Consider the following 56,803-nt stretch of genomic DNA (forward strand, 5'->3'; position numbering starts at 1 on the left):
CAGCACGATGGTGTCGCGCGCGATCTCGCGGGCCGGCTCGCGGTGCAGGCGGTCGTTCGCGCGCACATCGACCGGGTCGTCCTCCTGCTTGCCCATGCGCAGGAACGGGTTGGCGAAGAGGCCCATGTCGTATTTGGCGCCGAGCACCTCGCGCACGCAGGCGTCGAGCTCAGCCATCTTGATCTCGCCGGAGGCGATCAGGCCGGGCACCTCGGCGAGATAGACCTGATCGGCCATGCTGAGGTCGATGCCGGCCTTGATCGCGAGCTTGGCCGCCTCGCGGTTGTCGCGGGCAACGCCGTGGCGGGTCAGCTCCGTGATCGCGCCATGGTCGCTGACGGTGACGCCCTTGAAGCCCCATTGCTTGCGCAGCAGGTCCTGCATCAGCCAGGTATTGGAGGTCGCCGGCACGCCGTTGACCGAGTTGAGTGCGACCATGACGCCGCCGGAACCCGCGTCGATCGCCGCCTTGTAGGGCGGCAGATAGACCTGATGCATGCGCAGCGGGCTCATGTCGACCGTGTTGTAGTCGCGGCCGCCTTCGACCGCGCCGTAGAGCGCGAAATGCTTGACCGCGGCCATGATCGTGTTCGGCTGGTCGGGCGAGGTGCCCTGGAAGCCGCGCACGCTGGCCCGCGCGCATTCGCTGACGAGATAGGGATCCTCGCCGAAGCCCTCGGAGGTGCGGCCCCAGCGCGGATCGTGGCTGATGTCGACCATCGGCGCGAAGGTCATGTCGACGCCGTCATTGCAGGCCTCGACCGCCGAGACGCGGGCCATCCGCTCGATCACGGCCATGTCGAAGCTCGACGCGAGGCCAAGCGGGATCGGGAAGGTGGTGCGGTGGCCGTGGACCACGTCATAGGCGAAGAAGAGCGGGATCTTCAGGCGCGAGCGCTTGACGGCGGCTTCCTGCATCGGCCGGTTGTCGCGCCGGACGACGGTGTTGAACGAGCCGGCGATGCGCCCGGCGGCGATCTCCTCGACGATCCTCGCGAAGGGCATCTCCGGGCCGATGCTGATCAGGCGCAATTGCCCGACCTTCTCGTCCACCGTCATCTGGGCGATCAGCTTGTCGACGAAGGCCTTCTTCGTTGCGGCCGGATCGGCGGCGCGCGCCTGTTTCGGCTTCGCCGCAGCGGGAAGCGCCGCCATGCCGGCGACGAAGGCCGCCGAGGCCATGGCACCGAGCGCCTGCCGGCGGGAGAGGCCGGCTGCGGCCTCCTCGGGGGACACCGTCTCCAGTCCTTCGACGACCGGCGCAGCGTTCTTGTGATCCATGCTGTGTTCGTTCACTCAGGTTGTCGGGGCTGAAGGGTGGCACGGGAGCGCTTCAGGAAGAACGGCGCTCATTCCTTGACCCTCGTCGCGATGATGGGCATGTGTGCTCGGTGCGCCGCTGACCAAAGAGGACGAGCGCTCCGTCCCGCCGACGCCCACCTTTAAGGAGGTAGTGTGAACTTGTCGACCCGTTCCGCCGACGGGGCCCCGCTCATGGCCCGATCTTCCTCTTCAGCCCGCCACATGCTCATGCGGCTGCTGGACCGGTGCGGGCAGGCCCGGAGCAGGTCCGGTTTCGCACGGCTCGGCCTGATGCTCGGCTTGCTCGCCGTTGCGGCGTTCGCCGGGCCATCGGCATTCGCGCAGCAGCGCCCGAAATTCGGGCTCGACGATGTGGTCGCCAAGGCGAAGGCGCTGGCGGATGCGCCCTATGTCGCGCCGGTCAGCAACCTGCCTGATGTCTTCAGCAAGATGCAGTTCGCCGACTACCAGAAGATGCAGCCGAAGCGCGATCGCTTTGCCTGGATGGAGCACAAGACGCCGTTCAAGCTCGCCTTCTACCACCAGGGCATGCAGTTCAACACGCCGGTGAAGATCAGCGAGATCGTCGACGGCGCGGCCCACGAAATCCCCTATGATTCCGGGCGCTTCGACTTCGCCGACCTGCATTTCGACCGCGAGGCTACAGCCAAGCTCGGCTGGGCCGGCTTCCGGGTGGTCTATCCGATCAACCAGGCCGGCAAGCTCGACGAGATCATGAGCGTGCTCGGCGCGAGCTATTTCCGCGTCATCGGCAAGAACCAGATTTATGGCCTGTCCGGGCGCGGGCTGGCGATCGATACCGGCCTGCCGATCGCCGAGGAATTTCCCAACTTCCGCGAGTTCTGGCTGCGCCGCCCGAAGCCGAAGGACAAGCACCTGACCTTCTACGCGCTGATGGATTCGGTGCGGGCATCCGGCGCCTATGAGTTCACGCTGACGCCGGGCGCCGACGCTGTCCTGAGCGTCAAGTCGCGGGTCTTCCTGCGACGGGACGCTTCGCCGACGACGCTCGGCATCGCGCCCTTGACCAGCATGTTCCTCTTCGGCCCGCAGCAGCCGTCGCCGACGCCGAATTTCCGCCCCGCGATCCACGATTCTAACGGGCTGGCCGTGCGCGGCGGCAATGGCGAATGGATCTGGCGCCCGCTCGTCAATCCCTCGATGGTCACGATCAGCGACATCGCCGCGGAAAACCCGAAGGGCTTCGGCCTGCTCCAGCGCGGGCGCGACTTCTCGCGCTACGAGGACCTGAAGGATCGCTACGACCTGCGCCCGAGCGCCTGGATCGAGCCGACCAACGACTGGGGCAAGGGCAATGTCCGCCTCGTCGAGATCCCGACCGCCGACGAGACCAACGACAATATCGTCACGCTCTGGGTGCCGGATGTCAGGCCCCCGTTCGGCGAGCCGATGCGCTTCGACTACCGGATGCACTGGACGATGGACGAGCCGGCCCTGATGAAGGGCGACATCTCGCATGTCTGGCAGACCATGCGTTCGAGCGGCGAGTTCTACCAGTCCAACCTGATCCGCGCCGGCGATGGCACGCTGGCCTTCCTCGTCGATTTCAAGGGGCCTTCGCTGCGTAAGCTCCCGAAGGATGCCCGGCCCACGGCCGTGGTCGGCGCCAACGACAATGTCGAGATCGTCGGCACCGAGTTGCAGCCCAATCCGGCGATCCAGGGCTGGCGCCTGAGCTACCGGATCAAGATCAAGAATCCGGCGGTCTCCTCCGATCTCACGGCGCTGCTGAAGCTCGGCGACCGGACGCTGACCGAGACTTGGAAGTTCAGGTTGCCGGCCTCGCAGGCCGCGACGAACAAGGAAACCTATCTCAACCGCTTCAAGGCGATGGAGTAGCCGCGCGCCTGCCGGTTGCTAGCGGAGGCGGGGCTAGACGATCCCGCGCCGTACCTCGGCCGCGGCAGCCTCCGCGCGATGGCCCCTTTGCGACGAGCGCGCCCGCGATCGGGCGCCTCGGCATCTTGGCAGGCTGTGAACGAGCGGTCCTCTCCCCATTTTGGGGCCTGCCATGCCGTTCAGTCGATGAGTTCGAGGGCCTCGTCACCAACGGGCGCGCCTTTGCTCGCCGAAACAGACCTTGGTCGGGCTACCTCACGGTCAATGGAGCTATGTCGCCGGCACAGGCGCCAATCGGCGCGAGGATGCCTATGATCACCGCGCTCGGGCCTGCCTCTGAAAGACGAGGTGGTGCCGGAGAGGCCGAAGCGCTCCTTGCTGACCCGCTCAGGGTCACCGCTGCGGCCGTCATGCGACTGTGGTGCCTTGCGATGAACATGCATGTTTCCAAGCCCGGCCGCTTGGCCGATCGCGCTGCCGGCATCGGCCAGTCGCTCCCCCGTAAGGAGGATGCGACCCTCGTACGGGGCGAGGGGCGCTATACCGATGATCTCGCGCTGGACGGCCAGCTCTACGCCGCCTTCGTCCGCAGCCCGTATGCGCATGGCGCCATTCGGGGCATCGACACGGCAGATGCCAAGGCGATGAAGGGTGTCGTCGCGATCTACACGGCCGCGGACCTCGATGGGCAGGGCTATGGCGCGCTGAAATGCGCGGTGGACCTGCCGAACCGCGACGGAACCGCGATGAGGAAGCCGGTTCGGCACGCGCTGACGGCGGACAAGGTGCGCTTCGTCGGAGACCCCGTCGCGATGGTCGTCGCCCGCACGCCGCAGCAGGCGCGCGATGCCGCCGAGGTCGTCTCGCTCGATATCGACATCCTGCCGGCGGTCACCTCGGCCGAGGCCGCGCTCGCGCCCGATGCGCCCGAGCTTTTCGACGATGTGCCTGGCAATCTGATCCTCGATTATCATTTCGGCGATGCCGGCAAGGTCGCTGAAGCCTTTGCTTGGGCCGCTCATGTCGCCAAGGTGCGGATCGTCAACAACCGCATCATCGTGAACCCGCTCGAGCCGCGCGCCGCGATCGGCACCTACGATCGCAAGACGAAGCGCTACACGCTCCATGCTCCGAGCCAGGGCGCCTTCGGCATGCGCAACAACCTGGCGGCGGCGATGGGCGTGCCGCAGGAGCGGATGCATCTGATCACCGGCCATGTCGGCGGCTCCTTCGGCATGAAATCGGCGGTCTTCCCGGAATATGTCGTGCTGCTGCATGCCGCGCGCCTCCTCAAGAAGCCGGTGAAATGGGCCGACCAGCGCTCGGAGAGCTTCGTCTCCGACCATCACGGCCGCGACATGGTGTTCGAGGCCGAGCTGGCCCTCGATGCACGCGGGCGCTTCCTTGCGACGCGCTTCACCGGCTTTGGCAATATGGGCGGCTATCTCACCCAGCCCGGCCCGCTGATGGCGACGTTGAACATCGGCAAGAACAGCGTCGGGATGTACCGTACGCCGCTGGTCGAGGTGCAGACGCGCTGCGCCGTGACCAACACCGTACCGATCGCCGCCTATCGCGGGGCCGGGCGCCCGGAGGGCAACTATTTCATGGAACGGCTGATCGACACCGCCGCCCGCGAAATGGGGATCGACCGGGCCGTCATCCGTAGCCGCAACCTCATCGCGCCCGCGCAACTGCCGTGGAAGACGCCGATCGGGACGGTCTACGACAGCGGCGATTTCCCGGCGCTCTTCGCCAGGGCGCTGGAGGCGGCCGACTGGAAGGGCTACCGGGCGCGCGAGCGCGCCAGCCGCAAGGCCGGCAAGCTGCGCGGCCGCGGCATCGGCTGTTACCTCGAGGTCACGGCCCCGCCGACCAACGAGATGGGCGGCATCCATTTCGAGGCGGACGGATCGGTCACCATCGTCACCGGCACGCTCGATTACGGGCAGGGCCACTGGACGCCTTTCGCGCAGGTCCTGACCAGCCATCTCGGCGTGCCCTTCGACAAGATCAAGCTCGTGCAGGGCGACAGCGACCGCCTGATCGCGGGCGGCGGTACCGGCGGCTCGAAATCGATCATGGCGAGCGGTTCGGCGATCATCGAGGCGAGCGAGCGCGTCATCGAGAAGGGCAAGCTCCTGAGCGCGCATGTCCTCGAAGCGAGCGCCGCCGATATCGAGTTCACCGACGGCCGCTTCGCCATCGCCGGAACCGATCGCTCGATCGGCATCATGGAACTCGCCCGGAGGCTGCAGGCGGGCGTGTCGCTACCGGATGACCTGCCCAGGACGCTCGATGTCGATCACGTCTTCAAGGCGGCGCCCTCGGCCTATCCCAATGGCTGCCACATTGCCGAGGTCGAGATCGACCCCGACACCGGCCATGTCGAGATCGCGAGCTATGTCATGGTCAACGACTTCGGCGTGCTGGTGAACCCGATGATCGTCGAAGGGCAGCTCCATGGCGGCGTCGTGCAGGGCATCGGCCAGGCGCTCTGCGAGATGACCTCCTATGACGAGGACGGCCAGCTCAGGACCGGCTCCTACATGGACTACGCCATGCCGCGGGCTGCCGATGTGCCGTTCTTCACCTTCATCAGCGAGGGCGTGCCGACCCGCACCAACCCGGTCGGCGCCAAGGGCTGTGGCGAGGCCGGCTGCGCCGGCTCGCTCCCTTCGGTGATGAATGCGATCGTCGATGCCCTCTCGCCGCATGGCGTGCGCCATATCGACATGCCGGCGACGCCGCAGGCAATCTGGAGGGCAATTCACGCCAAGGCCTGACATCGCGCCGGCACTGGCGCAGGATCGCAGTATTCCAACGATAACGGGGGGAGGAAGTGATGCGCGTCGGTGTGCCCAGGGAGATCAAGGTTCACGAATACCGGGTCGGGCTGACCCCGGAGGCTGTGCGCGAATATGCGGCAGCCGGCCATGAGGTTCTCGTCGAGACCGGCGCCGGGGCCGGCATTTCCGCGCCCGACAGCGCCTACGAGGCCGCGGGCGCCAGTATCGTCGCGAACGCCTCGGAGGTCTTCGCCAGGGCCGAGCTGGTCGTGAAGGTGAAGGAGCCACAGCCCTCCGAATGGGTGCAGCTTCGCAAGGGGCAGATCCTGTTCACCTATCTCCATCTCGCGCCGGATCCGGAACAGACGGAAGGCCTTCTCAAATCCGGCGTGACGGCGGTCGCCTACGAGACCGTGACCGATAAGGCGGGCGGCCTGCCATTGCTCGCTCCGATGAGCGAGGTCGCCGGGCGGCTCGCGATCGAGGCCGCGGGCCGCTGCCTCCAGCGGCATGCCGGTGGCCGCGGCGTGCTGATCGGCGGCGTGCCCGGCGTGCCGCCGGCGCGCATCGCCATCATCGGCGGCGGCGTCGTCGGTACCCATGCGGCGCGGATGGCGGCCGGCCTCGGCGCCGATGTCGTGATCCTCGACCGCTCCCTGCCGCGCTTGCGGCAACTCGACGAGCATTTTGGCGGCAGGGCGCGCACGCGCTTCTCCACGCTGCACGCGATCGAGGAGGAGATTCTTGCCGCTGATGTCGTGATCGGCGCGGTGCTCATCCCTGGCGCGGCGGCGCCACGCCTGGTCTCACGCGCACAGCTTTCCCGGATGAAGCGTGGCGCGGTTCTCGTCGATGTCGCCATCGACCAGGGTGGCTGCTTCGAAACCTCCCGTCCGACGACGCATGCGGAGCCGACCTTCGAGGTCGATGGCGTGATCCATTACTGCGTCGCCAACATGCCGGGCGCCGTGCCGCTGACGTCGAGCTATGCGCTGAACAACGCCACGCTCCCCTTCGGCCTGGCACTGGCCGCGGGCGGCCTGGATGCGATCCGCAACGACCCGCATCTTGCGGCCGGACTGAATATCCACCGCGGTCGGATCACCAATGCTCAGGTCGCGGAGAGCCTGCACCAATCCTACGAGCCTGCTCAGGCAGCGTTAGCTGCCTGAGTCGTTCTCCGCGGGGTCGGAGGTGGCCGGAGCTCAGCCCGAGAGCTTCGGCCACGGCCGCGACGGCGCGCGCATCTCCTCGAAGGCACGGGCGAGGCGCAGTACGCCGATATCGTCGAAGGACTGGCCGATGATCTGGAGGCCGATCGGCAGGCCGCCGCTGGAATAGCCGCAATTGATCGACACGGCCGGCTGGCCGCCCATATTGGCCGAAACCGTGAAGGCGATATGCTCGAACGGCCGCTGTGGGTCGTTGAGTGGCGAGGCCCATTCCGCCGGATAGGACGGCTCGGGCGCGGTCGGCGAGATGATGAAATCGACGTCCTTCAGCGCGCCATGCAGCGCGTTGCGCATCGCGTCGATCTGGGCGAAGCCGGAATAGACATCGCCGCCGGAGAAGTCCTTGGCGGTCACGATCCAGTTGAAGATATAGGGCAGGATCTTGGCCTGCTGCTCGGGCGGGAGCCGCGAGACGTCCTCATAGCCGCGTGCCCGCCAGAAGCGGTCGAGCCCGTCGATCATGGTGCGGGTCAGGAAGGGCTGGATCGGCACGATGGTCGCGCCGGCATCGGCGAGCAGCGCGGCGGCGCCCTGAACGGCTGTGAGCGTCTCGGCGCCGGCCTCCTGTCCGAACCCCGCTTCCAGCCACAGCCCGATCTTCAACCCCTTCACCGAGCCCGCCAGGTTGAGCCAGTCGATTTCCTGATAGGGCAGGGCCATGGTGTCGCGCCGGTCCGGCTTGGTCAGCACGGACATGTAGAGGGCGGTATCAGCGACCGTGCGCGTCATCGGCCCGGCGGCGCGCCCGATGAAGGGCGGATCGATCGGCAGGCGCCCGGCCGAGGGCTTCAAGCCGACGAGGCCGCACCAGCCGGCCGGCAAACGGATCGAGCCGCCGATATCGGTGCCGATATGCAGCGGGCCGTAGCCGGCGGCGGCGGCGGCTCCGGCGCCGGCGCTGGAGCCGCCGGGATTGGTCGAGAGGTCCCAGGGATTGCGTGCCAGCTTGTGGAAGCTCGACAGGCCGGAGGAGAGCATGCCGTAATCGGGCATGGTCGTCTTTGCGAGGAGCACGCCGCCCGCTTCCCGCGTGCGCGCCGCCGGGGGGGCATCCGCCGCTGCGGGCACGAGCGTTACGGCCGCGGTGCCCAAGGGAACCGGCGTGCCCTTCGTCGCGATGTTCTCCTTGATCGTGACGGGCACGCCATCGATCGCGCCGATCGGTTGGCCCTTCATCCAGCGCGCTTCGGATTGCCGGGCGCTTTCGCGCGCAGCTTCGGGATCATAGGCCCAGAGCGCATTGAGCTGCGGCTCCCAGGCATCGATGCGCGCGATCACGGCATCGGTCACCTCGACGGGCGAAAGCCTGCGGGCGCGATAGGCTTCGACGAGAGCGACGGCAGTCAGATCGGCAAGTTCGGTCATGGGGCAGCTCTCGTCAGGTCCGGTATTCCAACAGGGGGAGGTCTCGCCGAACGGCCCTAGCCGTGGAAGATCGAGATCGTCTTCATGCTGGCGAAGCCATAGAGGGCTTCAAAGCCCTTCTCGCGGCCATGGCCCGATTTCTTGACGCCGCCGAAGGGCAGTTCCACGCCGCCACCGGCTCCGTAGTTGTTGATGAAGACCTGGCCGGCCTGCGCGGCGCGCGCCATGCGCAGCTGGCGGCCGCCATCGCTCGTCCAGATGCCGCAGACCAGCCCGTAGGGCGTGCCGTTGGCGAGCGCCAGCGCCTCCTCCTCGGTGTCGAAGGGCATGATCACCTGCACGGGGCCGAAGATCTCCTCCTGCGCCAGCTTGTGATCGGGCGGCACGTCGCGCAGCAGGGTCGGGGCGACATAGGCGCCCTCGGCGGGAGCGTCCGGAACGATCGTCCCCTGCGCCGCGACCTTCAGGCCGTCCTTGCGGGCGACGCTAAGGAAATCCTCGACGATGGCCTTCTGGCGCTGCGAGACCACCGGGCCGACGGAGAGGTCGGACTCGGCCGGCCCGACCTTGAGAGCCCGATACCGTTCACTCATTCGCGCGATCACGTCCTCATAGACCGTGCGCTCGACGAGGATGCGCGAGGAGGCCGAGCAGGTCTGGCCGGCATTCTGGATGCCGGCATTGACGAGGAAGGGCACGGCGCGGTCGAGATCGGCATCGGCGAAGACGACCTGGGCCGACTTGCCTCCGAGTTCCAGCGTCACGGGCACGGCGTTGCGGGCGGCGGCGGCCTGCACCATCTCGCCGGTCCGGGCCGAGCCGGTGAAGGAGATGTGGTTGATGTCGGTGTGTTCGGACAGGGCCGCGCCGGCTTCTGCGCCAAAGCCGGTGACGATGTTCAGCGCCCCGGCCGGCAGCCCGGCCTCCTGCGCGATCCCAGCGAATTCGAGGATGGTGAGGCAGGCTTCCTCCGCCGGCTTGACCACGGCGGCGTTGCCCATGGCCAGCGCCGCGCCGAGGCTGCGCCCGAGGATCTGCATGGGATAGTTCCAGGGGATGATGTGCCCGGTGACGCCATGCGGCTCGTAGATCGTCAGGACGGTGAAGCCGTTCTGGTAGGGGATGGTGTCGCCATGCACCTTGTCGGCGGAGGCGCCGTAGAATTCGAGATAGCGCGCGAGCGCGACGACATCGGCCCGCGCCTGCGTCAAGGGCTTGCCGACATCGCGCGCCTCGATCTCGGTCAGACGGTCGATGTTCTCGAGCACGCCGGTCGCGATCCGGCTGAGGATACGGCCGCGCTCCGTCGCAGTCAGGCGGCCCCATTCGCCGGACAGAGCCTGCCGGGCGGCGGCGACCGCCAGATCGACATCCTCGCGCCGACCGCGCGCCAGCTTTGCAAGGACCTGGCCCGTCGAAGGATTGCGGACGTCGATATGCTCGCCGTCCACGGCATCGCGCCATTCGTTGGCGATGAAATTGCGATAGGTCTTCACGTCGGGCCTCGATCGTCGTCTGTGGTCGGCAGCGGCTCCAAGCGGCAGCCGTCGTATGGCTGAGAGCCCGCGCGAGGCGCTCGGCGTTGTTGGGCTTGTGGTATCCCGGATACGAGGCCTGTCAATATCGCCCGGTGGCGAGCCTCCCCTCAGCGGCGCTCATGGCTGCGCCTGAGTTCGGAGAGCGTGTACCAGAGCACCGCCACTAGGATCACGGTGCCGCCGATCATGGTGGCGACCGGCGGCTGCTCGGAAAACAGCAGCCAGACCCAGACGGGGGTCATGACGACTTCGGTGGTGCCGATCAGGGCCGACTCGGCTGGTGGCAGGTATCGCGCACCCATGATGAACAGCACGAGCGCGATCGAGAAATTCGTCGCACCGAAGGCCGCCAGCACCAAGAGGTTATGGCCATCGAGCGAGCCTCCCGAGCTGAACGGCGCGAAAAGCAGGAAGGCGAGCACCGAGCTGATGAAGATCGGCGGCATGGCCGGCAGCTCCGGGTCCAGGCGCGGAACGACGATGACCACTGCGAATGTCACCGTCATCAGCAGGGCGAGCAGGTCGCCGATCACCCTGCCGGCGCCCATCGACGCCGAGATGATGATGCTGACGCCGATGAGGCAGACGAGTCCCGCCCCCATCGCGCGCCATGCGATAGGCTCCTTCAGGATCAGCCAGCCGAGAACGGCGGCGATGAAGGGCGCGGTCGCGTAGATCACCGCCACATTCGCCACGCTGGTCGTGTAGTAGGCGCCGATGAAGGCGGACTGGCTGATCGTCTGGCAGGCGATCAGGGCAAGGCCGGCGGGGGCGAAGGTCTTCTTCCACTGCCGCCGCGTTCCCGCACCACCGAACAGCACCATCGGAACGATCAGGAAGATCGCGGCGAACAGCGAACGCCAGGCGATCGCGGTCCAGGCATCCGTCGTCAGCAGGCGCGCATAGATGCCGCTGGCGCTCCAGGCGACGGTCGCGGCGAAGACGAGCAGGACGCCGCGGGAATGAGCGGTCGATGAAGATGGCTTGGTCGTCAAATTCACACGCGAGGCAGGGTCAGGGCAGCGGGAAGCCACAGCGGGCCGGCAGCCCTTCGTCAATGGCTTTGCCCTGCGGCGGGTGCCGGCCCCCCAAGGCAAAAAAGGCCGGCATCCTGTAAAGGAGCCGGCCAAGTGGAAACCGATGGCACGGGGGCCAAAAGGTCTCGAGGGGAACGGGGACGGCAAGGCTCCGCGGGGAGGAGAAAGCGGAGGGGCCGTCGACCGCATCCGGGATATGGGTCGCCTCGGCGCGATCTCAACGCCCGGATGGCTCAGCCCACCTATGCGTTGAGCTCACGCCTCCGGGGAAGCATCGGCTCCAGCGAGGGGCGGCCCTGCGTTCAGGGCAGGGCCAAGGCGCTTGCCCCTGTTATTTTCGCCATTCTAGGATCGACGGATTGGGATCGCAGCGGCGCTGCCTGTGCGGCATTCCCCTCCGTTTCGCTCAATCCTACGACGTAAGGCCGCCGTGACACATTCCAAGCTTCGTATCGCCGTTCTTCAGTTCTCCCACGAGACGGTCACTTTCCTACCCAACGACACGACACGGGAGGATTTCATCTACCCCGGCTCTCCGGCTTCCGGCGAAGCGCTTCTTGCCACCGATCCCAAGGGCTATATGGGCGGCTTCGTCCAGGTGGCGCGTGAATTCGAGGATGTCGAGCTCATCGGCATCACCTCGCCGCTCTGGCCGCGCACCGGAACCGGCTCGGGCTGGGTGACCGAGGATGCCTATGAGCATTTCATGGGCATCATGATCGAAGAGCTGAAGGCGCAGCCCGATCTCGACGGCGTCTATCTCGCGCTGCACGGGGCACTCGCGGTGCGCGGCGTGCCGCGGCCGGAGGCCGACATCGCCCGGCGCGTGCGCGAGGCCGTGGGCAAGAAGGCCTTCATCACCGCGACCTTCGATCCGCACGGCAACGAGGATGAGGAGTTCCTCGCGCAGGCCGACATGGCGTTCTGCGTGAAGTATTTCCCGCATTACGACATGCATCTGCAGGGCGAGCGCGCCGCGCGCATGCTGGTCCGGGCAATCCGCGGCAGCTTCAAGCCGGTGCATCGCACCCTGCGCATCCCGATCATCGCGCCGACCGTGGTGATGTGGACCGGCGCCTCGCCCTGGTCCGATCTGATCCAGCGTGCGCTGATCTGGGAGGCGCGCGAGCCGGATGTCTTCGTCAACGTGTTCTTCGGCTTCCCCTGGTCGGACGTTCCCGATGCCGGCATGTCGCTGCAGGTGCTGACCAACAACGATCCGGCTCTGGCCGAGCGCGTCCTTCGCGACATGGCGGAATGGACCTGGCGCCGGCGCCAGGCGCTGCTCGACACCGTCAAGATCTACAAGACGAAGGAGGCGGTCGCCGAGGCCCGCGCCGCGGTGGCGGAAGGCAAGGGGCCCGTCCTCCTCGCCGATTACAGCGATCGTTCCGGCTATGCGACCTGGCTGCTCCAGGAGATCGTCGCGCAGAAGCTCGAACGCACGCTGGTCGCGACCGTCGCCTCGCCGGATGTGGTGCGTTCCGTGATCGCGTCCGGGGCGAAGCCGGGCGATGCCTTCGATGCCGAGATCGGCGGTCTCTTCGATGAATCGGCCGGGGCGCCCATCCGCATCACCGGCAAGCTGCGCTCCATCGGGCCGGCGACGACCGCGCGCGGCAACGGCAAGGACTGGATCTGCGTCGAATTCGGCAAGGGCAACCTGCTGGTGCTCAGCCCCTATCTCGTCCAGATCATCGAACCTTCGGAACTCTGGCAGCTCGGGCTCGCACCGGACGAGTTCGACGTCATCGCGATCAAGTCGCGAGTCCATTTCCGCCGGGGCTTCGACGATAGCGGCTTCACGCCGACGATCCTGCTGGTCGAACCGCCCGAGCCCTTCATGGGCACGGTTCACCTCGACGCACTGGCTTACGAGAATCTGACCCTGACGGACTACTACCCCTATGGCAGCCCGAGCTTCCCGCCGGCGGACTGGGACAAGTCGTCCGGCTGACGGGAAGCCGGGCGGGTCGTCCGGCTGGCGGTGGCACGCCCATGCGGTCTGATCGCATGGGCGGCTGCCCGAGCCTGCGTGTTGCGCGGCCGCGTTCCGCGCCTATCTTCGAGCGATGATCCCGATCGCCTTCGACAATTCCTATGCGCGCCTGCCGGAGCGCTTCTACGCGGCGGTCGCCCCGACGCCGGTCGCGGCGCCGCGGCTGATCCGGTTGAACGCTCCGCTTGCAGCGCAGCTCGGACTCGACCCCGACTGGCTGAAGGGGCCGGAGGGCGTGGCGATGCTGGCCGGCAACGGCATGCCGGCCGGGGCCGCTTCGATCGCGACCGCCTATGCCGGCCATCAGTTCGGCGGCTTCAGCCCCCAGCTCGGCGATGGCCGCGCCATCCTGCTCGGCGAGGTGGTCGACCGCGACGGCAAGCGCCATGATCTTCAGCTCAAGGGTGCGGGGCCGACCCCGTTCTCGCGCCGGGGGGACGGTCGCGCCGCGCTCGGGCCGGTCCTGCGCGAATACATCGTCAGCGAGGCGATGGCTGTGCTCGGCATTCCGACGACGCGCGCGCTCGCCGCTGTCCTGACCGGCGAACCCGTCCGGCGCGAGACATTGCTGCCGGGCGCCGTCCTGACCCGCGTCGCCTCCAGCCATATCCGCATCGGCACCTTCCAGTATTTCGCCGCGCGCGGCGATGTCGAGGCGCTGCGCCTCCTCGCCGACCACGTTATCGCCAGGCATTATCCGGCCTGCACAGGGGAGGGGCGCTACCTCGCCTTGCTGGAGGCGGTGGTCGCCGCGCAGGCGTCGCTGATCGCGCAATGGATGACGATCGGCTTCATCCACGGCGTGATGAACACGGACAACATGTCGATCGCCGGCGAGACCATCGATTACGGCCCCTGCGCCTTCATGGACGCCTATCACCCGACGACCGTGTTCAGCTCGATCGACGAGCAGGGCCGCTATGCCTATGCCAACCAGCCGCCGATCGCGCGCTGGAACCTCACCCGCTTCGCCGAGACGCTGCTGCCGCTGCTGGCCGGCGATATCGACAAGGCCGTGCCGATCGCGCAAGGAGCGCTCGACCGGTTCGATCCGCAATTCCAGGCACATCTGATCGCAGGTTTCCGCCGGAAGCTCGGCCTCGCCACGGAGGAAGAGGCGGATGTCGCGCTCATCAAGGGCCTGCTCGATGCGATGCAGGCCGGCGAAGCCGATTTCACGCTGGTCTTCCGGCGGCAGAGCGAGGAGGCCGGGCAGGACCGTGCCGAATCCTGCCGCAACCTCTTCAAGGACCCGGCGGCCTTCGACGCATGGGAGGGTCTCTGGCGTCAGCGCCTGCAGCGGGAGCCCGCATCCGCGGAGGCCCGTCGGGATGCGATGTTGCGCATCAATCCGCTGTACATCCCGCGAAACCATCAGGTCGAAGCGGTGATCGAGGCCGCCGTCGAACAGGGCGATTTCGCGCCCTTTGAAGCTCTCGTCGGCGTCCTGGCGAAGCCTTTCGAGGCGCAGCCGGGCCGAGAAGATTACGAGCGTCCGCCAGCCGTGCATGAGCGCGTGCTGGCGACGTTCTGCGGGACATAAGCGGTTCGAGGCAGGGCAGCGCGATGTTTCTGTTCGATGGCCCCGACAAGGCCGATGTGACCATTCTCCTGGCCCATGGCGCCGGAGCCCCGATGGATTCGCCATCGATGACGGCGTCCGCAAGGGCGCTGGCCGGGGCCGGCTTCCGTGTCGCCCGCTTCGAGTTCGATTACATGGCGGCCCGGCGCAGAGGAACCTCGCGCCCGCCGCCTCCGCGCGCCGAGAAGCTGAACCCGCAATACCTCGCGGCCATCGACGCGCTGGGTGCCGCGGGAACGCTCATCATCGGCGGCAAGTCGATGGGTGGCCGCGTCGCCAGCATGGTCGCTGACGAGCTGTTCGAAAACGGCCGGATCGACGGCCTGCTTTGCCTCGGCTACCCCTTCCACCCGCCCGGCAAGCCGGAGCAGTTGCGAACTGGGCATCTGGCCGATCTGAAGACCCCGACGCTCATCGTGCAGGGGACGCGGGATGAGTTCGGCACCCGTGAGGAGGTCTCGACCTATCGGCTTTCACCGGCGATCGATATCCTCTGGCTGGAAGATGGCGACCACGACCTGAAGCCCCGGAAGCGGGTATCCGGCTTTTCAGCCGCCGATCATCTCGCGACGCTGGCCGAGGCGGTTTCCGCCTGGGCCATGCGCCTCGATGCGCCATCCCGCGCGGGGCAGGATGGCGGGCGGCCATAGGCCCGGCCCAGCTTACTCCGCTGCTGCGGAATTGCGCGCTGCGGTCTGTTCGAAGCAGTCGAGCGTGCGTGCCGAATAGACGAGAGCCGCGCCCGCATTCATCGCGATGGCAACGCCGAGAGCCTCGGAGATTTCCTCCTTGGTCACCCCGGCCCTGATGGCGGCTTCGACATGGCTGGTGATGCAGCCATCGCAGCGGGTGGTCACGGCCACCGCGAGCGAGATCAGCTCCCGCGTGCGGGCGTCGAGATGCTGCGTCTTCGCCGCGCCGGCACTGAGCGCGGCATAGCCCTTGAGCGCATCGGGCGCAGCCTTGCCGAAATCGCCGACGCGCAGCTTCAGCTCCGTCCGATAACCAGTCCAGTCCAGCATCGTCATGTTCTCCCGACAAACGGCCGTCCGCATGGTGGCGGCCCGAGCCCATTGTTAGGTGCGCCGATCCTTCGGAGCCAGATGACCGCGGCGCTTTCGCACGGTCTTGTCTCGGCCTCTGCCGGATCGCTGGTCTGGCAAGGGAGGGCGGCCGTTCAGCGCGCCCGTGGATCGAGGGCGTCTCTGAGGCCGTCGCCAAGCAGATTGAACGACAGGACCGTCGCGAAGATGGCGATGCCCGGCCAGAGCGCCATCCAGGGCGCGTTGCTGAGGAAGCGCTGGGCCGAGTTCAGCATCGACCCCCAGGACGGCGCTGGCGGCTGAAGGCCGAGGCCGAGGAAGGACATGCTGGCTTCCGCGATGATCGCCATCGCGATGGTCAGCGTCGCCTGGACCATGAGCTGAGGCAGGATGTTCGGCAGGATATGCCGCGCCGCGACGCGCCAGCGCGGATTGCCCATGGCGCGTGCGGCCTCGACATAATCCTCGCCCTTGATCGACAGCACCTGGCCGCGCGTCAGGCGGATGAAGAACGGCGTGGCGGTGATGCCGATCGCCAGCATCGCATTCGTCAGGCTCGGGCCCAGGAAGGCGGCGAGCGCGATGGCGAGGATGAGAAACGGGCAAGCCAGCATCGCGTCGGTGAAGCGGCTGATGAGGCCGTCGACGAAGCCGCCGAGAAAGCCCGCGGCGAGCCCGAGCGGCACGCCGATCGCCATGGCGATGCCGACCGAGGTGAGGCCGGCCATCAGGGAAGCTCGCGCCCCCCAGATGATGCGGGACAGGATATCGCGGCCAGCTTCGTCGGTTCCGAACCAATGCGCTGCGGAGGGAGCCTTGCGCACGGCCGTCCAGCTCTGCGCGGTCGGGTCATAGGGCGCCAGAAGCGGTGCGAAGATCGCCACGAACACCATGAGCAGCACGACCGCCAGCCCGACCAGCGCGCTCTTGCGCTTCGCCAGACGCTGCCAGAGCGGGTCACGGAAGAGGTTCGCCAGGGGATTGGCCGAGGGGGTGGTTTTCGTCATCGTCGACACAGGCGTCAGCTTCTCAGTCTCGGGTTGACGAGGATGTATCCGATGTCGGCCAGCAGATTGAGGATGATGTAGAAGAGCGAGGTCACGAGCACGACACCCTGCACCACCGGATAGTCTCGGGTGAAGACCGCATCGACGATCAGTTTGCCGAAGCCCGGGATCGTGAAGATCTGCTCGGTCAGGACCGCGCCGGACAGGAGCGCGCCGAATTCCAGGGCGCCCAGCGTGATGATCGGCGTCAGCGCGTTGCGCATCGCGTGCTTGAGCACCACGGTCCGTTCGTTCAACCCCTTGGCGCGCGCGGTGCGGACATAGTCGCTGCTGAGCGCCTGCAGCATCGCGCCGCGGGTGTGGCGCATGATCACGCCCGCGATCCCGGTGCCGAGCACGAAGGCGGGCATGATCGTGGTGGCGAGGTTCATCTTCAGGTCCTCCGACGGGCTGACGAAGCCGGAAGCCGGCAGCCAGCCGAGATAGACCGAGAAGAACAGGATCAGCATGATGCCGAGCCAGAAATTGGGAACCGAAATGCCGGCGAGCGACGCGATATTGGTCGCATAGTCGATCGTGCTGTTATGGCGCAGGGCCGAGATCACGCCGGCCGAGATGCCGACCACGAGCGCGATGCAGATGCCCATGACCGCCAGTTGCAGCGTCACCGGCAGCTTGAGCAGGATCAGGTCGAGAACCGGACGGTTATGGCGCATGGATTCGCCGAGATCGCCGGTCGCGACGCCCTTCAGCCAGTAGAGATACTGGACGATCAGCGGCTGATCGAGATGGTACTGGGCGCGGATGGCGGCGAGCGTCGCCTCGTCCGGATTCTCGCCGGCGAGCACCAGCGCCGGATCGCCCGGCAGGAGATGCTGCAACGAAAAGATGATGATCGACAGCAGCAGGACTGTCGGAACGAGCTGCGCGAGGCGGCGGGCGATCAGTGTCGTCATGGTTCAGCGGCCCGTCATGTTCAGGCGAACGGCCCCGGCTTCGGGAGCGGGGCGCAACCTTGCGAGCATTGGCAGAGGCATTTCATGGATGAGGCGATGTCGGAGGCAGTCATGGCGGCCCCGGGCGCGAATGCGTCCGGGGCCTGAATGGATCGGGGATGGCGTGTTCATCGCGGCCCCGGTGCCGGCTCAGTTCTTGCGGCTGACATTGGTCAGGCGGATGATGCCGTCCGGCGCCGGCTTGAAGCCGGTGAGAGCCGAGCTGTGCGCGAAGATCCACTGCGAGTGGTAGAGATAGACGATCGGCAGATCCTTCTGCAGGATCGCGATGGCCTTGGCGTACTCGGCCTTGCGCGCCTCGACATCACCGAGCGAGCGGGCCTTCGCCAGTATCGTGTCGAGCTGCTCGTTGCAGTACTTGGCGTCGTTCGTCGCGGCGCCGCAGGAGAGCATCGGCGTGACGTTCAGGTCGGGGTCGACGCGGCCGCTCCAGCCGACGAGATGGGCCTGGAACTTGCCCTGCCGGGCGATGTCGAGCAGCGTCATCAGCTCGGTCGGCTTGATCGAGACCTTGATGCCGATCTCCTGCACCATCGCCTGGATGAGCTGGGCGACCTGCTGGCGCTCGGCGTCGGTGGGGACGAGCAGTTCGAGGTCGACCGACTTCACGCCGGCCTCGGCCATCTTCTTCTTCGCGGCGGCCAGATCACGGGCCGGAACCGGGAACTTCTTGTCGTAGAAGGGGCTGGACGGCGGGAACGGCTGGTTGCCGGTGCTGGCCTGGCCGTCGAAGACGACGTTGCTGATCGCCTGGCGATCGATCGCGAGGCTGAAGGCTTCACGGATCGCGGCCTTCTTGCCGGCGTCGAGATTGGCGCCATCGCCGCCGATGCTGAAGGTGATGCCGTAATAGCCGAGGCCGATCACAGGATCGACGGCGAGCGCCTTGTCCTTCTTGACCGCTTCGACATCCGTCGCCGAGAGGCGCTCGATCAGGTCGAGCTGGCGGGAGCGCAGGTTGAGCAGGCGGACATTGGAGTCAGGCATGCCGCGATAGATCAGGCGATCGAAATGATACTTGGCCGCGTCGTAGTATTGCGGGAATTTTTCCAGGACGATGCGGTCCTGGATGACGCGCTCCAGGAACTTGTAGGGACCCGAGCAGACCGGCGCATCGGTGAACTTGTCGCCGAGTTTGGCACCCGCCGCCGGGCTGATGATCATGCCGGCGCGATCGCTGAGCGCGGCGAGCAGCGGAACCGAAGGCTCCTTGAGGCTGATCTTGACGGTGGTCGCGTCGACGGCTTCGACGGCCTTGATCGCGCTGATCTCGGCCTTGCGGCGCGAGATGCCGGAGGTGAGCGCACGCTCCAGATTGTACTTGATCGCCGCGGCGTCCACCGGCGTCCCGTCATGGAAGACCGCGTCCTTGCGCAGCTTCAGGGTCAGCACCGTGCTGTCCGGGCTCCATTCCCAGCTTTCCGCCAGCATCGGGATGATTTTGCCGCTCGTGTCGATGTCGACGATCTTGTCGCAGAGCGACTGCAGGACGTGACGGCCGACGAAGCTCCAGTTGGACACCGGATCGAGCGTATCCGGATCGTCCTGCAGGCCGATCTTGAGGACGGACTGAGCGCTGGCGGGAGCCGCCGTCGCAAGGTTACCGAGCGCCAGGGCTGCGGCGAGAGCAAGAAAAGCTGGTTTCATCGATGGTCCCCTCTTCTGTGTTGGTGTGCCCGGCGCGGTCAGCGGGCGACCGCATAACCCTGGATGCCGCGCGGGTTGGCGCCGGCCTTGATCAGTTGCACGTCGCCGTCCATCTCGCGCGCGACCGCCGAGAGGCGCCCTTCGGACCAGGCGTCTCCGACCGTGATCTTGTGTCCCCGCGCCGTCAGGTCTTCGCGAACCGCTTCCGGGAAGCGGGATTCGAGCGTGACGGCACCATGGCTGATTTCGCGCGGCCAGAAGGAGCTTGCCAGATGGTCCGTGTGGAAGGACGGGGCATCGATCGCTTCCTGGAGGTTCATGCCCTTGTGGAGGTGGCGCAGCAGCATGATCAGCTGCCACTGATCCTGCTGGTCGCCGCCGGGCGTGCCGAAGGCCATGTAGGGCTTGCCGTCGCGATAGACCATCGAGGGCGTCAGCGTCGTGCGCGGCCGCTTCGACGGCGCCAGGGTGGAGTTCAGCCCCTCTTCCAGCCAGAACATCTGCGCGCGGGTCGTCAGGCTGAAGCCGAGGCCCGGAATGACGGGACTGGACTGGAACCAGCCGCCGGACGGCGTCGCCGAGACCATGTTTCCCCAGCGGTCGACGGCGCTGACCTGCACGGTGTCGCCACGCTGCGCGCCTTCGCGGGTCAAGGCCGGCTCGCCCTGCCTGTCGTTCGGCAGCTTGGCCTCGCGGACGGTCGGCTCGCCGCCGCCAAGGCCCGGCTGCGCGATCGTACCGACCTTGCGCAGCGGCGGGAGGTTGGGATTGCGGCCGTCAGGAGCGCCGGGAAGGACGTCCATCGACGCCGAGCCGGTGATCAGCGCCCGCCGGATATCGGCATAGCCGGAGGACAGCAGCGCCTTCATCGGCACGTCGGAGCTGTCGCCATACCAGGAGTCGCGGTCGGCCATCGCGAGCTTGGCGGTCTCGACGACGAGATGGACGAAATCGGCGCTCATCGGATCGAGATCGGCGATATCGGTGCCCTTGAGGATCTGCAGCATCTGCAGCAGGACGGGTCCCTGGGACCACGGTCCGCATTTGAAGACCTCGCAGTCGCCATAGGTCACGGAGACCGGCTTCTCGATCAGCGGCTGATAATCAGCCATGTCCTGGGCCGTGATCAGGCCCTTGTGGCGGCGCCCCGAAACGTCCCAGACCTCCTCGGACGCGCAGAATTCCTCGATCCGCTCGGCGACCGGCCCGCGATACCAGAAATCGAGAGCCGCATTGATGCGCGCTTCCCGATTCTTGCCGAATTTCGCGTGGTCGAGGATCTGCTGGTAGAGCGCCGCGATCTGCGGGTTGCGGAACAGCTTGCCGGACTGGGGAGCGACGCCGCCTGGCAGATAGAGCTCGGCCGAGCTCGGCCAGTGGGTTTCGAAAAGCTCCCGCATTTCCCCGATCGTCCGGGCGATGCGCGGCACCAGCGGATGGCCCGTGCGGGCATAATAGATCGCCGGTGCCAGCACGTCCTCGAGCTCGGCCGTGCCGTAGTCGCGCAGCAGGGTCAGCCAGGCGCCGAAGGCGCCGGGAATGCAGGCGGCCAGCAGGCCGGTGCCCGGAATGATGTCGAGGCCGAGGCCCTTGAAATAGGCGACGGTCGCCTTGGAGGGTGAGGGGCCCTGGCCGGAGATCACGATCGGCGCGTCGGCGCCGGCCGGCGTGACGATGATAGGCACTTCGCCGGCGGGACCGTTGAGGTGCGGCTCGACGATCTGCAGCACGAAGCCGGTCGCGACCGCGGCGTCGAAGGCCGTGTGCCCTTTTTCCAGGATGGACATGCCGACGGTCGAAGCGAGCCAGTGCGTCGAGGATACCGCCCCGAATGTGCCCCTGAGTTCCGGTCGCGTCGTGAATGTCATGGCAGGTCCTCAACTCCAGCCGTTTGCGCCCCCGAGAAGGCGCCGAAGAGGCCGGATATCGCGCGAGAGAGTTTAGGCAGGCCTCAGAAAGCCGCGCTGCAGGACGTGCGCGGCGGCACCTTTTTGTATATTGTTTGTCCACAATGCAATAGGATTGTGTAATCTTCAGGCTCGATCGCGACGGTGGTCTCTGGAATGGTCGACGTGGGAGCAGAGAGGCGATCAATGTCGGAGATATCCGCTTCCACGCGGAAAAGTCGTAGCGATTTCATCGCTGAACAGCTGGAAGAGGCTGTCATCAACGGCGTGTTTCCAGCCGGCTCGCGGCTCGACGAGGCATCCATCGCCCTCCAGTTCGGCGTCTCGCGCACACCTGTCCGCGAAGCATTGCATATCCTGTGCGGGCGCGGGTGGGCTGAGCGCGAACCCTTCAAGGGCGTGGTCGTCACGCAGATTTCCGCCGAGCGCATCGACGAGATGTTCGAGGCGATGGCCGAGCTTGAGGCGACATGCGGCCGGCTGGCCTCGCACCGGATGACCATGAGCGAACGCGGCGAACTCGAAAGCCTGCACCGCCAGATGAACGTGCTCGCCGAAGAGGGCGAGAATGACGGCTACAACGAGCTCAACACGCGGTTCCACAACCTGCTTTTCCAGGGCAGCCACAACAGCGACCTGATCGCCGTCGCCCAGACCCTGCGGCTGAAACTGGCGCCGTTCCGCAAGTTTCAGCTCAAGGACAAGGGGCGGATCAAGCAGTCCTGCCGCGAGCACCAGCAGATCGTCGACGCGATCCTTGATCAGGACGCCAAGGCCGCGGAAAGCGCGCTGCGCCGCCATCTCGTCTCGGCCGCGCAGGAAGTCCTGACCCGACGGCAGCGACAGGAAGACGAAACCGTCTCCATAACGACCCCCTGAAAGGCAGCTTCGAAATGTCCGATGCAACGGATGCGGATGCCATCCGCACAGTGATCTCCACCATGCAGGCGGCCTGGAACCGCGGCGATTTCCATGGCTACATGGCGGGCTTCGCCAATCCCGATGTGGTCTTCGTCTCGCGCGGGCGCATCCAGAAGGACTGGCAGGCGACGCTCGACCACTACATCGCCGACTATGGCGGCTCGCCCGGTTCGCAGGGACAGCTCGCCTTCACGAATATCCGCATCGAGATGCTGGCGCCGGATGCCGCCCAGCTCATCAGCGACTATAGACTGGTGCGCGCCGCCGGCAATCAGACCGGCGTCAACACGCGGCTGATGCGCAAGCGCGACGGCAAATGGGTCATCGCGCTCAACCATGTTTCCCAGATCGAGGATCGGTCCGTCACAGGCTGAGGCGGGAGATTGGGCCCGCGAGCTGTGGAAGAGCGCCTCGCGGCCATTCGGTTTGGGGCAGGAGCCGGTCGTCTAGCGAGGCGGCGCGCCCAGGACGCTTTCCAGCCGCGCCGCGGCATCGAGAAGATAGCGATCGGCGTTCCAGCTCGCGACGAGCTGAAGGCCGATCGGTAGTCCGTCCTGGCTGCGACCGCAGGGCAGCGATAAGGCCGGATGGCCCGTCAGGTTGAACGGGAAGGTATAGGGATACCAGGCGCCGCGAATCGTCCCCGCCGGCTTGCCAGCGATGTCGATCTGGCCCAGCGGATCGAGCCCGACCGGTAGCGCCGGCGCCGACAGGGTCGGCGAGGCGATCAGGTCGAAGCGCCCCAGGATGTCCTGCACTTTCGCGAAACAATCCGTCCGCGCGAACTGGGCCTGGCAGAGCTCGGCGGCGCTGTAGCCGCGGCCGGCATCGATTGTGGCCAGCAGGGTCGGATCGAGCTTCTCCGGTGTCTTCTCGGCATGGCCCCCGAGGCGGGCCAGCAGCAGCGAGCGCAGGAAGACGAGGAAATGCGGCTCCAGTGAAACGAGATCGAGTTCGATCGGCTCGACGCTCCAGCCGAGCCCTTCCGCTTGCCTCATGGCGGCAATGACCGCCGTCTCGACCTCAGGGTCCAGGATGTTGCCGCAGCGCAGGAGGAAGCCGACCCGCGGTTTCTCGCTTTCGCCGAGCCGGCGTTCCGGGAAGGCCGGAACCTGGCCGTAAGGGTCGCGCCGGTCGGGACCGACAAGCGCCTCGAACATCAGCGCGGTGTCGGCGATATCGCGCGCCATCGGCCCGACGAAGGAATTGGCTCCGAAGAGGTCCGGGGCCTGGAGATTTGGGATCGCCCCCAGCGTCGCCTTCAGGCCCACGACACCGCAGCAGGCGGCGGGTATGCGGATCGAGCCGCCGCCATCCGTGCCGAGCGCGAGTTGCCCCATGCCGGCTGCGACCGCGACCGCCGCGCCGCCCGAAGAGCCGCCGCAGGTATGGGCATGGCTCGCCGGATTGAGCGTGCGGCCGAAGAAGGGGCCTTCGGTGAAAGGCTTGTGGCCGAATTCCGGCGTCGTCGTCTTGCCGATCAGGATCGCGCCGGCAGCCCGCGCGCGGGCGACCGCGACCGCATCGGCCTTCGGGATGATGTCCGCGAACAGGGCGGAGCCCTGCGTCGTCGCGACGCCCTCGGTATTGGTGAGGTCCTTGACCGAGAACGGAATGCCGTGGAGGGAGCCCAGGGTCTCGCCGCGCATCACCTTGGCTTCGGCTTCCCTGGCCTCAGTGCGGGCGCGCTCGGCCGAGACCGCCATGAAAGCGTTGAGCCCGGCCTTCTCCTCGATGCGGGCGAGCGCGGCCTCGACCGCCTCGACCGGCGAGATGGTTTTCGCGCGGATCGCGGCAGCGAGATCGACGGCGGAGAGATCGGCGATATCAGTCATGGCTGTCCTCAGATCATCCAGCGGCCGCCGTCGATCAGCAGCGTCTGGCCGGTGACGTAGCGGGCGTCCTCGCTGGCGAGGAAGGCGACGCAGCCGGCGACATCCTCCGGCTCGGCGATGAAACCGGCCGGGGTCGTCGCCTTGATGCGCTCGATCACGGCCGGCGTGAGCCGGTCATGGGCACGGGTGCGGATGGCGCCGGGCGCGACCGCATTGACGGTGACGCGATGTGGCGCGAGCTCGCGCGCCAGCGAGCGGGTGAAGCCGATGATGCCCATCTTGGCGGCGGCGTAGTCGGTGAGGCCGGCATCGCCGACGAGGGCGGCATCGCTCGACATGTTGACGATCCGTCCGCCGCGCTCGCGCATCGCCGGCACGACGAGCCGGCTCATCCGCATCGCCGTGAACAAGGAGACTTCCAGCACGAAGCGCCAGACCTCCTCCTGCGATTCATGGAATTGCGCGGCGCGCTCGCGCCCGCTCTGGCCGACATTGTTGAAGAGGATGTCGACCGGCCCGAAGGCCGCGACGGTGCGGGCATGGAAATCGGCGAGCACGGCCGCATCGGTGCAGTCGCCGGCCATGGTCAGGAGGCGGTCGGCCGGCTGGCCGGCGAAGCTTTCCGCGAAGCCGTCGGCCTCGCGATCGATCACCGCGACCTTTGCGCCCTCGGCGAGGAAGCGGCGGGCCGTGGCCGCGCCGATGCCATGGGCCGCGCCTGTGATGGCGACGGTCTTGCCCGTGAAGCGTGCGCTGGTCATGGCCGGTTCCCGCCCGTTGCTAGTGGAAGGTCCGTCCGCCATCGACGGCGATGGCGGTCCCGGTGACATAGGAGGATTCCGCGCTGGTCAGCCACAGGATCGCCGCGGCGATCTCCTCGGGCGAGGCGACGCGCTGGAGCGCGTAACGGGCGCGCACGGCCTCATAGGCGGCGACGGGATCGGGCGCGGTGTCGATGCTGGTGCGGAACAGTTCCGTCTCGACCGCGCCGGGGCAGATCGTGTTGACGCGGATGCCGAACTCCGCCGCCTCCATGGCCAGCGCCTTGGCCGCCATCTGCAGGCCGGCCTTGGAGGCGCAATAGGCGGTGCGGTGCTTCAGCGGCGAGAGCCCGGCGCCGGACGAGACATTGACGATCGTGCCGCCGCCCGCCGTCCTGAGATGCGGATAGGCCGCCTGCGCCACCAGCATCGGGCCGGTCAGGTTGACCGCGACGATGCGGTTCCAATCGGCCAAGGCCATGCGCTCGATATCGGCGATCAGGTCGATACCTGCCGAGTTCACGACACCGTCGAGCCCGCCGAGTGCGGTGGCCGCACTGGATACGGCCGTCTCGACGGACGCCGGATCCGAGACATCGGCCCTGAAGGGCACGAATTCGCTTGCACCGTAACGCCCGGTCAGGGCCGCCAGCGTCTCCACATCGCGGTCGAGCGCGGCAACGCGCGCGCCCTCCTTGATGAAGCGCTCGACTGTGGCGAGCCCGATGCCCTTGGCTGCACCGGTGATCAGGATGCGCCGGCCGGCCAGCGCGGCGCTCACCGTCTGGCCTCCGCGCGGGCCTTCTCCAGGCCGGGACGCATGTCGTCGACCATTTCGTCGCAGCGGCCGATCCAGACATTCGGATGCTTCAGGGCGTGCTCGATCAGCCCCTCCAGCACCTTGATGCGCGAGGGTTGGCCGATCATCTCGGGATGCATGCCGACCATCATCATCCGGTCCTCGGCATAGAGTACGTCGAACTCGCTCTTCCAGGCTTCGAGCAAGGCGGACGGCGCCTGCATGGTGCGGCCGGGCAGCACGATCGAGTACTGGAAGAAGGGCGCGTCATCGAGCACCCAGCGGAAAGGCAGCTCGACGAGCCTGGTCTCCTGGCCTTCGACCGTGTGGAGATAGGGCGAGTCGTCGTCGAAGAAGTTCGAGGAATAGTCGAAGCCGTATTCGACCAGCATCGGCATGGTGATCGGGCTGATCTCGGCGGCCGGCGAGCGCCAGCCGCGGGGCGCGCGACCGCTGACGCGCTTGATCGACTGGAAGCCCTTCTCCATCTCCTCGCGCTCCTCCTCGGGCGAGAGGTTCAGGATCCAGGTGTGGCTGTAGCTGTGATGTGCGATTTCGTGGCCGCGCTTCAGGATCTCCTCCATCAGCCCTTCGCGCTGGTCGATGATCAGGCCCGGCACGAAGAAGGTCGCCTTGACGCCGTAGCGGTCCAGCAGGTCGAGCACGCGGCCGGTGCCGACCTTCCAGCCATAGGCGCCCTGCGACATCAGGATCGGCCGGTTGGCATAGGCCGGGTCGCGGCCGGTCCACATCGTCTCGGCGTCGAGGTCGAAGGTCAGGAAGAGCGGGAAACCCTTGGAGGTCAGCGGCATGTGGCGATGTCCGGTGGAGATGGAACGAGATGTCCCGGGAACCTGTTCGTCATGCTCGCCCTTGTGGCGAGCATCCACGTCTTGAACACCGCTCTCGACGCAGGAAGACGTGGATGGTCGGGACAAGCCCGACCATGACGGGTGGGTCGCAGAGGATGACGGAGGCGCCGATCCATCGCCATCACACGAAGCGGTGGAAGCCGAAGCGGCGCTCGGCGAGGAGGAGCACGATGCCGGTGGCGAGGATCAGCAGCGTCGAGACCGCCGCGACGCTGGGGTCGATGCCCATCTCGACCGAGGAGAAGATCAGCACCGGCAGCGTCGTCTGGCTGGCGCTGATCAGGAAGATCGTGACCGGAACGTTGTCGAGCGAGGTGATGAAGGAGAACAGCGCGCCGGCGACCAGCCCCGGCGCGATCAAGGGCAGCGTCACCAGCCTGAAGGCTTCGAAGCCGCTGGCGCCGAGCACGCGCGCCGCTTCCTCGACGGCGAGGTCGAGCCCCGACAGGCTCGCCAGCGCGGAGCGCACGACATAGGGCACGGTGATGACGACATGGGCGAGCAGCAGCCCAATGAGCGAGCCGCGCAAGCCCGTCATGCTGTAGAATTGCAGGAGCGCGACGCCGACGACCACGGCCGGCATCACCAGCGGCGCCATCAGAAAGGAGGTCACAGCCTCCGAACCCGGCAGAATCTTGCGGAACAGGGCATAGGCGGCGGCCACGCCGAGCACGAGCGAGATCAGCGTCGAGCCGCAGGCCAGGATCAGGCTCATGCGGATGGCGGAAAGATAGGTCGGGTCGCTCAGCACCTTGCCGAACCAGGCGAGCGTGAGCCCCTGCGGCGGGATGGTGAGATAGGAGGTCGTCGAGAACGCCGCGAGCACCACGACGATCACCGGCAATTGCAGGAAGGCGACGACCGTGAAGGCCGTGGCGGTCAGCCCCCAGCCGGGGCGGTTCTCGCTCATGTCGCTCATGCCATGCCCGCCCAGCGCTTGGTCAATCGGCTCGACAGCCAGATGATCGCCACCGCCATGAAGGTCAGCGCGAAGGAGAGCGCCGAGCCGCTCGGCCAGTCGAGAAGCTGCATGTATTCGTCGTAGATCAGCGTCGCCATCACCTGATAGGTCGGCCCGCCCAGCATGCGCGGCGTCACCAGCGCGCTGATCGTCAGCACGAAGACGAGGATCGAGCCGGCGAGAATGCCCGGCGCCGAGAGCGGCAGCGTCACCGCCATGAAGACATGGGCGCGGCTGGAGCCGAGCGTCGCTGCGGCGGATTCGACGTCGCGCGGTACGTTGCGGATCGCCGCGATCAGCATCAGCACCATGAAGGGCAGGTAGATATGGGTCAGCCCGATGAAGAGGCCGACGAAGTTGAACAGCAGCTTCACCGGGGCGCCGATCACGCCGAGCTGCATCAGCAGGTTGTTGATCAGGCCGCGATTGGCGAGCAGTGCGATCCAGCCGAAGGAGCGCACCACGAGGTTGAGCAGCATCGGGAAGATGACGAGCAGGATCAGCGGCACCCGCCAGCGCTCCGGCCCGCGCGCGATCAGATAGGCGAGCGGGTAGCTGAGCAGCAGGCAGATCAGCGTGACGGAAAAGCCGAGGCCCAGCGTGCGCCAGATCACCTCGCGATAATAGTCGTCGCTGACGATCTGGCTGTAGTTCTTCAACGACCAGGCGCCTTTGATCAGGCCGGCGCCGGGCTCGTAGACGCCGAAACTCGTTGGCAGCAGCATCAGCACCGGCACGAGGAAGAACCCCGCCAGCACCAGGAGCAGCGGCGCGATCAGCAGCAGCCCTTGCCGCCGCGACATCATGGCGTGGCGCCTTCCGGCGGCATTGCGAAGACGGCGTTAGGGTCGATGGCGAGTCCAACAGGTGCGCCGATGGCGAGAGCGGCCTCCGGTCCGTGCGAGGCGGTTTCCGCGACGATCTCGACGCCTTCCGCCAGCCGCACGACATATTGCACGCGTGCGCCGCTGAAGGAGCGCAGCACGACCTCTCCGGCAACTTCGCCGGGATGGGGAATACCGCTGCGGATCGCGACAGCCTCCTGCCGGATCACGATGTCGACCTTGGCGCCTGCCGGCTGGTCGATATGCGCTGCCGGAATCTCGACGCTGCCGAGGGCGAGGCGTCCACCCCCTCCTTCCCGGACCTTGACCGAGCCGGAGAGACGGTTCGGCTTGCCGATGAAACTCGCGACGAAGCCGGTCGCCGGGCGGTGATAGATGTCCTCAGGCGCAGCGAATTGCTGCATCACGCCCTTGGCCATCACACCGACGCGGTCGGACATCGACAGCGCCTCGCCCTGGTCATGGGTGACGAAGAGCGTGGTGATGCCGAGATTGCGCTGCAGGCGCTTCAATTCGATCTGCATCTCGTCGCGCAACTGCGCATCGAGATTGGAGAGCGGTTCGTCGAAGAGCAGCACGCGCGGATGCGGCGCGAGCGCACGCGCAATGGCGACGCGCTGCTGCTGGCCGCCGGAGAGCTGCCGCGGATAGCGCTCGCCGAAGGTGCCGAGCCGGACCATGCCGAGCGCTTCCTTGACGCGTTTGTCGAGCTCGGCGCCGGCGACCTTGCGGCGGCGCAGGCCAAAGGCGACGTTCTCGAACACGGTCATGTGCGGGAACAGGGCATAGGACTGGAAGACGAGGCCGAGACCCCGTTTGTTCGGGGGCAGGGTGGTGACGTCGTCGCGGCCGATCAGGATGCGCCCGCGGCTTGGCTCCACGAGCCCTGCGACCATGCGCAGGATCGTGGTCTTGCCGCAGCCGGAGGGCCCGAGCAGCGAGACGAACTCGCCCTCCGCGATCGTCAGGGAGACATCCCTGACGACTTCGACCTCGCCATAGGACTTGCCCAGCCCTTCGAAGGTCAGCGAGCCCATTGCCAATCCTCTCCCGCTGCCCTGCGCTTCAGCGCGCGACTTCGCGCTGCCAGCGGCGCGTCCAGGTCGCGCTGTTCTTGGCGATCACCTCGGGATCGATGAACCAGGCCTTCTCCAGGCTCTCGCCATTCGGCACGATGCCCTTGAGCTTGTCCGAGAGCTTCACCTTGGTGTTGACCGCACCGATATAGGCGCGCTCCGAGAAGCAGCCCTGGCCCTCGGCCGACAGCAACTGGTCGAGGAACTTGTAGGCGAGCTCCGTCTTGGTCGAGCCCTTGGGCAGGACCACGGCCGGTAGGATGCCGACCGCGCCTTCCTTGGGATAGGCGACGGCGAGCGAAAGGCCCTTGTCCATGGCGACCCCGGCGCGGTCCGGATACCACGGCGCGATCGCGATCTCGCCGCGCTCGAACAGCGACAGGAGCTGGTCGGCCTGGGTGTAGAGCACGGCCGAGCCCTTCGCGATCGGCTTGATCGCCTCGATGCCGGGATCGATATTGTCGAGCGTGCCGCCCTTGAGCTTGTTCAGTGCCAGCAGGAATTGCAGGCCGGAGGTGCCGCTGATGTCGCCGATCGCGTATTTGCCGGCATAGTTCGGATCGGCGAGGTCGAGCCAGGAGGTCGGCGGCGCCTTCACCAGCTTGGGGTTGTAGACCAGCGTCGTCGCGCTCACCATCGCGACCACATAGCTGTCGTCCTTGCCCCAGGCGGTCGGGATCACGTCGGCGGCGTTCTTAAGCTTCGCGCGGTCGATCTTGTCGTTGAGCTTCTCATTGGCGGTCTGCGCCGCCAGCGAGTTGTCGATATAGACGATATCCATGTCCGGCTTGCCGGCAGTGGCGCGCAAGGCCGCGGCGAATTGCGAGGAATTGCCGAGCTTCAGCGAGACGGTCGCGCCCGTCGCCTTCTCGAAGGCGGCGACATGGCAGGCCTTGACGTTCTCGGCGAAGGAGCCGCCGAAGGCGCCCACAACGAGCTCCTCGGCCTGGGCGGTGGAGGCGAGAGCGGCGCCGAGGACGGCGGCTGCGGTCGCATGACGAAACATCTGGCGCATGGTTGCTGGTTCCCGTCTGTTGGCCTCAAGGCGCACCGCTGTTGGCGCGGCTTGTCCCTCGGTCGACGGAATTCCCCTCCCATCGGCCGAGGGAGAGCATGACACGGCTCGATTTGTCTTTCAAGAAAGATAAATGAAAGATATCTTGATGCCGAGACGGTGATCATGGGCGCTTGCATCGCGCGCCCCGGCGTGGTCGGAAAGGCCGTCCTGGAGGATTGGAATGCGCAACGAGGCCGCGCGAAACCTGACGTTCGAAACGCCCGATGCGCTCTGGCAGAACGACCGCGTCGGCGCCGGCATGCAGCGCTGGCGGCGCGAGTTTCCGGATGTCGATTGTTCGGGCAAGGCGATCGTCGGCCGGCTGCTTCACCTCAACGAGGTGCTGCAGGTCGCGATCAACCGGACCCTCGCACGGCATAAGCTCAAATATCCGAGCTTCGCGGTGCTCGCGACGCTGCGCGTGCAGGGCGCGCCCTACCGCATGTCGCCGAAAGCGCTGCTCGACACGCTGATCCTGACCTCGGGTGGTCTGTCGAACCTGCTGCGCCGCCTGGAGAAGGCAGGCCATGTCCGCCGCATGGCCGACGAGACCGATGGGCGCGGCGTGATCGTCGAACTCACCGAGAGGGGCCGTCTTCTGGTCGAGCCGGCGATGCGCGATCATGCCGAGACGGAACGGCGCCTCGTCGCCATGCTGCCGCCGGCCGAGCAGGCCATGGTCGCCGGTGCGCTCGGCCGGATGATGTTGGCCGGCCGCTGACGAGGGCTGGTTTGCCATGACCAGCCGCAGGCGATGTCGAGGGGGCGGATGAGCTCTGTCAGATCTCGATCTCGACGCCGACCTCGACGACCCGGGTGGCCGGGATGTGGAAATGGGCGGCGGATCGTTCGGCGTTGCGCTGCATGAAGGCGAAGAGCGATTCGCGCCACACCGCCATTCCCGCGATGTCGTCACGCGGAATGACCGTCTCGCGGCCGATATAGTACGACATTTGGTCGAGATCGATGCCCGGTAGAAGACCACGGTCTGCGCCGCAGCGCAGGCCGTCGGGAATGTGTGGTGTCTCCATGAAGCCGAAATGCAGGATCACACGCGTCACGCCTGGCATGAGGTCGACGACCTCCATGCGATCGTCGTCGGAGACGCGCGGCACCTCCTCCAGCTTGCCGGTGATGAGCAGGATGCGTTCATGCAGTGCGTGGTTGTGGCGGACGAAATGGGAGAGCGAGAGTGGGACGCCCCGTGCAGCTGAGGCGAGGAATGCAGCCGTCCCGGGCAGGCGCATGGGCGGCTTCGTCGCCAGCATGGCCAGAAACTCCTTCTCCGGCTCGCGCTGGCGGCTGCGCGCCGCCTCCACCAGCGCCAGACCGCGCCGCCAGGTCAGCATGATCACCACCAGCACGAGTGCCAGGACAAGCGGATACCAGCCGCCCTCGTGCAGCTTCGGCAGGTTAGCGGAGAAAAAGACGAGGTCGATCAGCAGGAAGAAGCCATTGACCGCGGCGACGAGGATCAGGCTGTAGCCCCATTTGAGAGCGATCAGCGCCGCCAGGCCGGTGGTTATGGCCATGAGCAGGGAGACCGCGATGCCATAGGCGCCGGCCAGGGCTTCGGACGAGCGGAACGCGAAGACCGACGTCAAGGTCGCCAGGCACATCAGCCAGTTGACGATCGGGATGTAGATCTGGCCCTGCTGGTCATGGGCCGTGTGCTTGATGTGGACGGCGGGGAACAGCCCGAGCTGCACGGCCTGGCGTGTCAGCGAGAAGGCGCCGGTGAGGATCGACTGCGAGGCGATGACGGCGGCCGCCGTCGCGAAGGCGATCAGCGGATAATGGGCCCAGTTCGGGGCGAGCTGGTAGAACGGATTCTCGATCGCCGCCGGATGGACCAGCAGCAGCCCGCCCTGGCCGAAATAGTTCAGCATCAGCGCCGGCAGCACGACAGCAAACCAGGCGAGCCGGATCGTCTTCGGGCCGAAATGGCCCATATCCGCATACATCGCCTCACCGCCGGTCACGGCCAGAAAAGTGGCCCCGAGAACGGCGAAGCCGACGACGGGGGAGGTATGGGTGATGAAATACAACGCGTTGAACGGGTTGATCGCGGCCAGGATACCCGGCGCCATCAGGATGCCGCGGATGCCGAGCAGCGCCAGGGCGAGGAACCAGAGCAGCATGATCGGCCCGAACAACCGGCCGATGAAGCCGGTGCCCTTGCTCTGAACCAGGAAGAGGCAGAGCAGGATCGCGGCGGTCAATGGTACCACGGCCGGCGCCAGAAACGGCGCGTCGACCTTGAGGCCTTCGATCGCGCTGAGCACCGAGATCGCCGGCGTGATGGCGCCGTCGCCATAGAGCAGCGCGGCGCCGACGAGGCCGACCACCAGCACATAGGCCCGCGCCGAGCCCGGCTTGGCATGGCGCGCCTTGAGCAGGGCCAGCATCGCCATGATGCCGCCTTCGCCACGATTGTCCGCTCGCATGATCAGCAGCGAGTACTTGATCGAGATGATCAGGATCAGCGCCCACAGGATCATCGAGACGCAGCCGATCACAGCCTCCGGCTGCAAGGCGCCGCTGGCGCTCGCGGCCCGAACCGCTTCCTTGAGTGCATAGAGCGGACTTGTGCCGATGTCGCCATAGACGACGCCGAGCGCGCCGAGCGTCGCAGCTCCGATGGCTTGGCCGTGGCCATCGGGTGCCCCTGCGTCACCGTTGGGCCGTGACCCTCTTGCATGGGACAAGGATGGCCTCCCGATATTTTGTTTGAGAGTAGGGCACACGCGAACGGCAGCCGCAAGGGCTCGTTCGCCCAAGCTCCTGACCTGCTTCGCGAAATCGGGTCAGCCTCGCTGCCTTGCTGGCCCTGAACCGCGACAGGAAAACGGGCCTCGATGACCGGGAAGGAGCCTGGGCGCCACGCCGGGCGGTGGCATGGAAAGGGGGCTCGCTTCCCGCAAGGGCAGGCCGGCCGGACGGAATGCCGGCACAGGACCGCGTGTCGGCGTCGAGCCGCTCCGTCATGAGAGCGAACGCGGCCGCCTCACCGCCGCGCTCACCGATCGCACCGGCACTCAGGCCCTCGCCGACATTCTGAACTCCGTTGGGCTCATGCCGGTCGTCTTCTTGAAGGTCCGCGCGAAATGGGCGGAATCGCTAAACCCGCAGGCGAAGCCGATCGAGGTCAGCGAGGCCGTGCCGCCGAGCAGCATCAGGCTCGCCTGACGTATCTGGGACAGGCGGCGCAGCCCCTGCAGAGACAAGCCGTCATCCGTCAGTCGCCGTTGCAATGTGCGTGGCGAATGGCCGAGCTGCCGTGCCAGCAGCGCCAATGACCAGATCACGAGCAGATCGCTTTCAACCAGCGCGATGATGTCCCGCGTCGGCTTGCTGAGGCGCTGGTCCGGCGGGGCGTAAAGCACGGCGTGGGGTGCCGGAGGTTTCGCACTCGGTCTCCAGTTGAAGCGCCAAAGCCCGGTTTGTGCAGCGACCGGCGGGATACCCTCCATGACGGCGCCGGCTTCGATGACGACCGTCGACTCCCGATGAGGCCCGATCGTGAGCCGGAGCTCGCTGCAGCCGACCGCTGCAAGAAGCCCGGCGAACAGCCCTGACAGGAGGTAGTCGACCGCCGGTCCCGGCGGATCATCGGGTTCGCCGCGGTGATCGAGCAATGCCTCGGTCTCGCTGACGGAATGGACGATGACCGGATGTCGGGTATGAACGTAGCGTTCCAGCCGGCGCCAACGCCCGATCAGGTCAGGCCCGCTCCGCGCGGCCAGAAGTGCCGCTCCGAGCGGATCGAACGCCAGGCGGGACACCGATTGGCCGACTTTCAGAAGGGCGGACGGTCCATGCCTGGCCAGTACGGCTTCGGCCAGAGCCGTCTTCTCGCTGAGCGAAGCATGGGGCGTATTGAGGCGCGGCCTTAGCTCGCCGTCGCCCGGGCTGATTCCCTGTTCGGCAAAGGAGAGCTGCATGAGCCTGACCAAGGCCGCTCCGGTCAGGTCATCCTTTGCCCGCTTCATCGCGTATCGGTCCTTGGCGCAGCATCGAGCCAGCTCGACGGGGCCTCGCCATGCCGTCGACCAAGCTCGAACAGACCTCGCATTTCGGCCGGTTCGAAATCAAATGGGCTCGTCGCTTCCGGGAACCCATCCGGAATGCGCTGGAGCCGGAAGGTCGCCCTCTCTGCTTTCGCCAGGGCCGCTGCCCGCTCCACGGCGCCGAAGCTCAGGCTCCGCAGGAGTTGCGAGACGCCGCGGCGGGCGAGCGTGCTGGCGTGGTATCCGGCTGCCCGTGTCGTGGCGGCGGTGCTGACATGGCCGTTGGCGATGACCCAGAGCGTCTGTTTGCGCGCGCCGCGCAGCATGGCCGGATCGACCACGATCGGGCGCATCACCCCGCCGTCGCCGTGCAGGACCGCGATGCCGTTCGTCGGATCAGGCAGCGGGATCGGCTCGACCAGGCCAGGCGGAGCTGCCGAGGCCAGCATGATTTCGATGAAGGCCCGTCGCGCATCCGGCCGATCGGATGCGGCCAGGCGGCCCATGTCCCAGGTGACCGCCCGGCCATTCGTCAGGTCGGTGGTGGCGATGTAGAGCCTTCGGCCCTCGCGATGAGCGTCGGCGATCTCGGCGATCATGCGATCCGTGATGATGTCATCGAGCCTGCGGCGTAGCGGATCGGCCTTGTGCAGGCCGGCCTTGACGAGAACGCCGATACCGTTGCCCTTGAAGATGTCGGCCGTGCGCGTCGTCGTGTAGACCTCCTCGAGCAGGGCATCGTAGCGGGGTCCGAGAAAGGCGAGCGGCGCCTGCAGCGCGCCCGTCGAAACCCCGCTGACCAGATCGAAGATCGGCCGCGAGCCGCTTTTCGTCCAGCCGACCAGCACGCCCGCCCCGAAGGCCCCGTCGGCCCCGCCGCTCGACAGGGCGAGCATATGGCCGACCTCTCCGCGCGGCCGGCGCGTCTCTGTTTGCGGAGCGGCCATGCGCAGGATTTGCGGATCGAGAGCCTGGCCGACGGGCGCGACGGCACAGCCGCCAAGGCTCAGCACGCCGCAGGCGAGAGCCAGGCGGATGATCTGCGCCGGGAAGATCATGCCGCCCGATCGGCCCGCCAGGGCAGGCGCAGAACCGGCTTGCCGGTCATGGCGGCAATGGCGTTGGTGATCGCGGGCGCAGCAGCCACGATGGCCGTTTCAGCGGCGCCGGTCGGGGCCTCGCCTTCGTCGATCAACTCGATGACCATCTCCGGAACGTCGGAGAAGCGCGGCACGGCATAGTCGGCGAAACTCGTCTGCGCGACGGTCCCTTCGGCAAGCGTGAGGTCTTCGAAAAGAGCCATGCCGATGCCCCAGACGAGGTTGCCCTCGACCTGAGCCTGGACCTGGCCCGGGTTCAGCATCAGCCCGCAGTTATGGGCGCACCAGAGCTTCGTGACGCGCATCTGCTCGCCCGCGCGGGTCACTTCGGCGATGACCGCAGCATAGGACATCTCCTTGTAGACACCGCAGGCCATGCCGTAGCCGCGCTCCGGTGTGGATTGCAGCGCGCCCCACCCCGCCAGTGCGGCCACCCGATCGAGCGCCCGGCGGAGGCGCGGCCATTGCGGGGCGATGATCCGCCTGCGGAAGGCGAGGGGGTCCTCACCCCGCAGACGCGCCAGATGATCGACCATCGTCTCCATCGCCCAGATGTTCGGCCCGGCACCCAGCCCGCGCCAAGGGCCGGTGTGGACGGGCAGGCGCACATCCTCGAATTCGACGCGCTGCCGTGCAGCCGCATAGGGCGGGATCGCGCCGCGCAGCACGCCGGGATCGCCGAAAAAGCTCGCGGCGAATTGCAGGACCGGCCCCATCGCGGCGGAGGTGAACATCACATGGCCGGAACGGAACGCGTGATGCCACCCGTCCGGCGTACCGCCCGTGGCGAGGCTCGCCCTGATCCGGTGCGAGGATGGCGGGCGATGGAACGCTTCGCGGAACTCGTCGAGACGGGTCCATTGCACCTTGACCGGGCGCCCGAAGGCCCTGGCCAGCAGAGCCGCCTCCAACTCCACCATGCAGAGCGTCTTTCCGCCGAAGCCGCCGCCGACCCGGCAGCCGATCACGGTGACGAGATCGCGTGACAGCCCCAGTTCCTGGGCCAGCGCCGCGCGGATGAAGGTCACGTCCTGCGTGCCTGTCCAGAGTTCGAGCTTGCCGGCTTCATCGAAGCGCGCGACCGCCGTGCGCGGCTCCATGCAGGCATGGGCCGCCATCGGCACCTCGAGACGCAAGTCGGCGAAGGCCTCGCCGGGTGCGAAATGCGCGTCCCGCGCGATGTGCTCAAGCGCGCCTTTCGACAAGCCATGGTCGACATCGATCAGGGCGGCGATGTCGGCATTATCGGAAAGCCCGCCCGACCATTTCGGCACCAGAGCGGCCAGGGCGCGCTCCAGGGCTCCGCGGCTTTCGGCAGCGACAAGGGCGCGCTCGCCGACCCGGCGCAGGCCGAGATAGCCGGGGAGCGCCCGGGCCTTTGCGTCATCGACCTCCGACAAGACCGCGCCCAGACGCGGCGAACGAAGGACGGCGCCGAAGACCATGCCCGGAAGACGGATATCGTCGGCAAAAAGCGGTGCGTCACCGGTGACGATCGCACGAATGGCGTCGGTCGGCTCCGCGGTACCGACGATGCGCTTCGGCCCGACCTTGAGCGAAACGGGCTTGGCTTCTCGAATGGCGGCGGCATCGATCAACCGAGGGGCGGTTGCGAGCACGCGAAAGCCCACGGGCGGGGGGGCGCCGTCGACACTCCCGGCGCGTTTCAGAACGACCGCCAGAGCGGCGGCGGCAGAGGCCAACAGCGGCGCGAAATCCCTAACGGAATCCGAACCGACCGTCGCTCGCGCCGGAGGCAGCAGATCGGTGCGCGGTAGGATTGCCCGGATGCGGTCCAGGGGGAAGCCGGTCTCTTCCGCCACGACCTGCCGGAACGATATGGCAATGCCCTGGCCGAGCTCTGCGCGCGGCATCATGATCTCGATGACGCCTTCCGGCGTGAGGCGCAGCCAGGCGGATGCATCCTGCGCGGTCGGCACGCCCCGATAGGGCAGCGCGAGGCGCCGCGAGACGCCATAGCCTCCGCCGGCGGTGACGACCAGGCCGGCCGTCGCCCAGCCGAAACCCTTGAGAAGGGAACGCCGTGAGAGCGCCATTACGTGCGCACCCGCAGCATCTGCTGTGCCAGGTCGATCGCCGCCGCTATGCGCCGTTGCGTGCCGCAGCGGCAGATGACGCTGTCCATGGCTGCGGCGATATCGGCGGACAGCGCCGACGGATTCGTGTTCAGGAGGGCGGCAGCGGTCATGACCTGACCGTTCTGACAATAGCCGCATTGTGGAACCCCCGCATCGATCCAGGCCTGCTGGACCGGATGAAGGCCCCCGGCAGCACGTGAACCAAGGCCCTCCAGGGTCGTCACGTCACGTCCTTCGATGTCTTTTGCCGTCAAAAGACAGGCTCGCTCGGCCACGCCGTCGACATGGATGACGCATGCCCCGCAGACGCCCACGCCGCAGCCATATTTGGGGCCGTTCAATGCAAGATGATCGCGCAGGACCCAGAGGAGGCGATCGTCCGACATGCTCTCGGGGATCGCTGCGGTTCTGCCGTTCAAGACGAAGTGCATTACGTTTCTTCCGCCACGCTGGTTCGAACGACGGGTTAGCACGGCCGGCATCCTTCGAATTGAACGATGGCGCCACAATCCCGATCGACCTATGCCAATTCAAGGACAGAAACATGCCGAAGCGGTACTTCAGTGGCCTGCACCCTGAAGAGTGGCCCTCCTTGAAGTAGGCTTTTTGAGCCTTTGGAGGATGCCGGCGATGCCGCAGAAGAAGCACAAGCCTGAAGAGATCGTCGCGAAGCTGCGGCAGGTCGACGTGCTGTTGCCCCAGGGGCACCCGGTCGCGGAGGCGATCCGGGCCATCAGCGTGATGGCGTTCACGTATTCGGCCGGCGTGTGGGCATCATCGCCCGCATCAGGCAGATCATCGCGGTCTAAACGCCGGACGATGTCGCCGGGGGCGACGCCTCGGCTTCTGCTGAGCAATCTGAGCAGGCTCCTGAACCCGAAGCTGGCTGAACCAGGAGGGGGTGTCCTTGAAAACTCAGGGGAGGCTGTTCATAGACCTGCCAAGTCGTTCGGGCGGGCCGCATTCTCGATGAGATCGTCCAGAACCGGTTGCTGCCGTCGCTTCAGGATGCCCCGTATTCCTCGCGTTCAACGTATATCGGCCAGGCTTTGCTCCAGGATATCATGCTAAAAAATGCTCTGCTGAATCAACGCTATGCGGCATTTCTCCTAGCCGTGCTCGCTTTTGCCGCTTCGCTTGTCGGAGGGCTCTTCCACAGCGGGTGGTTGCTCATCCCGACGGCGCTTGCGGGCGCTCTGGTCCTTCTGGGCGTTCATGATATGCGCCAGCGCAAGCACTCGATTCTGCGCAACTACCCCGTGATCGGACATCTGCGCTTCCTGATGGAGAGCATCCGGCCGGAAATCAGGCAATACATCATCGAAAGCGACCATGACGAAGTTCCATTCAGCCGGCAGGATCGCGCACTGGTCTACCGGCGCGCCAAGGGCGATGAGGACAAGCTGCCTTTTGGCACCTCCGAGAATGTCTACGGCTCCGGCTATGCGTGGTTGACTCATTCGGCTTCGCCGACGGCCATCGTCGACACCGATTTTCGCGTCCGGATCGGCGGGCCTGCCTGCAGGCATCCCTACGAGGCCAGCATCTACAACATCTCGGCCATGAGTTTCGGAGCGCTCTCCGCCAATGCCATTCTGGCGCTCAACACCGGCGCGCGGAAGGGCGGCTTCGCACACGATACCGGCGAAGGCAGCATCAGCCGGTATCACCGGCAAGGCGGCGGGGACCTGATTTTCCAAGTGGCGTCGGGCTATTTCGGCTGCCGCAACGAGGATGGAAGCTTCTCTCCCGAGCGATTTGCGGAACTGGCTGCTGATCCGCAGATCAAGATGATCGAAATCAAACTCAGCCAAGGCGCCAAACCGGGCCATGGTGGCATGCTGCCGGCTTCCAAGATCTCACCCGAGATCGCGGAGGCGCGAGGCATTGCGATGGGCGTGGACTGCCTATCGCCCGTGGCCCACAGCACCTTTTCCACCCCGGCCGGGTTGATGCAATTCGTCGGTGAATTGCGGGAGCTTTCCGGCGGCAAGCCGGTCGGCTTCAAGCTTTGCATCGGCCATCGCCGCGAATTCATGAGCATGGTCAAGGCCATGCTCAACACCGGCGTCGTACCTGATTTCATCGTCGTCGACGGTGCGGAGGGTGGCACGGGCGCCGCTCCCGTCGAATTCGCCAACCGCGTGGGCATGCCGATGCTGGAAGGGCTGACGTTCGTCCACAACACGCTGCGAGGCGCCGGCATCCGCGAACAGGTCAAGATCGGGGCAGCTGGCAAGATCGTGTCAGCGTTCGACATCGCCCGCACGCTGGCGCTCGGGGCAGACTGGTGCAACGCGGCGCGCGGCTTCATGTTTGCGATCGGTTGCATCCAGGCCCAGTCTTGCCACACCAATCGTTGCCCGGTCGGTATCGCGACACAGGACCAGCGGCGCCAGAGCGCCATCGATATCGGTGACAAGAGTGACCGCGTCGCGCGCTTTCATCGCAACACCATGCACGCGCTCGGCGAAATCGCGGGGGCGGCGGGCCTCAGCCATCCCAGCGACTTCATGCCCTATCACTTCATGTTCAGGCAGAAGGACAACGAATTCCTGGATGGCAACGAGGCTTTCCCCTATCTGCCGGAAGGCTTCCTGTTGGGTGGAAACGAGTTTCCGGAACTCGCCGATTGGTACAGCCGCTGGGATCGGGCCAGTTCCGACAGTTTTGCCCCGCCGGAGATTCCACACGGGCCGTTCCAAACGCGTCGGGCCGCGAGGTCGGTGTAGCGCGTCGCTCAATCGCCGCGACGTGCTCTCGGACCTGTTCATCCTGCGCGGCGTGCCGGGACATGTTCGGTCAGACAACGGCCCCGAGTTCGTCGCCAAGGCCGTGCAGGGATGGATCGGCGCGGTCGGCGCCAAGACGGCTTACATCGCGCCCGGCAGTCCCCGGGAGAACGGCTTCATCGAGTCGTTCAATACCCGGTTGCGCGACGAACTCCTCGATGGAGCGATCTTCTACACCCTCGCGGAGGCGAAGATCGTCGTCGAAAGCTGGCGACGGCACTTCAACACGCTGCGCCCGCATGGTTCGCTCGGCAACAAGCCTCCCGCCCCGAAGGTCTTCATCCCCGCCATGACTGCGCGGACAGTTGCGAAACCCGGAAAAGCAACGTGCCCTGCTTGCCAACTCGCCGGACTTAGGCGAGATCAGCAGACGGAAAGCGACGGGCAGTTGGCACGATTGTCGTTGCGGCTCAGCTAGGGCAATTTGTGCCCTGTCATGCAAATCCTTCTTGTCGATGACCATGCCCTTATTCGCGACGCACTTCGCGCCATCCTGGCCGAGATCATGGCGTGTGCTGTCATCGACGAGGCGGACTCCGCCCGTAAGGCCATGGAGCTTGCCGAAAGCAATCCCGAGACCCAGCTCGTCATCCTCGATCTCGGCCTGCCGGACGGCGATGGTCTCCAGCTCCTGAAGACAATCCGCGCGCGCCTCCCGGCGACGGCGGTGGTCGTCCTGTCGAGCAGCACGGAATCCGATGTGATGGCCGCGGCGCTCGATGCCGGCGCCGTCGGCTTCATTCCGAAATCGGCGCCCCGCTCGGTCATGGTCGGTGCGCTCGGCCTCGTTCTGGCCGGCGGTATCTATATCCCGCCGGAAGCCTGGCCGTCCCGGCCGAAGGATGTGCCCCCGGCGGTGTCGGAGCGGTCTCCGACGCCGGCCGAGCTCGGCCTCACGGGGAGGCAACTCGATGTACTGGCGTTGCTGATGCGTGGCCGCAGCAACAAGGCGATCGCCCGCACGCTCTCGATCGCCGAAGTCACGGTGAAACATCATGTCACCGCGCTGATGCGGGCGCTTCAGGTCAGAAATCGCACCGAAGCGGCACTCGCGATCGCCCGCTACGGTTGGCAATTGCCGGATATCGCCTGAGCATGCCGTCTCTTGTCATGACCCGGCCATCACCTTTGTGATGGCGGCGCGCAGGGCAATCGGCAGCACGGGTTTGCGCAACACATCGGCAGCGGCACCGGAATCACGCTGCTGCAGAGCTTCCGGCTGCCCACTGAGCAAGATGATCCGCAAACCGGGCCGCCGTTTCCGCATCGCCGTAATGGCCGCGATCCCGCCGCCTGTGACGATGTCGTCGTGGTCAGCGACGAGGAGATCGATGGGGGTATCGTCCAGTTCGGCCGGCGATACTGCGTTCCAAACCTCGAAGCCCCATGAACGGAGCAGGACAGCGGTCGCGTTCCGCGCGGCCGGATTGTCGCCAAGCACCGCTGCATGACGCCCCTGACCGAAGTAGGCATGGCGCTGGAGATCGGCCATCGGGAAAGGCTCGGCGATCGGCGGGGCCACGGGCACCCGTATCGCGAAGGTAGAGCCTCGACCTGGCGCCGAAACCAGGCTGATCGGGTGGTTCAGCAGGCGCGCGAAGCTTGCGACGATGAAGAGCCCGAGCCCGAGTCCGCGCTCGCCGCTTTGGCCGGTTGTCGGCGCTCGGAAAAACTCTCCGAAGATGTCGGACTGCATCGCTGCGGGAACACCAGGGCCGGTATCCGTGACCGCGATCGACAGCAGGCCGTCGCTTTCGCTGCAAGAAAGCGCGACGCTGCCCTTGTCGGTGTAGCGGATCGCATTCGCCATCAGATTCTGTACGATGCGTTGCAGGAGCAAGGCATCGCTCTCGACCCAGAGCGTGCTGCTGCCGATCTCCAAATCCAGGCCCTTGGCCGCGGCAGCCGGCACGAAGAGCACTCGCAGGCCCTCGCAGAGCGGGGCGACAGGAAAGCGGGACAGGACTGGCTTGATCGCGCCTGCCTCGATCTTCGAGGTATCCAAGATCGCGTCGAACATGCTGTTGAGGCTGCCGACGGCTTCGGCGAGCTTGCCGTTAAGGCGCACCCGCCGGTCTCTTGTCGGATTGGCATGCAATTCGTCGATGAAGAGGCTCAAGGCATGCAGAGGTTGGCGCAGGTCGTGGCTGGCGCTGGCCAGGAACCGGGACTTGGCCTGATTGGCGCGCGCCAGTTCTTGCGTCCTCTGCGCAACCTTGTGCTCGAGCGTCGCCCGCTCGGCCTGGAGGCTGTCGGCCATCTCGTTGAAGCGCTCGCCGAGCTCCGCGAATTCGTCGGAGCGCGCGATCGCGATCCGGTGGTCGAGGGCTCCTGCGCCGATCCGGGCCGCGCCGGCCGTCAGCGTCTCGATCGGCCGGATCATGTGCCGCGCGATCAGGACGCCGCAGACGACCGCCGCCACGAGCCCACCCAGCAAGGCGACGAGCGACAGGCGGATGGAGGCATAAATGGGCGCCAGCACCTCGGCCCGCGGCAGTTCGGTGATGACGCTCCAGCCGAGCGACGGCAAACGGGCATGCGCCGACAGGATCTCCTGCCCGTCGAGATCGCGGCCCGCGACGAGCACCGTTCCCCCGCCGGATCGCGACGATGCCAATGCCGCCCGGACCTGCGGCAGGGCCGAGACGTCGGCGCGCCGCAGGACGAGACTGATATCGGGATGCGAGATCAGGCGCCCCGCATCGTCCACCAGCAGCATGCGGCCGGCCTCGCCGATGCGGCTTGCCGCGACGATGTCCCAGATCAGCTTGAGATTGACGTCCGCAACCACGCTGCCTTGCCGGGCAGAGGCGCCGCCGAGATAGATAGTGACGTAGGGCTCCGAGCCGTCCTGGAAATAGACCGGGCCGACATGGCGCCCCTCTCGGCGCGCGGCGAGATAGCCATCCGTCCGACCGAGATCGGCACCCGAGGCGACGACATCCGGCCCCAGGCGCGACACGCGCAGCTGCTCCAGGCCTTGCGGATCGAGTAGCCGCAGCGTGCTGACCGGCGCCAGGCCCCGCAAGGTTCGCAGCGCATCAATCCGCCGATCATCCTCGTTCGTGCTCGACCAGGACGGCGCGATCAGCCAGCGCAGATGCGCTTCGAGCTCGTCGACGAAACGCAGGATGCGTTCGGCCGCCGTCGCGGCCTGCAACTGATGCAGCGCTGTCACTGTCCTCATCTGGGCGCCGAGGATAAGCCACAAGCTCATGCCGCCGGCGCAGACGAGCACGAGCGCCGCGACGCCCGCGATCGCTGCGGCGACCTTCATCGACAATCGACGCCCCAACCTCCGGATAAAATGTCCGGGATGAGCCAAGCTGCGCCGACTGGCTGGCCTCACTCGATCACCTCGTCAGCGCGGGCCAGAATCGCGCGCGAAAAGGCTAGGTTGAAGGAGCGTGCTGCCGTCTGGTTCAGGATGAGTTCGAACTGCGTCGGGCGCTCCACCGGCAGGTCGCCTGGCTTGGCGCCGGCGAGGATTCGCGCCACGAAAAACGCGACGCGACGGTAGATCAGTGACAATCGCGGGCCGTAGGTACAGAGCGCGCCGGCCTGGGCGAAGACCGGCCAGCCGGAGATGACGGGAATGCGTTCCTCGTTCGCGACCGCCATGATCGCCTTGCGATGCGCAATGGCGAAACCGTCGGGCAATAGCGAGATCGCGTCCGGCCGAAGACGCGCGAGATCGGCCCGCGCCGCCAGCACCGCGTCGCTGTTCGGCGTGGCGATAAAGTCGATCGCGATCCCGAGGCGATGCCCGGCTTCTTCGGAGGAGGCGCGCTCTATATCCGAGCCCGCGTGACGCGGGTTGCCGAGCACGGCGACGCGATTCAGTTTCGGGATGATCTCCTTCAGCAGTTCCAGCCGCTTCCCGAGCAGTTCGAAAGCCATGAAGGTGACGCCGGTGCAATTGCCGGAAGGCTGGGAGAGGCTTTTCGCGAAGCCGGCGGAGATCGGATCGGCGCTCGTGACGAAAATGATCGGGACGGGTAATCCGAGCTTGAGCACGTCCGGGATCGCGGCACCCTGCACGATCAGGAGCTCGACGCCACTCTCGACGAGCTCACGCGCCAAGGCGGGAACACGCTCCATCCTGTCGTCGCCGTAGCGATAGAGGATTTCGATGCTTTCCCCGGGAACAAGCTTCTGCTCCACGAGCCCCTCGCGCAGTGCGTCGAGATAGGGCGAGAGGCTTGCCGCCAGCTGGGCCGTCAGCCAGCCGATGCGCCTGATCCGGCCTGGCGTCGCCGCGAGGCTGCGAGAGGCAGCTGCACAAGCTGTCATGATCAAAAGTTCGCGTCGATTGCGCATGTCGACCTCCCCCAAGAACGACAAGAATGCCGTAGCGGAGGGCCGATGCCTAGCGGCTGATACCGAAGTGCTGGCACCAGCGTTGCTGCGTCGGTTTGAAAAATTCTCCTGTAAAGACAAATATTTGCTTGTTGGCCCACGCTCCCGCGAGGAGCTCGCAGGTGGCACCTGCGGATAATGTCGCGGCTCGATGCCGGCGCCTATCGTCCTGGCGATCGGGGCATCTGCTCCAGCAAGCGAGGACGACATCATGAAAATCGGGATCGCAGGCGCTCTCGTCGCAAGCCTCTGGACCGCGATACCGGCCGCCCAGGCGCAGACCTTGGTCAAGGTCGGCATCACGCCAGCCGGCCAACCGGCATCCGGCCTGAACCAGGAGACCAAGGCGCCAGAGGGGTTCGCCGTCGAGATCATGCAGGCGGTCAGCGCCGATGCCGGCCTCAGCCTGCAGTTCCAGGCGATGCCGTTCGGTGAATTGCAGCAGGCGCTGATCGAGCGGAGGATCGATGCCATTGCGGGATCTTTCGGCATCACGCCCGAGCGTCAGAAGATCGTCGATTTCACGCATCCCTATGGCAGTTATCGCGATGTCCTGATCGTAAAGGCCTCGAACACCGCTGCCTTCAAGTCTGTCACCGACCTCAAGGGGATGAAGATCGCGGCATCGCGCGGCAGCTCCTATGTCAAGCCGCTTGAGGAGGCTGGTGCCGACATCTCACTTTCGGCCACGCCGCCGGAATCGATCGCCAAGCTCCAGGCTGGCAGCGTCGAGGGGATCATCGAGAACGGCTTGCAGGCCAATTTCCTGCTGCGGATGAGCGGGGACACAGGACTGCGGACGGTCGCGAGCTATCAGCCCATCCTCGTCGGTCAACTCGCCTTTGCGGTGCGTAAGGGTGATGCCGACCTGCTGATGAAGATCGACCGCTCGCTGTCCAAGCTGGAGGCGGCCGGCACCGTCGCTGCGATCAAGACGAAATGGGGCCTCGACTGAATTCGAGGCGTCCAATCCTGCCTCCGAACCCGCAACCCCAAGCGCCGAACGGCGCCTGCCGGAGCCTGTCCCATGAAGACGACATCGTTGGTCGCATTCGCTGCATTTTGTCTGCCGATGGCAGCCCATGCGCAAGCGCCTCAAGTTGAAAAGAACGTCTCGATGGCGATGGCGCAGGCCATCATCGTCGGTGCAGTCGAGGAATGCGCCAAGACCTCGTTCCGGGTTTCCGTGGTCGTCGTCGACAAGGCGGGGCAGCTCGCTGCGGCGCTGCGCGGCGACGGTACTGCGCCGCACACCATCGAGTTCGCCCGCATGAAGGCCTACACGGCCCGGACCCGCAACCAGACCTCGCTGGAGTTCGCCGCGGCGACGGCCAGCGGCGATGCCGCGGCGCTGCGCCAGATTCCGGGCGTCATCGCGATCGGCGGTGGCGTGCCGATCAAGGTCGGCACCGAGACGATCGGCGCAGTCGGGGTCTCCGGCGCGCCTGGTGGCGACAAGGACGAAATCTGCGCCAAGGCGGGGATCGCCAGGGTCGCGGCGGCGCTCAACTGATTTTTCCAAGGCCGGCCGACACTACTGCACGAGGCGCAGGCGGCCGGCCATTCCGGCATCAACACCGTCAAGAAGGGAAACGATTATGGTCTCCGCATTAAACGCCCACGGCACGTTTCGGTGCTCCGGAAAAGCCAGCCTTATCGCAACCTGCCTGCTCAGCCTCCTGTCGGCGCCGGACCTCTCTTTCGCACAGGGGCCCCAGGACGTCTGCCCCAGGGGATATTCGATCTTCCAGACGGTCTGCTTGAACGAATCGACGGGCGATGTGGTCAATCAATTCCGCAAAAGCGAGGCCGGAGGAGTTCCATCGCCGGTGTCCAATCCTGACAAGGCGCCAGCTCCGGCCAAATCCGGCGGCTGAGCATCGGTCGCGCGAGACAGGTTCAGGAGATATGCCATGTCCGCCGCTGCCGATCAGGGTTTCGAGGTGCGCTTCGTGACGCCGCCCGGGGAACAGGCTCAGGTCGATTTCGCCCAGTTCCCGGTCGTCTTCACCGACGAGCCGACGACGCCGAGGATCGTCTGGCTGTTCTCCATGGTGCTCGAGTTCAGTCGATTGATCTGGGCACGCTTCGTCGTCCATCAGGACCTGCCGACGGTGCTGCGCTGCCACGTCGCCGCCTTCGAGGCGTTGGGCGGCTCTCCCAACGAAGTGCTCTACGATCGGATGAAGACCGCCGTGATCGGCAAGGCCGAGATCGGCGGCATCATCTACAATCGCGCCCTCGTCGACATCGCGCGGCATTATGGCTTCCATCCCAGGGCCTGCAACCCCTACCGCGCCAAGACCAAGGATGAGTTCGAGTAGCCCATTTCGACCGGATCGTGCTGGTTTTCCGAGCCCAAGGGCGACCACGCGGCGAACGGCAGGGTCTGAGGTTAAAGCCCTGCGGCGCCGCCTGATCATTGTCGCTCCTCGCTTGTGGCGCCTGTGGGGGCCAGGTGTGGCCCTGTTTTTCGCCACCCGGTTGTCATGAGCCGATATGCATTTTCGGCCATTTGAGCCTGGTTGCATTCGTCGCGTTGGCGCTGCGCCTTCTCGTTGAGCTATGGCAGGATGCCGAGCTGGCCGGCGAAGAGAGCAGGATGAATATCGCCAAGATGGGCGGGCGGGGATTTGAGCGGGATGGAGAGCGATGCTTTCTCGCGCCGGGCGTGTCCCATCCCGCGCTCGCGGTGTGGAGTTCTGCGACGGATTAAGCGGCAGTTCTGGAAGAACACACGTCGTGCAGCAAGAGCTGCTCAATCCGGGGGGCCGCTAGACATGAAGCTTGTCGACTTTAGGATTGGTGTTGAATTTCAAAGCGGTGGCGGCGTCTGGCGCTGCGCCGATGTTGGTACGCGCATCGTCACCGCGATCCGCATGGATCGGGTCGAGAAGGCCAGCAAACAAGGCGACGCGATTGTGAAGGGCGTGCTCAACCGAAACCAGGCGGGAGCCGAGGGGGCAGGGGCCGCCCTATGCCGTGGCAGAAATCGTATTCGACGAAGACGACTTGGAAAGCTGCGAGCCATACCGCTGATCGTACTGGATGATACTACGGCAATGCCGTATAAGATCGCATGCATAGCGTCCTGCTGACTTCGGTGTTCGAGAGGCAGGCCAAGGCGGCAGGGCGTGGGCGAAGACAGGAGGCCAGTGACATGACGAAGTTCGGCGAGGAACTGCTGGAGAGCGCTAATGAGGCGCTGGCGATTGCGCAGGGCAAGGCGAAGCCAATGCGCACGATCACGGTGGACGCGGTTGACGTCGTCGCCATCCGCAAGCGCCTCGGGCTGTCTCAGGACGTCTTCGCGAAGAAGTTCGGCCTCAGCGCCGCAACGCTCCGGGACTGGGAGCAGGGCCGGAGGCAGATGGACCGCACGGCACAGGCGTTTCTCAAGGTGATCGACCGAGCGCCGGATGCGGTGGAGAAAGCCCTGAAGGCGGCGTGACTGCCAGACGGGTACGGGCTTCCGGACAACACCCTGACGATGAGCCCGAGCGAGGCGGAGAGCAGGAAGAGCGCGGCGGAGCGGGCCGTCAACATGCCTCCCGGCCGGGCCTCAACATCATTGTAGATCGATCCGCCGGAGCCGGCAGAGGCGCAGTGCACCGCCATGGCCGCCGCCACCGCACCGTCGATCGAGGCATGGCGCTCGGGCGGCTTGGACCCAGGCTCGAAAGGCGGCTGCCGGGGCAATTTCCTCAGGCTGTCGTCGCGGTCACATTGTCCAGCATCTTGGGCCCGCGCTGGGTGGCTGGCCCGGAGTGATTGTGGGGCGGGCGCCGCGATCGCCGACACCGCGCTGTCGACCGCGCGGCTCGCAATGCGCAGCCAGACGGGAGTTCTGTCCAGACAGTGCTGGAGCCGCGTGTGAGCAAGTGTGGCCGCTACGGCGGCCACACCATTGCGATCAGATTCCTTCGAGTGCGGCCGTAATCCTGTCCTTCAGTGCGAGGCGCTGACGGCGCAGCGTCGCTTCAGCTTCTTCGGAAATGGCGTCGAGACGCGCCTCGGCGCGATGAATTCGGTCATTGACCTCATCGTATTCCGTCAGAATATGCGCAAATTCCGGGCTTTTCGCCTTGAGGGCATGAATAGCGTCCATCTGTTCCGGGAACTCATCGCCAAGCGTATGCGGGGTATTGGACAAGGTTCTGCTCTCCTTTGTACAGCAGCGGTCCGGCGTCAGGGCTTTTCGACGCGCGCGACCTGATAAGTGTGAAACTCGTGTCCCCGCCCGACCGAGACATATTCTCCGAGGCGGAAACATTCCTCGCCCAGACGGAAACCGGTCTCGATGTCCCGGTCACCCTCCTCGTAATCAAAATACCATTGGCCGCCGGGCTTGCGCCGCAACCGACCGACCCTGACCGTCTCGCCCTTCTGAAAATACCGGACGCGACAGAATTCCTGGGATTTCTTCCATTCGTGAGGATCGAGGAAGCCTTCCCGGTCGAGCGGCAACAGAAGATCGTAGCCTTCCTCACGGTCTCCGTCCGGATGACCCTGGTCGCGCGCGCGAAGCAGCCGCACATGGCGGAAGGCTGGGGCGAGTTCCCTGGTTTCGACCAAGATCCATGTCCTCCATTTCAGTCTTCCACAGAACCCGGAGGGGTTTCGGCGGATTTTGCGAGAGATCTGTGTCCCTCTTACGCTATTCGTGCTGCATCTTTCTTGATCTAGCGCAACCGGGGTCACGGCAGGCGTCGGTGGATGCTCCTATTCACAGGCGGAACTCCTGATCCTGCCGTGGCACGACACCCGGCCAGCCCAGTTCGCGCTCGATCCGGACGCGGAGCGCCTCGGAGGCTTCCGGTTCCCCGTGGACAATGAACACACGCCGCGGCGCGCGCTTGAATCCCGAAAGCCAACGCATCAGTTCGTTGCTGTCGGCATGGGCCGACAGCATGTCCAACTGTGCAACCTCCGCCTTGATCGGCACCCAATCCCCGTGAATCTTCAGGTCCTTCGCGCCCTGCTGCAGCGTACGCCCGCGTGTTCCGGGAGCCTGGAAACCAGAAAGCAGGATCGTGCATCTCGGATCGGGGCCAAATGTCTTGAGATGGTGCAACACGCGCCCTCCGGTTGCCATGCCGGAGGCCGCGATGACGATCTTCGGATACCTGCTCGCCGTGATCGCCTTCGACGCTTCGACATCGTTGGCGTACTGGGCGATGCCGAAGGCTTCACGGCATGTCGCGTGATCCAGTTTATGGTCGTGCGGATGGCGGCACATCATCTCGGTTGCGTCGGCTGCCATCGGGCTGTCCAGGAAGATCGAGATGGAAGCGAGGCGCCCGGCCAGCTTCAGTCTCCAGAAATAATAGAGAAGCTGCTGTGCCCGGCCGACGGCAAAGGCCGGTATGACGAGCGTGCCGCCGCGTTTCACGGTGCGTTCGGCGATCGCACCGAGCGCCTCGGCCGGATCCTCCGCCGGATGAACCCGGTCGCCATAGGTGGATTCGATCACGATGTAGTCGGGCTCTCCGCCCGATACGGGATCTGGAAACAACGCATCGTTGTAGCGCCCGATATCGCCTGAAAACACCAGGCTGCGGCCTCCCCAGTGGATCTCCGCATGCGCAGCGCCCAGAATATGGCCGGCGTGGCGGAAACGCAGCGTCAGGCTGCTGGGCAGCGTAATCGTCTTGTCGAATGGCACGGTCGAAATATGTTCAAGAGCCCGCCGTGCATCGTGCACGCCATAGAGGGGTAAAGCGGGGGTGTGCTTCGACAAATGGTGCCGGTTGAGGAACTCGGCATCCTTCTCCTGCAGGAAGGCACTATCCGTCAGGATCAGTTCGGCGACGTCCCGCGTCGACTCTGTCGCGTAGATCCTGCCGCGGAAGCCGTCCCGGACGAGCCGGGGCAGGTATCCGGAGTGATCAAGATGGGCATGCGTCAGGATGACGGCCTCGATCGTCTCCGGTTGGACCGGGAGCTTCTCCCAGTTCAGTTCACGCAGGTTCTTGAGCCCCTGGAACAGGCCGCAGTCGATGAGGACATGATGACCCTCGTAGGTGAGGAGGTGCTTTGATCCTGTGACGGTTCCGGCCGCGCCGAGCGATGTCATCGTAAGCATGTGCGATCTTTCGCGGGTTTCCGTGGCAGGAGAAGATCTGGCGCCCACGCATTCGCTGCCAGGCTGCGTCACGATGCGGTGGGCGATGTTGTCCGCGATGGGAACTCTGGGCGCACTGAGGTCGGAGGATCGGGCTGGCGTTGAGCGGGAGCACTCCCATCACCACCGCGTATTCCGTCCGACAGGAGGCGCAGACCATTCAGCACGACCAGAACGGTACCGCCCTCATGTCCGATCACCGCGAGCGGAAGCGGCAGATCGAAGAACAGGCCGCCGGTCACCAGCACCAGCATGGCGCCGATCGCGACGACGAGGTTCTGCCGGATGATCGCAGCCGTCCGGCGTGCCAGACGGTGAGCATCTGCCAGCTTCTTCATGTCTTCTGACAGCAGGGCGACGTCGGCGGCCTGCAGTGCGACGTCCGACCCCGCTGCCCCCATCGCGATACCGACATCGGCACGAGCCAATGCGGCGGCATCGTTGACGCCATCGCCGACGAAGGCGACCTTGCCATCACGCGCGAGGTCGCCGACCTGGAGCACCTTGTCCTGCGGCAGCATCTCGGCATGAACCTCATCGGGAGCAAGGCCAAGTTCCGCACCGATGCGCAAGGCCACCGGCCTGCGGTCACCTGTCATCATGACGATGCGGTTGACGCCTCCGGCGCGAAGCGCAGCCAGCGCCGGAGCAGAACTGGCTCTTGCTTCGTCCGCGACGCTGACGGCACCCAGAACAGTCGCGCCGCGCCCGAGGTAAACCACGGTCTGGGAACTGTCGGCGAGCTCACGGAATGCGGGATCATCGACGGAAGCGCCCATCTCGGCGGCGAGGTGGGCGTTCCCGGCCCATATCGGGCCAAACGCGTCGTGGCCAATGATACCGGCGCTCGGGCGGGAGCTGACGTCCACGACCTTCGTCGGCTCGATGCCGTTCGCAACAGCCTGCCGGCGGATGGCCGCCGCGACATGATGCTCCGAATGGGCTTCCAGCCCAGCCAGAAGAGAAAGAAAGCGGCGTTCCTCTCCGTCCAGGGCAACGATGAACGTCACCGCCGCTCGACCATTGGTCAGGGTTCCGGTCTTGTCGAAGGCAAAGGTATCGACCGCGGCGAGGGTTTCGAGCGCGCCGCCCCCTTTGAACAGGACGCCGCCTCGCGCCGCGGCGGAGAGGGCCGACAGGATCGCGGCGGGAACCGATATGACGATCGCGCAGGGGCTGGCCGCGACCAGAAGAGTCGCGGCCCTGTAAAGGGCCTGCTCCCAGTCCCGGCCAAGCCAATAGAAGGCCGCGAAGGCGAGACCGGCTCCCAGCAGGACAGCGATGGTATAACGCTGGCCGAACCATGCGCTGAAGCGCTCGGACGGCGCCTTCGCTTCCTGAGCCTCGGTCACGAGCTGGATCATGCGTGCGATCGTGCTGTCGCCGACCGTCCGGGTGACGGTCACGTCCAGGACCCCGTCGAGATTGACCGTGGCCTCGAAGACCTGTTGCCCCGGTTCCTTGGAGACCGGCATGGACTCGCCGGTGATATTGGCCTCGTCGATGCCGCCGCGGCCGTGCAAGATCACGCCGTCGGTCGGCACGCGTGCGCCCGGGCGCAGCACCACCACATCGCCGACGACCAACTCGGAAGCGGGAACCTCCACCGTGGTCCCATCCTCTCCTTTGCGGAAAGCTGTTTCCGGGCGTAACGCCATCAGGGCCTCGACGGCACGGCGTGCACGCCCCAAAGCCTGGTGTTCAAGCGTGGTCGACACGCTGAAAAGCGTCAGTAGCACGGCGCCCTCGAACGGCGCTCCAACGGCAGCAGCGGCTATGGCTGCGACCACCATCAGCAGGTCTATGTCGAGGACGTGCTCGCGCCACAGCGCGGACAGGGCACTCCAGGCGGCGGGGATACCGCCGGCAGTATAAACCAATACAAGGCCGGGCCATCTCAGAGCGGAGATCCCTTCGGCCGGCGGCCAGGTCCCAATGACCGCCAGGATCATTCCCAGGATCGCCAGGCCGGACATGACAGTCTCGAAATCGAACGACAGACGTTTCATCGTCACACCGCCCGGCCGATGAGAGAGCCGATCATCGCGGTCGAGGCCATCGCGACGGCGCCCCAGAACACCACCCGGACGGTGGGCTTCCAGATGCTGGCGCCGCCAGCTCGAGCACCGACCGCGCCAAGCACCGCAAGGCCGATGAGGCAGGCTATGGATACGGTCCATGCCGCTGTTCCAGCGGGAGCAAGCACGGCGACGATCAGCGGCAGAGCAGCACCCGCTGCGAACGTCACCGCCGAGGTGAATGCGGCCTGGACGGGCCTCGCCATCACATGGCTCGCGAGTCCGAGTTCGTCCCGTGCATGCGCTTCGAACGCATTCTTCGCCATCATTTGTTTGGCGACTTGCCGGGCCAGCTCCGGAGCCACTCCGCGCTGCTCATAGATCGCGGCGAGCTCGGCCAGTTCAGCCTCGGGCTGTGTCGCCAGTTCATGACGCTCGCGTGCCATGTCGGCTTCTTCGGTATCGGCCTGCGAGCTGACCGACACATATTCGCCCGCGGCCATCGACATGGCTCCCGCCACGAGCCCAGCCACGCCGGCAACGAGGATTTCATGCGAGGCTGCGGTCGCGGCGGCGACGCCGACGATCAGACTCGAAGTCGAGATCAATCCGTCATTCGCACCCAGCACCGCCGCCCGAAGCCAGCCTATGCGTTCGATGAGATGGTTTTCCTTGTGAAGGGCGCGCATGGGCACAGCTTTCGAACAGGCGTTGCAGGATTGAACAATCATGCTTGGTCGGCGAAGGCGTCGGTTCGATAAAACCCGCCCGTCACCTGACAAGCAGGCGTCGATCAATCAATAAATTGGAATAATTCTAAACTACAGAATGTCTGGTGGATTTGCGCTGTGTCAAGGACCGGGCAGCCTGCTTCACGACGACACGCCGCTGTCGCAGCTTATCCATCCGAGGCCACCCAGCAGGTTGGCAGGCTTGCGTTGAAGCCTGCCTTCAACGCCTTTGCAGCAGATCGGATCACGTTTGCGGTCATGGCGTCGAAAACACCCGGATCGCAAAAAGCAGCTCGCCTCGTCGGTCGTGCTGCCGCAGAAGATCTGGGACCCGGCTTGCCGAAAGGAACAGGCCTTCTTCGACAAGCCGACCGGGCGGCAGATGCGGGTGGTGTATTGTGTGTATTTGGTCAGCGGCACGGCGATGCAGCCCGCCGACAGATCGACTTCGACCAGCTTGGCGCCGTCATCAGCCTCGCCGCGGGCAGCCAGGGCGTCGCCGACGAACAGGGTGGCGTGGGACCAGGTCGACTGCGTCATATACTTGATTGCGGTCGATACGCGCTGGTTTCCCTCGATCAGCAAGACGTCGCCCGGTTGCAGGCTCCGTCGTAGTGCCGCGGGGTCGGAGGGCGTGAACGGCGCGTAGGCTTTGGAAGGCTTGGCGATCACCTGCATGATGGCTCGGCCGGTGAGATCACGGATTCGTTCCCGAACGCCCATCTTCGATCTCCAGAACGGCTGGCGGGAGGGCTATCGCCTGTCAGCAGCCGGCGGAGATCATGAGCGCCGCGGCGTCTCCCGCCAACACGCTCCGGACCCATACAACCCGGGATGGACGGCGTGGTTCCGCGGAGATCGCGTGAACGCGCGTCCCGGCCTATCCGAGACCGACACCGATCCGCAGGGCGTCCTCGGCCGCGCTGATACGGCGGGCCAGCGGCATCGCGCTGGTTTCGCTTGGCGGCGGACGCAACGCGCGCAAGGTCAGATCACAGACGCTGTCAGCCAGGTCCGACAGCGAAGCAGCAGCATGAAAAGGCAGGATTGCCAGCGCAGTCTCGACGAAGAGATCGCGCACATCGACGACGTGCTCGGGCGCCAGTTCCGGAAACGCCTCGAACAGCGCCGCCAAGCCGCCGCCATGATCGCCAGTGCGTGCGCCCAGCGCCGCGATGAAATGCGTGAGGTCGTGCTCGAATTCGGCCCAGCGGTTGCCGACGACACGGTCGAGCGGGCGGCGCAGGCGGGGATGCGCACGCAACCGCTCGCTCAGCGTCGCGACGACGTCGTGCAAGCTGTCTTCGTCGAGGCCGAAGGCTTGGTCGAATACCAGTCGCATCTTATGGCCGCTCCTTCCTGCCGCGCGCCACACGGAGCGTTGCCACAACGCCCCGCCTCAAGCCGCCGGCGCGAGGCCGAAATCCACCGGGTTCAGCATCAGATCGGCCAGGGTGTAGCGATCGATCGCGGCGAGGAAGGCGGCCAGCGCCTCATGAAGGACGCCCTGAAGCCGGCAGCGTGACGCGATCACGCAGTCCTTGCCACCGCCGAAGCACTCGACCAGCGCGAAATCCGGCTCCGTCAGGCGCAGGACCTCGCCGATCCAGATCTCGGACGGCGTTTTGGCCAGAGCAAGTCCGCCGGAGCGACCGCGGACAGCCCGGAGGAAACCGGCCCTGGTGAGCTGATGGCAGACCTTCGTCAGATGCGCGCGTGAAATCCGGTAGGTCGCGGCCGTCTCCTCGATCGTGATCAGGCGCTCATCCCGGCTTGCCGCATACATCAGGACCCTGAGTGAATAATCGGAAAATCGCGTCAGTCGCATGAGCCATCCCGCATGTTCCGGCCAATTGCCCCGACAGGCCGTTCCATCCCGACGAGACGAGCCCTTCGCCGCAGCCGCCCGCGGAAACCGAGCGATCGCTATACGAAGAGCATGACGAAGGCCATTCCGACAACGACCAGAACAAGTCCCCATATCAGCATCGGCACCAACGTGCTGTCGGTGCCGGTACCCTGCTGCGGACGGCCGGTCATCGGGAGTTTCCTTAAAAGATATATTCGGGATGTATCTTATAATTTAAAATGAGCATTGTAAATTCCAGTTTTGCGTCGAACAATCATGGTACGGTGCCGCCGCGGCCAATCTCCCAATGGGATTGGGCGGGCGGAGGTGAAGTGCGGCATTGCTCGAACGGGCGTCCGTGGCGGGAGGTTTGAGATAGCGCAACGAACGACGCTGCCGGCGGGACGATAGTTACGTTGGGAGCGTGGAGGTGGCCATGCAGATCGTCGAAGCGGTTCGCCAATGGTGGCGCGTTCAATCCTACCTGAGAAAACTGGAGGCGCTCGGCCCGGCGGCGATGGCCGAACTGGCCCGGGACAACGCCATTCCCGAGGCCGACCTGCGCCAGCTCGTATCTCGTCGCGACTCGGACTCCGCTTTGCTTCCTCGCCTGCTGGAGCGCTTGGGTATCGACCCCGAACAGCCGGCTCGCCGGCAGGCAAGCGTGATGCGGGACATGACGATCGTATGTGCGGGGTGCGCGATGACGCGCCGATGCCGCAGCGAGCTCAGCCAGCAAGACGCTCCCCTGCGACACGGCCGGTATTGCCCGAACATGGAAACCGTCAGGGCACTGCGCCAGGATGCTCGGGCGATATCGTAACCGCGCGGGTTCCAGGAGCATCGCGGATTGAGGGCAGTAATTCTGGGGGCTTTGCGCCGGCAAAGAACCGTGGCCAGTTGTCGGACCCTGGTCCGCACGGCGGCGGAGGGAGGGATTGAATGGAAATGGAGCGGTGCGCGGACGCGATGGGGTCGGCCCGGAACTGGGTGGACCGCGCGATTGCCGCGATCGAAGCGGACCAGCGCCGCTCCGCCGATACACATCTCTGGAAGCTTGATGTGCCGGCGCTGGCCGGGATCGACCTGTACCTGAAGGATGAATCGACACATCCGACCGGCAGCCTGAAGCACCGGCTGGCGCGCTCGCTGTTCCTCTATGCGCTGTGCAACGGCTTCATCCGGGAAGGCACGGCGGTGGTCGAGGCCTCGTCAGGCTCGACTGCGGTGTCGGAGGCCTATTTCGCCC

The 56,803-nt window shown here is 66.0% G+C and carries 49 protein-coding genes and 3 pseudogenes (1 of these 52 cut by a window edge); 20 read left to right on the forward strand and 32 right to left on the reverse strand.

Annotated elements, in window-relative coordinates; translation table 11 throughout:
- A partial coding sequence (locus ACODTJ_RS00005; protein ID WP_488847207.1) for a glycoside hydrolase family 3 N-terminal domain-containing protein occupies window positions 1-1,281 on the reverse strand: 1,281 nt, incomplete at its 3' end.
- Window positions 1,282-1,593: 312 nt separating this feature from the next.
- On the opposite strand from ACODTJ_RS00005, the gene ACODTJ_RS00010 reads away from it, so the two are divergent.
- The 3 genes from ACODTJ_RS00010 to ald all read left to right on the forward strand — a co-directional run bounded on the left by ACODTJ_RS00010 (window position 1,594) and on the right by ald (window position 7,144).
- Window positions 1,594-3,183: a glucan biosynthesis protein G gene (locus ACODTJ_RS00010; protein WP_488847209.1), complete on the forward strand. Its 1,590-nt coding sequence runs from the start codon at window positions 1,594-1,596 to the stop codon at window positions 3,181-3,183.
- Window positions 3,184-3,614: 431 nt separating this feature from the next.
- Complete coding sequence (locus ACODTJ_RS00015; RefSeq protein WP_488847211.1) at window positions 3,615-5,969, forward strand: xanthine dehydrogenase family protein molybdopterin-binding subunit; 2,355 nt, start codon at window positions 3,615-3,617, stop codon at window positions 5,967-5,969.
- A gap of 59 nt (window positions 5,970-6,028) precedes the next feature.
- The gene (gene ald, locus ACODTJ_RS00020; RefSeq protein WP_488847213.1) at window positions 6,029-7,144 is read left to right on the forward strand and encodes an alanine dehydrogenase; all 1,116 of its coding nucleotides are present in this window, start codon (window positions 6,029-6,031) and stop codon (window positions 7,142-7,144) included.
- A gap of 33 nt (window positions 7,145-7,177) precedes the next feature.
- Here the strand turns inward: ald and ACODTJ_RS00025 are convergent, their stop codons facing one another.
- The 3 genes from ACODTJ_RS00025 to ACODTJ_RS00035 all read right to left on the reverse strand — a co-directional run bounded on the left by ACODTJ_RS00025 (window position 7,178) and on the right by ACODTJ_RS00035 (window position 11,108).
- Window positions 7,178-8,569 carry an amidase gene (locus ACODTJ_RS00025; RefSeq protein ID WP_488847215.1) on the reverse strand — a complete coding sequence of 464 codons (1,392 nt, stop codon included), beginning with the start codon at window positions 8,567-8,569 and terminating at the stop codon, window positions 7,178-7,180.
- Between the two features lie 56 nt (window positions 8,570-8,625).
- On the reverse strand, window positions 8,626-10,065 hold the full coding sequence (locus ACODTJ_RS00030) for an aldehyde dehydrogenase family protein (protein WP_488847217.1): 1,440 nt from the start codon (window positions 10,063-10,065) through the stop codon (window positions 8,626-8,628).
- Window positions 10,066-10,214: 149 nt separating this feature from the next.
- On the reverse strand, window positions 10,215-11,108 hold the full coding sequence (locus tag ACODTJ_RS00035) for a DMT family transporter (RefSeq protein WP_488847219.1): 894 nt from the start codon (window positions 11,106-11,108) through the stop codon (window positions 10,215-10,217).
- Window positions 11,109-11,574: 466 nt separating this feature from the next.
- Between ACODTJ_RS00035 and ACODTJ_RS00040 the strand changes: the two genes are divergently transcribed.
- From ACODTJ_RS00040 to ACODTJ_RS00050, 3 genes are all read left to right on the forward strand, one after another.
- Entirely contained in the window at window positions 11,575-13,101 is a 1,527-nt protein-coding gene (locus ACODTJ_RS00040; RefSeq protein ID WP_454658281.1) for a M81 family metallopeptidase, read from the forward strand.
- A gap of 115 nt (window positions 13,102-13,216) precedes the next feature.
- Window positions 13,217-14,686, forward strand: coding sequence for a protein adenylyltransferase SelO (locus ACODTJ_RS00045; RefSeq protein ID WP_454658280.1), 1,470 nt, complete (start codon window positions 13,217-13,219; stop codon window positions 14,684-14,686).
- Between the two features lie 23 nt (window positions 14,687-14,709).
- Window positions 14,710-15,375 (forward strand): alpha/beta hydrolase family protein, encoded by a 666-nt coding sequence (locus ACODTJ_RS00050; protein WP_454658279.1) that lies wholly within the window; start codon window positions 14,710-14,712, stop codon window positions 15,373-15,375.
- 12 nt (window positions 15,376-15,387) lie between these two features.
- Here ACODTJ_RS00050 and ACODTJ_RS00055 read toward each other — a convergent pair whose 3' ends face one another.
- From ACODTJ_RS00055 to ACODTJ_RS00075, 5 genes are all read right to left on the reverse strand, one after another.
- The gene (locus ACODTJ_RS00055) at window positions 15,388-15,747 is read right to left on the reverse strand and encodes a carboxymuconolactone decarboxylase family protein (protein WP_454659050.1); all 360 of its coding nucleotides are present in this window, start codon (window positions 15,745-15,747) and stop codon (window positions 15,388-15,390) included.
- Window positions 15,748-15,902: 155 nt separating this feature from the next.
- Window positions 15,903-16,775, reverse strand: coding sequence for an ABC transporter permease (locus ACODTJ_RS00060; protein WP_454658278.1), 873 nt, complete (start codon window positions 16,773-16,775; stop codon window positions 15,903-15,905).
- A 14-nt stretch (window positions 16,776-16,789) separates the two neighbouring features.
- Window positions 16,790-17,731: an ABC transporter permease gene (locus ACODTJ_RS00065; RefSeq protein WP_454658277.1), complete on the reverse strand. Its 942-nt coding sequence runs from the start codon at window positions 17,729-17,731 to the stop codon at window positions 16,790-16,792.
- A gap of 189 nt (window positions 17,732-17,920) precedes the next feature.
- Complete coding sequence (locus ACODTJ_RS00070; protein WP_454658276.1) at window positions 17,921-19,438, reverse strand: ABC transporter substrate-binding protein; 1,518 nt, start codon at window positions 19,436-19,438, stop codon at window positions 17,921-17,923.
- 38 nt (window positions 19,439-19,476) lie between these two features.
- On the reverse strand, window positions 19,477-21,306 hold the full coding sequence (locus ACODTJ_RS00075) for a gamma-glutamyltransferase family protein (RefSeq protein WP_454658275.1): 1,830 nt from the start codon (window positions 21,304-21,306) through the stop codon (window positions 19,477-19,479).
- Between the two features lie 225 nt (window positions 21,307-21,531).
- On the opposite strand from ACODTJ_RS00075, the gene ACODTJ_RS00080 reads away from it, so the two are divergent.
- A complete protein-coding gene (locus ACODTJ_RS00080) occupies window positions 21,532-22,224 on the forward strand; it encodes a GntR family transcriptional regulator (RefSeq protein WP_488847227.1) in 693 nt (230 codons plus the stop codon).
- A gap of 14 nt (window positions 22,225-22,238) precedes the next feature.
- Window positions 22,239-22,640, forward strand: coding sequence for a YybH family protein (locus tag ACODTJ_RS00085; protein ID WP_454658273.1), 402 nt, complete (start codon window positions 22,239-22,241; stop codon window positions 22,638-22,640).
- Between the two features lie 72 nt (window positions 22,641-22,712).
- On the opposite strand, the gene ACODTJ_RS00090 is transcribed toward ACODTJ_RS00085, so the two are convergent.
- The 8 genes from ACODTJ_RS00090 to ACODTJ_RS00125 form a co-directional block, all read right to left on the reverse strand.
- Complete coding sequence (locus ACODTJ_RS00090; protein WP_454658272.1) at window positions 22,713-24,101, reverse strand: amidase; 1,389 nt, start codon at window positions 24,099-24,101, stop codon at window positions 22,713-22,715.
- Between the two features lie 8 nt (window positions 24,102-24,109).
- A complete protein-coding gene (locus ACODTJ_RS00095) occupies window positions 24,110-24,862 on the reverse strand; it encodes an SDR family NAD(P)-dependent oxidoreductase (RefSeq protein ID WP_454658271.1) in 753 nt (250 codons plus the stop codon).
- A gap of 19 nt (window positions 24,863-24,881) precedes the next feature.
- Entirely contained in the window at window positions 24,882-25,643 is a 762-nt protein-coding gene (locus tag ACODTJ_RS00100) for an SDR family NAD(P)-dependent oxidoreductase (RefSeq protein WP_454658270.1), read from the reverse strand.
- Window positions 25,640-26,473, reverse strand: a complete 834-nt coding sequence (locus tag ACODTJ_RS00105; protein WP_454658269.1) for a polysaccharide deacetylase family protein — start codon at window positions 26,471-26,473, stop codon at window positions 25,640-25,642. Before ACODTJ_RS00105 ends, ACODTJ_RS00100 begins: the two co-directional genes overlap by 4 nt.
- Before the next feature lie 181 nt (window positions 26,474-26,654).
- A complete protein-coding gene (locus tag ACODTJ_RS00110; protein WP_488847233.1) occupies window positions 26,655-27,443 on the reverse strand; it encodes an ABC transporter permease in 789 nt (262 codons plus the stop codon).
- A gap of 5 nt (window positions 27,444-27,448) precedes the next feature.
- A complete protein-coding gene (locus tag ACODTJ_RS00115) occupies window positions 27,449-28,300 on the reverse strand; it encodes an ABC transporter permease (RefSeq protein ID WP_454658267.1) in 852 nt (283 codons plus the stop codon).
- The gene (locus ACODTJ_RS00120; protein WP_454658266.1) at window positions 28,297-29,376 is read right to left on the reverse strand and encodes an ABC transporter ATP-binding protein; all 1,080 of its coding nucleotides are present in this window, start codon (window positions 29,374-29,376) and stop codon (window positions 28,297-28,299) included. The genes ACODTJ_RS00115 and ACODTJ_RS00120 overlap by 4 nt, the downstream gene beginning before the upstream one ends.
- A gap of 28 nt (window positions 29,377-29,404) precedes the next feature.
- Window positions 29,405-30,430 carry an ABC transporter substrate-binding protein gene (locus ACODTJ_RS00125; protein WP_454658265.1) on the reverse strand — a complete coding sequence of 342 codons (1,026 nt, stop codon included), beginning with the start codon at window positions 30,428-30,430 and terminating at the stop codon, window positions 29,405-29,407.
- 223 nt (window positions 30,431-30,653) lie between these two features.
- Between ACODTJ_RS00125 and ACODTJ_RS00130 the strand changes: the two genes are divergently transcribed.
- Window positions 30,654-31,193 (forward strand): MarR family winged helix-turn-helix transcriptional regulator, encoded by a 540-nt coding sequence (locus ACODTJ_RS00130; protein ID WP_454658264.1) that lies wholly within the window; start codon window positions 30,654-30,656, stop codon window positions 31,191-31,193.
- 58 nt (window positions 31,194-31,251) lie between these two features.
- Here ACODTJ_RS00130 and ACODTJ_RS00135 read toward each other — a convergent pair whose 3' ends face one another.
- The 5 genes from ACODTJ_RS00135 to ACODTJ_RS00155 form a co-directional block, all read right to left on the reverse strand.
- The gene (locus ACODTJ_RS00135; RefSeq protein ID WP_454659049.1) at window positions 31,252-33,114 is read right to left on the reverse strand and encodes a potassium transporter Kup; all 1,863 of its coding nucleotides are present in this window, start codon (window positions 33,112-33,114) and stop codon (window positions 31,252-31,254) included.
- A gap of 396 nt (window positions 33,115-33,510) precedes the next feature.
- Complete coding sequence (locus tag ACODTJ_RS00140) at window positions 33,511-34,464, reverse strand: helix-turn-helix transcriptional regulator (protein WP_454658263.1); 954 nt, start codon at window positions 34,462-34,464, stop codon at window positions 33,511-33,513.
- Window positions 34,461-35,540 carry a patatin-like phospholipase family protein gene (locus ACODTJ_RS00145; protein ID WP_454658262.1) on the reverse strand — a complete coding sequence of 360 codons (1,080 nt, stop codon included), beginning with the start codon at window positions 35,538-35,540 and terminating at the stop codon, window positions 34,461-34,463. Before ACODTJ_RS00145 ends, ACODTJ_RS00140 begins: the two co-directional genes overlap by 4 nt.
- Window positions 35,537-37,639 carry a xanthine dehydrogenase family protein molybdopterin-binding subunit gene (locus ACODTJ_RS00150; RefSeq protein ID WP_454658261.1) on the reverse strand — a complete coding sequence of 701 codons (2,103 nt, stop codon included), beginning with the start codon at window positions 37,637-37,639 and terminating at the stop codon, window positions 35,537-35,539. The genes ACODTJ_RS00145 and ACODTJ_RS00150 overlap by 4 nt, the downstream gene beginning before the upstream one ends.
- On the reverse strand, window positions 37,639-38,112 hold the full coding sequence (locus ACODTJ_RS00155) for a (2Fe-2S)-binding protein (protein ID WP_454658260.1): 474 nt from the start codon (window positions 38,110-38,112) through the stop codon (window positions 37,639-37,641). Before ACODTJ_RS00155 ends, ACODTJ_RS00150 begins: the two co-directional genes overlap by 1 nt.
- 199 nt (window positions 38,113-38,311) lie before the next feature.
- On the opposite strand from ACODTJ_RS00155, the pseudogene ACODTJ_RS00160 reads away from it, so the two are divergent.
- From ACODTJ_RS00160 to ACODTJ_RS00175, 4 genes and pseudogenes are all read left to right on the forward strand, one after another.
- Window positions 38,312-38,437, forward strand: a pseudogene (locus ACODTJ_RS00160) (IS3 family transposase); the annotation flags it as partial.
- 308 nt (window positions 38,438-38,745) lie between these two features.
- Entirely contained in the window at window positions 38,746-40,413 is a 1,668-nt protein-coding gene (locus ACODTJ_RS00165; RefSeq protein WP_454658259.1) for an FMN-binding glutamate synthase family protein, read from the forward strand.
- 19 nt (window positions 40,414-40,432) lie between these two features.
- Window positions 40,433-40,891, forward strand: a pseudogene (locus ACODTJ_RS00170) (integrase core domain-containing protein); the annotation flags it as partial.
- Between the two features lie 18 nt (window positions 40,892-40,909).
- Window positions 40,910-41,566 (forward strand): response regulator, encoded by a 657-nt coding sequence (locus ACODTJ_RS00175; RefSeq protein ID WP_454658258.1) that lies wholly within the window; start codon window positions 40,910-40,912, stop codon window positions 41,564-41,566.
- A gap of 15 nt (window positions 41,567-41,581) precedes the next feature.
- On the opposite strand, the gene ACODTJ_RS00180 is transcribed toward ACODTJ_RS00175, so the two are convergent.
- Together ACODTJ_RS00180 and ACODTJ_RS00185 are read right to left on the reverse strand one after the other, a co-directional pair.
- Complete coding sequence (locus ACODTJ_RS00180; RefSeq protein ID WP_454658257.1) at window positions 41,582-43,750, reverse strand: sensor histidine kinase; 2,169 nt, start codon at window positions 43,748-43,750, stop codon at window positions 41,582-41,584.
- Window positions 43,751-43,818: 68 nt separating this feature from the next.
- Complete coding sequence (locus ACODTJ_RS00185; protein WP_454658256.1) at window positions 43,819-44,766, reverse strand: ABC transporter substrate-binding protein; 948 nt, start codon at window positions 44,764-44,766, stop codon at window positions 43,819-43,821.
- A 277-nt stretch (window positions 44,767-45,043) separates the two neighbouring features.
- Between ACODTJ_RS00185 and ACODTJ_RS00190 the strand changes: the two genes are divergently transcribed.
- From ACODTJ_RS00190 to ACODTJ_RS00210, 5 genes and pseudogenes are all read left to right on the forward strand, one after another.
- Window positions 45,044-45,787, forward strand: a complete 744-nt coding sequence (locus ACODTJ_RS00190; RefSeq protein ID WP_454658255.1) for a substrate-binding periplasmic protein — start codon at window positions 45,044-45,046, stop codon at window positions 45,785-45,787.
- Between the two features lie 72 nt (window positions 45,788-45,859).
- Window positions 45,860-46,345, forward strand: coding sequence for a GlcG/HbpS family heme-binding protein (locus ACODTJ_RS00195; RefSeq protein WP_488847248.1), 486 nt, complete (start codon window positions 45,860-45,862; stop codon window positions 46,343-46,345).
- Between the two features lie 418 nt (window positions 46,346-46,763).
- Window positions 46,764-47,153: pseudogene (locus ACODTJ_RS00200) on the forward strand (DDE-type integrase/transposase/recombinase); the annotation flags it as partial.
- 459 nt (window positions 47,154-47,612) lie between these two features.
- Entirely contained in the window at window positions 47,613-47,930 is a 318-nt protein-coding gene (locus ACODTJ_RS00205; protein ID WP_454658253.1) for a hypothetical protein, read from the forward strand.
- 62 nt (window positions 47,931-47,992) lie between these two features.
- Window positions 47,993-48,283 carry a helix-turn-helix domain-containing protein gene (locus ACODTJ_RS00210; RefSeq protein ID WP_454658252.1) on the forward strand — a complete coding sequence of 97 codons (291 nt, stop codon included), beginning with the start codon at window positions 47,993-47,995 and terminating at the stop codon, window positions 48,281-48,283.
- 462 nt (window positions 48,284-48,745) lie between these two features.
- Here ACODTJ_RS00210 and ACODTJ_RS00215 read toward each other — a convergent pair whose 3' ends face one another.
- The 8 genes from ACODTJ_RS00215 to ACODTJ_RS00250 form a co-directional block, all read right to left on the reverse strand.
- On the reverse strand, window positions 48,746-48,985 hold the full coding sequence (locus tag ACODTJ_RS00215) for an HP1242/YdcH family protein (protein WP_454658251.1): 240 nt from the start codon (window positions 48,983-48,985) through the stop codon (window positions 48,746-48,748).
- Window positions 48,986-49,020: 35 nt separating this feature from the next.
- The gene (locus tag ACODTJ_RS00220; protein ID WP_454658250.1) at window positions 49,021-49,407 is read right to left on the reverse strand and encodes a hypothetical protein; all 387 of its coding nucleotides are present in this window, start codon (window positions 49,405-49,407) and stop codon (window positions 49,021-49,023) included.
- Window positions 49,408-49,558: 151 nt separating this feature from the next.
- On the reverse strand, window positions 49,559-50,917 hold the full coding sequence (locus ACODTJ_RS00225; protein WP_488847253.1) for an MBL fold metallo-hydrolase RNA specificity domain-containing protein: 1,359 nt from the start codon (window positions 50,915-50,917) through the stop codon (window positions 49,559-49,561).
- Window positions 50,918-50,985: 68 nt separating this feature from the next.
- On the reverse strand, window positions 50,986-52,965 hold the full coding sequence (locus tag ACODTJ_RS00230) for a heavy metal translocating P-type ATPase (RefSeq protein ID WP_454658248.1): 1,980 nt from the start codon (window positions 52,963-52,965) through the stop codon (window positions 50,986-50,988).
- A gap of 2 nt (window positions 52,966-52,967) precedes the next feature.
- On the reverse strand, window positions 52,968-53,663 hold the full coding sequence (locus ACODTJ_RS00235) for a VIT1/CCC1 transporter family protein (protein ID WP_454659048.1): 696 nt from the start codon (window positions 53,661-53,663) through the stop codon (window positions 52,968-52,970).
- A gap of 183 nt (window positions 53,664-53,846) precedes the next feature.
- Window positions 53,847-54,428 (reverse strand): hypothetical protein, encoded by a 582-nt coding sequence (locus ACODTJ_RS00240; protein WP_454658247.1) that lies wholly within the window; start codon window positions 54,426-54,428, stop codon window positions 53,847-53,849.
- 157 nt (window positions 54,429-54,585) lie between these two features.
- Window positions 54,586-55,047 (reverse strand): hypothetical protein, encoded by a 462-nt coding sequence (locus tag ACODTJ_RS00245; RefSeq protein WP_488847258.1) that lies wholly within the window; start codon window positions 55,045-55,047, stop codon window positions 54,586-54,588.
- A gap of 57 nt (window positions 55,048-55,104) precedes the next feature.
- Window positions 55,105-55,533: an RrF2 family transcriptional regulator gene (locus tag ACODTJ_RS00250; protein WP_488847260.1), complete on the reverse strand. Its 429-nt coding sequence runs from the start codon at window positions 55,531-55,533 to the stop codon at window positions 55,105-55,107.
- Between the two features lie 457 nt (window positions 55,534-55,990).
- On the opposite strand from ACODTJ_RS00250, the gene ACODTJ_RS00255 reads away from it, so the two are divergent.
- Both ACODTJ_RS00255 and ACODTJ_RS00260 read left to right on the forward strand, forming a co-directional pair.
- Window positions 55,991-56,377, forward strand: a complete 387-nt coding sequence (locus tag ACODTJ_RS00255) for a DUF6455 family protein (RefSeq protein WP_454658244.1) — start codon at window positions 55,991-55,993, stop codon at window positions 56,375-56,377.
- A gap of 119 nt (window positions 56,378-56,496) precedes the next feature.
- A protein-coding gene (locus tag ACODTJ_RS00260; protein ID WP_454658243.1) for a PLP-dependent cysteine synthase family protein crosses the window boundary here: on the forward strand, window positions 56,497-56,803 show its 5' portion. 812 nt of this gene lie beyond the right edge of the window; only the first 307 of its 1,119 coding nucleotides appear in the window; its start codon is at window positions 56,497-56,499; the stop codon falls past the right edge of the window.

The organism is Allobosea sp. FG18 (assembly GCF_057809495.1).

What these genes read in the sequence shown, in the direction of transcription:
- ACODTJ_RS00010 (WP_488847209.1), top strand. Translation starts at nt 1,594, where the DNA reads ATGCTCGGCTTGCTCGCCGTTGCGGCGTTCGCCGGGCCATCGGCATTC.
- ACODTJ_RS00015 (WP_488847211.1), top strand. Translation starts at nt 3,615, where the DNA reads ATGAACATGCATGTTTCCAAGCCCGGCCGCTTGGCCGATCGCGCTGCC.
- ald (WP_488847213.1), top strand. Translation starts at nt 6,029, where the DNA reads ATGCGCGTCGGTGTGCCCAGGGAGATCAAGGTTCACGAATACCGGGTC.
- ACODTJ_RS00025 (WP_488847215.1), bottom strand. Translation starts at nt 8,569, where the DNA reads ATGACCGAACTTGCCGATCTGACTGCCGTCGCTCTCGTCGAAGCCTAT.
- ACODTJ_RS00045 (WP_454658280.1), top strand. Translation starts at nt 13,217, where the DNA reads ATGATCCCGATCGCCTTCGACAATTCCTATGCGCGCCTGCCGGAGCGC.
- ACODTJ_RS00050 (WP_454658279.1), top strand. Translation starts at nt 14,710, where the DNA reads ATGTTTCTGTTCGATGGCCCCGACAAGGCCGATGTGACCATTCTCCTG.
- ACODTJ_RS00055 (WP_454659050.1), bottom strand. Translation starts at nt 15,747, where the DNA reads ATGCTGGACTGGACTGGTTATCGGACGGAGCTGAAGCTGCGCGTCGGC.
- ACODTJ_RS00060 (WP_454658278.1), bottom strand. Translation starts at nt 16,775, where the DNA reads ATGACGAAAACCACCCCCTCGGCCAATCCCCTGGCGAACCTCTTCCGT.
- ACODTJ_RS00065 (WP_454658277.1), bottom strand. Translation starts at nt 17,731, where the DNA reads ATGACGACACTGATCGCCCGCCGCCTCGCGCAGCTCGTTCCGACAGTC.
- ACODTJ_RS00070 (WP_454658276.1), bottom strand. Translation starts at nt 19,438, where the DNA reads ATGAAACCAGCTTTTCTTGCTCTCGCCGCAGCCCTGGCGCTCGGTAAC.
- ACODTJ_RS00075 (WP_454658275.1), bottom strand. Translation starts at nt 21,306, where the DNA reads ATGACATTCACGACGCGACCGGAACTCAGGGGCACATTCGGGGCGGTA.
- ACODTJ_RS00080 (WP_488847227.1), top strand. Translation starts at nt 21,532, where the DNA reads ATGTCGGAGATATCCGCTTCCACGCGGAAAAGTCGTAGCGATTTCATC.
- ACODTJ_RS00085 (WP_454658273.1), top strand. Translation starts at nt 22,239, where the DNA reads ATGTCCGATGCAACGGATGCGGATGCCATCCGCACAGTGATCTCCACC.
- ACODTJ_RS00090 (WP_454658272.1), bottom strand. Translation starts at nt 24,101, where the DNA reads ATGACTGATATCGCCGATCTCTCCGCCGTCGATCTCGCTGCCGCGATC.
- ACODTJ_RS00095 (WP_454658271.1), bottom strand. Translation starts at nt 24,862, where the DNA reads ATGACCAGCGCACGCTTCACGGGCAAGACCGTCGCCATCACAGGCGCG.
- ACODTJ_RS00105 (WP_454658269.1), bottom strand. Translation starts at nt 26,473, where the DNA reads ATGCCGCTGACCTCCAAGGGTTTCCCGCTCTTCCTGACCTTCGACCTC.
- ACODTJ_RS00110 (WP_488847233.1), bottom strand. Translation starts at nt 27,443, where the DNA reads ATGAGCGAGAACCGCCCCGGCTGGGGGCTGACCGCCACGGCCTTCACG.
- ACODTJ_RS00115 (WP_454658267.1), bottom strand. Translation starts at nt 28,300, where the DNA reads ATGATGTCGCGGCGGCAAGGGCTGCTGCTGATCGCGCCGCTGCTCCTG.
- ACODTJ_RS00120 (WP_454658266.1), bottom strand. Translation starts at nt 29,376, where the DNA reads ATGGGCTCGCTGACCTTCGAAGGGCTGGGCAAGTCCTATGGCGAGGTC.
- ACODTJ_RS00125 (WP_454658265.1), bottom strand. Translation starts at nt 30,430, where the DNA reads ATGCGCCAGATGTTTCGTCATGCGACCGCAGCCGCCGTCCTCGGCGCC.
- ACODTJ_RS00130 (WP_454658264.1), top strand. Translation starts at nt 30,654, where the DNA reads ATGCGCAACGAGGCCGCGCGAAACCTGACGTTCGAAACGCCCGATGCG.
- ACODTJ_RS00140 (WP_454658263.1), bottom strand. Translation starts at nt 34,464, where the DNA reads ATGAAGCGGGCAAAGGATGACCTGACCGGAGCGGCCTTGGTCAGGCTC.
- ACODTJ_RS00145 (WP_454658262.1), bottom strand. Translation starts at nt 35,540, where the DNA reads ATGATCTTCCCGGCGCAGATCATCCGCCTGGCTCTCGCCTGCGGCGTG.
- ACODTJ_RS00150 (WP_454658261.1), bottom strand. Translation starts at nt 37,639, where the DNA reads ATGGCGCTCTCACGGCGTTCCCTTCTCAAGGGTTTCGGCTGGGCGACG.
- ACODTJ_RS00155 (WP_454658260.1), bottom strand. Translation starts at nt 38,112, where the DNA reads ATGCACTTCGTCTTGAACGGCAGAACCGCAGCGATCCCCGAGAGCATG.
- ACODTJ_RS00165 (WP_454658259.1), top strand. Translation starts at nt 38,746, where the DNA reads ATGCTAAAAAATGCTCTGCTGAATCAACGCTATGCGGCATTTCTCCTA.
- ACODTJ_RS00175 (WP_454658258.1), top strand. Translation starts at nt 40,910, where the DNA reads ATGCAAATCCTTCTTGTCGATGACCATGCCCTTATTCGCGACGCACTT.
- ACODTJ_RS00180 (WP_454658257.1), bottom strand. Translation starts at nt 43,750, where the DNA reads ATGAAGGTCGCCGCAGCGATCGCGGGCGTCGCGGCGCTCGTGCTCGTC.
- ACODTJ_RS00185 (WP_454658256.1), bottom strand. Translation starts at nt 44,766, where the DNA reads ATGACAGCTTGTGCAGCTGCCTCTCGCAGCCTCGCGGCGACGCCAGGC.
- ACODTJ_RS00190 (WP_454658255.1), top strand. Translation starts at nt 45,044, where the DNA reads ATGAAAATCGGGATCGCAGGCGCTCTCGTCGCAAGCCTCTGGACCGCG.
- ACODTJ_RS00195 (WP_488847248.1), top strand. Translation starts at nt 45,860, where the DNA reads ATGAAGACGACATCGTTGGTCGCATTCGCTGCATTTTGTCTGCCGATG.
- ACODTJ_RS00205 (WP_454658253.1), top strand. Translation starts at nt 47,613, where the DNA reads ATGAAGCTTGTCGACTTTAGGATTGGTGTTGAATTTCAAAGCGGTGGC.
- ACODTJ_RS00210 (WP_454658252.1), top strand. Translation starts at nt 47,993, where the DNA reads ATGACGAAGTTCGGCGAGGAACTGCTGGAGAGCGCTAATGAGGCGCTG.
- ACODTJ_RS00225 (WP_488847253.1), bottom strand. Translation starts at nt 50,917, where the DNA reads ATGCTTACGATGACATCGCTCGGCGCGGCCGGAACCGTCACAGGATCA.
- ACODTJ_RS00230 (WP_454658248.1), bottom strand. Translation starts at nt 52,965, where the DNA reads ATGAAACGTCTGTCGTTCGATTTCGAGACTGTCATGTCCGGCCTGGCG.
- ACODTJ_RS00235 (WP_454659048.1), bottom strand. Translation starts at nt 53,663, where the DNA reads ATGCGCGCCCTTCACAAGGAAAACCATCTCATCGAACGCATAGGCTGG.
- ACODTJ_RS00240 (WP_454658247.1), bottom strand. Translation starts at nt 54,428, where the DNA reads ATGGGCGTTCGGGAACGAATCCGTGATCTCACCGGCCGAGCCATCATG.
- ACODTJ_RS00245 (WP_488847258.1), bottom strand. Translation starts at nt 55,047, where the DNA reads ATGCGACTGGTATTCGACCAAGCCTTCGGCCTCGACGAAGACAGCTTG.
- ACODTJ_RS00250 (WP_488847260.1), bottom strand. Translation starts at nt 55,533, where the DNA reads ATGCGACTGACGCGATTTTCCGATTATTCACTCAGGGTCCTGATGTAT.
- ACODTJ_RS00255 (WP_454658244.1), top strand. Translation starts at nt 55,991, where the DNA reads ATGCAGATCGTCGAAGCGGTTCGCCAATGGTGGCGCGTTCAATCCTAC.